The organism is Frigoribacterium sp. VKM Ac-2530, assembly GCF_015350835.1.
GTDB lineage: Bacteria > Actinomycetota > Actinomycetes > Actinomycetales > Microbacteriaceae > Frigoribacterium.
This window is the reverse complement of sequence record NZ_JADKSE010000001.1, coordinates 474900-532570: the sequence shown is the minus strand read 5'-3', so window position 1 is coordinate 532570 and position 57671 is coordinate 474900. Positions and strand designations below refer to the sequence as shown.

The 57671-nt window shown below is 72.4% G+C and carries 47 protein-coding genes and 1 other RNA gene (2 of these 48 cut by a window edge); 33 read left to right on the top strand and 15 right to left on the bottom strand.

Annotated features, from left to right (window positions below; translation table 11 throughout):
* Positions 1-83 carry the 5' end (the start) of a GlsB/YeaQ/YmgE family stress response membrane protein gene (locus ITJ48_RS02410; RefSeq protein WP_194612259.1) on the bottom strand. The gene continues 199 nt to the left of window position 1, outside the view, so only the first 83 of its 282 coding nucleotides appear in the window; its start codon is at positions 81-83; the stop codon falls past the left edge of the window.
* Positions 84-202: 119 nt separating this feature from the next.
* Here ITJ48_RS02410 and ITJ48_RS02405 point away from each other — a divergent pair, with 119 nt between their 5' ends.
* Entirely contained in the window at positions 203-871 is a 669-nt protein-coding gene (locus tag ITJ48_RS02405; RefSeq protein ID WP_123546071.1) for a LuxR C-terminal-related transcriptional regulator, read from the top strand.
* A 17-nt stretch (positions 872-888) separates the two neighbouring features.
* Here ITJ48_RS02405 and ITJ48_RS02400 read toward each other — a convergent pair whose 3' ends face one another.
* Positions 889-1767, bottom strand: a complete 879-nt coding sequence (locus ITJ48_RS02400) for a MurR/RpiR family transcriptional regulator (RefSeq protein WP_370544739.1) — start codon at positions 1765-1767, stop codon at positions 889-891.
* Positions 1764-3362: an aromatic amino acid ammonia-lyase gene (locus ITJ48_RS02395; protein WP_194612258.1), complete on the bottom strand. Its 1599-nt coding sequence runs from the start codon at positions 3360-3362 to the stop codon at positions 1764-1766. Before ITJ48_RS02395 ends, ITJ48_RS02400 begins: the two co-directional genes overlap by 4 nt.
* 141 nt (positions 3363-3503) lie before the next feature.
* Between ITJ48_RS02395 and hutU the strand changes: the two genes are divergently transcribed.
* The 7 genes from hutU to ITJ48_RS02360 all read left to right on the top strand — a co-directional run bounded on the left by hutU (position 3504) and on the right by ITJ48_RS02360 (position 12930).
* Positions 3504-5327, top strand: coding sequence for a urocanate hydratase (gene hutU / locus ITJ48_RS02390; protein WP_194612257.1), 1824 nt, complete (start codon positions 3504-3506; stop codon positions 5325-5327).
* On the top strand, positions 5311-6618 hold the full coding sequence (locus ITJ48_RS02385; protein ID WP_194612256.1) for an allantoate amidohydrolase: 1308 nt from the start codon (positions 5311-5313) through the stop codon (positions 6616-6618). The genes hutU and ITJ48_RS02385 overlap by 17 nt, the downstream gene beginning before the upstream one ends.
* Positions 6615-8129, top strand: a complete 1515-nt coding sequence (locus ITJ48_RS02380; RefSeq protein ID WP_194612255.1) for a formimidoylglutamate deiminase — start codon at positions 6615-6617, stop codon at positions 8127-8129. The genes ITJ48_RS02385 and ITJ48_RS02380 overlap by 4 nt, the downstream gene beginning before the upstream one ends.
* The gene (gene hutI / locus ITJ48_RS02375) at positions 8126-9328 is read left to right on the top strand and encodes an imidazolonepropionase (protein ID WP_194612254.1); all 1203 of its coding nucleotides are present in this window, start codon (positions 8126-8128) and stop codon (positions 9326-9328) included. The genes ITJ48_RS02380 and hutI overlap by 4 nt, the downstream gene beginning before the upstream one ends.
* Positions 9328-9948, top strand: a complete 621-nt coding sequence (locus ITJ48_RS02370; RefSeq protein WP_194612253.1) for a HutD family protein — start codon at positions 9328-9330, stop codon at positions 9946-9948. The genes hutI and ITJ48_RS02370 overlap by 1 nt, the downstream gene beginning before the upstream one ends.
* A gap of 131 nt (positions 9949-10079) precedes the next feature.
* The gene (locus tag ITJ48_RS02365; protein WP_194612252.1) at positions 10080-11120 is read left to right on the top strand and encodes a nuclease-related domain-containing protein; all 1041 of its coding nucleotides are present in this window, start codon (positions 10080-10082) and stop codon (positions 11118-11120) included.
* A gap of 154 nt (positions 11121-11274) precedes the next feature.
* Complete coding sequence (locus ITJ48_RS02360; RefSeq protein WP_194612251.1) at positions 11275-12930, top strand: alpha-amylase family protein; 1656 nt, start codon at positions 11275-11277, stop codon at positions 12928-12930.
* A 21-nt stretch (positions 12931-12951) separates the two neighbouring features.
* Here ITJ48_RS02360 and cls read toward each other — a convergent pair whose 3' ends face one another.
* Positions 12952-14424 (bottom strand): cardiolipin synthase, encoded by a 1473-nt coding sequence (gene cls, locus ITJ48_RS02355; protein WP_194612250.1) that lies wholly within the window; start codon positions 14422-14424, stop codon positions 12952-12954.
* A gap of 159 nt (positions 14425-14583) precedes the next feature.
* Here cls and ITJ48_RS02350 point away from each other — a divergent pair, with 159 nt between their 5' ends.
* The 6 genes from ITJ48_RS02350 (at position 14584) to rnpB (ending at position 20543) form a co-directional block, all read left to right on the top strand.
* On the top strand, positions 14584-15243 hold the full coding sequence (locus tag ITJ48_RS02350) for a TetR/AcrR family transcriptional regulator (protein ID WP_194612249.1): 660 nt from the start codon (positions 14584-14586) through the stop codon (positions 15241-15243).
* Positions 15244-15250: 7 nt separating this feature from the next.
* Positions 15251-17017 carry an MDR family MFS transporter gene (locus ITJ48_RS02345; protein ID WP_194612248.1) on the top strand — a complete coding sequence of 589 codons (1767 nt, stop codon included), beginning with the start codon at positions 15251-15253 and terminating at the stop codon, positions 17015-17017.
* Positions 17018-17142: 125 nt separating this feature from the next.
* Positions 17143-18462 (top strand): hypothetical protein, encoded by a 1320-nt coding sequence (locus ITJ48_RS02340; protein WP_194612247.1) that lies wholly within the window; start codon positions 17143-17145, stop codon positions 18460-18462.
* 9 nt (positions 18463-18471) lie between these two features.
* Positions 18472-19287: a Nif3-like dinuclear metal center hexameric protein gene (locus ITJ48_RS02335; RefSeq protein ID WP_194612246.1), complete on the top strand. Its 816-nt coding sequence runs from the start codon at positions 18472-18474 to the stop codon at positions 19285-19287.
* Positions 19288-19368: 81 nt separating this feature from the next.
* Positions 19369-20109, top strand: a complete 741-nt coding sequence (locus ITJ48_RS02330; protein ID WP_133737593.1) for a zinc ribbon domain-containing protein — start codon at positions 19369-19371, stop codon at positions 20107-20109.
* A gap of 50 nt (positions 20110-20159) precedes the next feature.
* Positions 20160-20543, top strand: an RNA gene (rnpB, locus tag ITJ48_RS02325) — RNase P RNA component class A.
* A 112-nt stretch (positions 20544-20655) separates the two neighbouring features.
* Here the strand turns inward: rnpB and ppgK are convergent.
* Positions 20656-21417, bottom strand: a complete 762-nt coding sequence (gene ppgK, locus ITJ48_RS02320) for a polyphosphate--glucose phosphotransferase (protein WP_194612245.1) — start codon at positions 21415-21417, stop codon at positions 20656-20658.
* A gap of 28 nt (positions 21418-21445) precedes the next feature.
* Positions 21446-22309, bottom strand: a complete 864-nt coding sequence (map, locus tag ITJ48_RS02315) for a type I methionyl aminopeptidase (protein WP_194612244.1) — start codon at positions 22307-22309, stop codon at positions 21446-21448.
* A 130-nt stretch (positions 22310-22439) separates the two neighbouring features.
* Here map and ITJ48_RS02310 point away from each other — a divergent pair, with 130 nt between their 5' ends.
* The 6 genes from ITJ48_RS02310 (at position 22440) to ITJ48_RS02285 (ending at position 32248) form a co-directional block, all read left to right on the top strand.
* The gene (locus tag ITJ48_RS02310) at positions 22440-22613 is read left to right on the top strand and encodes an SPOR domain-containing protein (RefSeq protein WP_123546052.1); all 174 of its coding nucleotides are present in this window, start codon (positions 22440-22442) and stop codon (positions 22611-22613) included.
* A 73-nt stretch (positions 22614-22686) separates the two neighbouring features.
* Positions 22687-24024 carry a glutamine synthetase family protein gene (locus ITJ48_RS02305; protein ID WP_123546050.1) on the top strand — a complete coding sequence of 446 codons (1338 nt, stop codon included), beginning with the start codon at positions 22687-22689 and terminating at the stop codon, positions 24022-24024.
* 15 nt (positions 24025-24039) lie between these two features.
* Positions 24040-26985: a bifunctional [glutamine synthetase] adenylyltransferase/[glutamine synthetase]-adenylyl-L-tyrosine phosphorylase gene (locus tag ITJ48_RS02300; RefSeq protein ID WP_194612243.1), complete on the top strand. Its 2946-nt coding sequence runs from the start codon at positions 24040-24042 to the stop codon at positions 26983-26985.
* Positions 26986-27518: 533 nt separating this feature from the next.
* A complete protein-coding gene (locus tag ITJ48_RS02295; RefSeq protein WP_194612242.1) occupies positions 27519-29171 on the top strand; it encodes a glycosyltransferase family 2 protein in 1653 nt (550 codons plus the stop codon).
* The gene (locus ITJ48_RS02290; protein WP_194612241.1) at positions 29164-30717 is read left to right on the top strand and encodes a glycosyl hydrolase; all 1554 of its coding nucleotides are present in this window, start codon (positions 29164-29166) and stop codon (positions 30715-30717) included. The genes ITJ48_RS02295 and ITJ48_RS02290 overlap by 8 nt, the downstream gene beginning before the upstream one ends.
* An 85-nt stretch (positions 30718-30802) precedes the next feature.
* Entirely contained in the window at positions 30803-32248 is a 1446-nt protein-coding gene (locus ITJ48_RS02285) for a UDP-glucose/GDP-mannose dehydrogenase family protein (RefSeq protein ID WP_194612240.1), read from the top strand.
* Positions 32249-32364: 116 nt separating this feature from the next.
* Here the strand turns inward: ITJ48_RS02285 and glnA are convergent, their stop codons facing one another.
* On the bottom strand, positions 32365-33789 hold the full coding sequence (glnA, locus tag ITJ48_RS02280; protein WP_194612239.1) for a type I glutamate--ammonia ligase: 1425 nt from the start codon (positions 33787-33789) through the stop codon (positions 32365-32367).
* A 138-nt stretch (positions 33790-33927) separates the two neighbouring features.
* On the opposite strand from glnA, the gene ITJ48_RS02275 reads away from it, so the two are divergent.
* A complete protein-coding gene (locus ITJ48_RS02275) occupies positions 33928-34368 on the top strand; it encodes an RDD family protein (RefSeq protein ID WP_194612238.1) in 441 nt (146 codons plus the stop codon).
* Positions 34369-34446: 78 nt separating this feature from the next.
* On the opposite strand, the gene ITJ48_RS02270 is transcribed toward ITJ48_RS02275, so the two are convergent.
* The gene (locus ITJ48_RS02270; protein WP_194612237.1) at positions 34447-35169 is read right to left on the bottom strand and encodes a DUF4191 family protein; all 723 of its coding nucleotides are present in this window, start codon (positions 35167-35169) and stop codon (positions 34447-34449) included.
* Positions 35170-35292: 123 nt separating this feature from the next.
* Between ITJ48_RS02270 and ITJ48_RS02265 the strand changes: the two genes are divergently transcribed.
* Positions 35293-36624 (top strand): hypothetical protein, encoded by a 1332-nt coding sequence (locus ITJ48_RS02265; RefSeq protein ID WP_194612236.1) that lies wholly within the window; start codon positions 35293-35295, stop codon positions 36622-36624.
* Between the two features lie 23 nt (positions 36625-36647).
* On the opposite strand, the gene ITJ48_RS02260 is transcribed toward ITJ48_RS02265, so the two are convergent.
* The 3 genes from ITJ48_RS02260 to ITJ48_RS02250 all read right to left on the bottom strand — a co-directional run bounded on the left by ITJ48_RS02260 (position 36648) and on the right by ITJ48_RS02250 (position 41276).
* Positions 36648-38186, bottom strand: coding sequence for a 2-oxo acid dehydrogenase subunit E2 (locus tag ITJ48_RS02260; protein ID WP_194612235.1), 1539 nt, complete (start codon positions 38184-38186; stop codon positions 36648-36650).
* Between the two features lie 87 nt (positions 38187-38273).
* Positions 38274-39647, bottom strand: coding sequence for a dihydrolipoyl dehydrogenase (gene lpdA / locus ITJ48_RS02255; protein ID WP_194612234.1), 1374 nt, complete (start codon positions 39645-39647; stop codon positions 38274-38276).
* 153 nt (positions 39648-39800) lie between these two features.
* A complete protein-coding gene (locus ITJ48_RS02250) occupies positions 39801-41276 on the bottom strand; it encodes a leucyl aminopeptidase (RefSeq protein ID WP_194612233.1) in 1476 nt (491 codons plus the stop codon).
* Between the two features lie 85 nt (positions 41277-41361).
* Here ITJ48_RS02250 and ITJ48_RS02245 point away from each other — a divergent pair, with 85 nt between their 5' ends.
* From ITJ48_RS02245 to ITJ48_RS02225, 5 genes are all read left to right on the top strand, one after another.
* Positions 41362-42276 carry a proteasome assembly chaperone family protein gene (locus ITJ48_RS02245; RefSeq protein ID WP_194612232.1) on the top strand — a complete coding sequence of 305 codons (915 nt, stop codon included), beginning with the start codon at positions 41362-41364 and terminating at the stop codon, positions 42274-42276.
* 71 nt (positions 42277-42347) lie between these two features.
* Complete coding sequence (locus ITJ48_RS02240; protein ID WP_194612231.1) at positions 42348-43688, top strand: MFS transporter; 1341 nt, start codon at positions 42348-42350, stop codon at positions 43686-43688.
* A 175-nt stretch (positions 43689-43863) separates the two neighbouring features.
* Positions 43864-45147, top strand: a complete 1284-nt coding sequence (locus ITJ48_RS02235; RefSeq protein ID WP_194612230.1) for an RNA polymerase sigma factor — start codon at positions 43864-43866, stop codon at positions 45145-45147.
* A 4-nt stretch (positions 45148-45151) separates the two neighbouring features.
* Complete coding sequence (locus ITJ48_RS02230; RefSeq protein ID WP_194612229.1) at positions 45152-46411, top strand: MurT ligase domain-containing protein; 1260 nt, start codon at positions 45152-45154, stop codon at positions 46409-46411.
* On the top strand, positions 46408-47163 hold the full coding sequence (locus ITJ48_RS02225; RefSeq protein ID WP_194612228.1) for a cobyric acid synthase: 756 nt from the start codon (positions 46408-46410) through the stop codon (positions 47161-47163). Before ITJ48_RS02230 ends, ITJ48_RS02225 begins: the two co-directional genes overlap by 4 nt.
* 107 nt (positions 47164-47270) lie before the next feature.
* On the opposite strand, the gene ITJ48_RS02220 is transcribed toward ITJ48_RS02225, so the two are convergent.
* A complete protein-coding gene (locus ITJ48_RS02220; protein WP_123546019.1) occupies positions 47271-47498 on the bottom strand; it encodes a hypothetical protein in 228 nt (75 codons plus the stop codon).
* Between the two features lie 218 nt (positions 47499-47716).
* On the opposite strand from ITJ48_RS02220, the gene ITJ48_RS02215 reads away from it, so the two are divergent.
* Positions 47717-49813 carry a DNA topoisomerase IV subunit B gene (locus ITJ48_RS02215; protein ID WP_194613302.1) on the top strand — a complete coding sequence of 699 codons (2097 nt, stop codon included), beginning with the start codon at positions 47717-47719 and terminating at the stop codon, positions 49811-49813.
* An 80-nt stretch (positions 49814-49893) separates the two neighbouring features.
* Here ITJ48_RS02215 and ITJ48_RS02210 read toward each other — a convergent pair whose 3' ends face one another.
* Positions 49894-52404, bottom strand: a complete 2511-nt coding sequence (locus ITJ48_RS02210) for a DNA topoisomerase (ATP-hydrolyzing) subunit A (protein ID WP_194612227.1) — start codon at positions 52402-52404, stop codon at positions 49894-49896.
* Positions 52405-52521: 117 nt separating this feature from the next.
* On the opposite strand from ITJ48_RS02210, the gene ITJ48_RS02205 reads away from it, so the two are divergent.
* Positions 52522-53658, top strand: a complete 1137-nt coding sequence (locus tag ITJ48_RS02205; RefSeq protein ID WP_194612226.1) for an alkaline phosphatase family protein — start codon at positions 52522-52524, stop codon at positions 53656-53658.
* 39 nt (positions 53659-53697) lie between these two features.
* Here ITJ48_RS02205 and sepH read toward each other — a convergent pair whose 3' ends face one another.
* The gene (gene sepH / locus ITJ48_RS02200) at positions 53698-54879 is read right to left on the bottom strand and encodes a septation protein SepH (protein WP_194612225.1); all 1182 of its coding nucleotides are present in this window, start codon (positions 54877-54879) and stop codon (positions 53698-53700) included.
* Positions 54880-55091: 212 nt separating this feature from the next.
* Here sepH and ITJ48_RS02195 point away from each other — a divergent pair, with 212 nt between their 5' ends.
* A complete protein-coding gene (locus ITJ48_RS02195) occupies positions 55092-55385 on the top strand; it encodes a DUF4193 domain-containing protein (protein WP_123547235.1) in 294 nt (97 codons plus the stop codon).
* On the opposite strand, the gene ITJ48_RS02190 is transcribed toward ITJ48_RS02195, so the two are convergent.
* Entirely contained in the window at positions 55360-55815 is a 456-nt protein-coding gene (locus tag ITJ48_RS02190) for a DUF3093 domain-containing protein (protein ID WP_123546009.1), read from the bottom strand. The two genes, ITJ48_RS02195 and ITJ48_RS02190, sit on opposite strands and share 26 nt — an antisense overlap.
* A 38-nt stretch (positions 55816-55853) precedes the next feature.
* Here ITJ48_RS02190 and dut point away from each other — a divergent pair, with 38 nt between their 5' ends.
* The 3 genes in view from dut to ITJ48_RS02175 are tightly spaced (at most 5 nt apart) and all read left to right on the top strand, a layout consistent with a single transcriptional unit that may run on beyond the window.
* Positions 55854-56342, top strand: a complete 489-nt coding sequence (dut, locus tag ITJ48_RS02185; protein ID WP_370544738.1) for a dUTP diphosphatase — start codon at positions 55854-55856, stop codon at positions 56340-56342.
* Entirely contained in the window at positions 56339-57052 is a 714-nt protein-coding gene (locus ITJ48_RS02180) for a DUF3710 domain-containing protein (protein ID WP_194612224.1), read from the top strand. Before dut ends, ITJ48_RS02180 begins: the two co-directional genes overlap by 4 nt.
* 5 nt (positions 57053-57057) lie before the next feature.
* A protein-coding gene (locus tag ITJ48_RS02175; RefSeq protein WP_194612223.1) for a DUF3159 domain-containing protein crosses the window boundary here: on the top strand, positions 57058-57671 show its 5' portion. 175 nt of this gene lie beyond the right edge of the window; 614 of the gene's 789 nt are visible here — the first part of the coding sequence; it begins with the start codon at positions 57058-57060; its stop codon lies beyond the right edge, outside the window.

The following is a 57671-nucleotide window of genomic DNA, read 5'->3' as shown; positions in this document are numbered from 1 at the left end:
CTCTGACGACCCGGGACCACCGCTCGCGCGATGAACCCCGCGATGAGGCCGATGACGAGCAGGCTGATGATGAGACCGATCATGGTGTTCTCCTTCCGGGAGAGCTGAGCGACGGGCACCGTCGGTACCGTGGAGCCGCGCAGCTCAGCAGACCACCCCTGGAGGTGTGGCGGCACACCCCTCGGGGTGGGATGGTGTCGTCATGCCCCTCGCCCCGACCCGCTCGATCACCGTCGCCCTCGTCGACGACTACGACGTCGTGCTCGCCGGCCTCGCCCACATGTTCGACCAGTACCGCGACCGGGTCGTCGTCGCCGAGATCGACGCGACGACGGCGCTGTCCGACGAGGTCGACGTCGTCCTCTACGACTCCTTCGCCCAGCCCGAGTCCGACCACCACGAGCTCGCCGAGCTCGTCGCGAACCCCGCGGCCGGCAAGGTGGTCGTCTACACCTGGAACTTCCACCCCGAGCTGGTGGAGGCGGCCCTCGCGCAGGGCGTGCACGGGTACCTCTCGAAGACCCTCACGGCACGCGAGCTCGTGGAGGCGCTCGAGGCGGTGCATCGAGGCGAGCAGGTCGTCAGCGACGTCCGGGGCCGTGCGCCGAGCGCCCCCGGACTCGACTGGCCCGGCCGCCGCGAGGGCATCACCGACCGCGAGTCGGAGATCCTGGCGCTGATCACCCAGGGCAAGAGCAACGCCGAGGTCGCCGCCCTGACCTACCTCAGCCCGAACACGGTCAAGTCGTACATCCGGTCGGTCTACCGGCGCATCGGTGCGACCAGCCGCACGCAGGCCGTGCTCTGGGGCGTGCAGAACGGCTTCCGCCCCGACCACCACCGGATCGACCACTGGCTCGGCGGTCCCTGAGGAGTCGGGGGCGCCTCCTACGAGGGCCGCGGGCGGGCGTCGTGCTCCCAGGAGGCGACGAGCTCCTCGTGCGCCTCGAGCCGCGCCTGGGTGCGCCGGGGGTCCCGTCGGGCGAGCGCGTCGAGCAGCACGATGGACAGGGTCACCACGGCGCCGTGCGAGTCGAAGACGAGGTCGGTGCCCACCGGGGCGACCAGCGTGACGTCGAGCAGGTCGGCGAACGGCACGAGGGGAGTGTCGACGATGCCGACCGTGGCCAGCCCGAGCGACCGGGCGTGGGCCACGGCCCGCACCGTCGCCTCCGGGTGCCGGGGCATGACGACGAACAGCACCGCGCTCGCGCCGTCGAGGTGCAGCTGGGTGACGCCGTCGATCAGCGAGGCGCCGTCGTCGAGGACGCGGACGTCGGGCAGCACCTTCTGGGCGAGGTGGCCGAGGTGGTGCGCCAGCGACGCGGACACCCTCAGGCCGACGATGCCGAGGGGGCGCGTCCCGGCGAGCAGGTCGACCGCACGGGTCATCCGGTCGGAGGCGATGGTCTGCTCGAGGGCGCTCAGGTTGTCCCGCTCGCGGGCGAGCGCGGCCGCGGGCATGCTGCCCGGGCCGGGTGACGGGCTGTCGCTCGGCGACCCGGAGAGGACGCGCTCCCGGGCCGCGCCGCGGAACTCCGCCCAGCCCGAGAACCCGAACGCCGTCGCCATGCGGGTCACGGTGGGCTGGCTCACCCCGGCCGCCTCGGCGACGTCCACGCTCGAGGCGAAGGCCACGTCCGGCAGCGAGTCGAGCATGTGCTGCGCCACGCGGCGCTGGGTGGGCGAGAGGCGATGGGCGTGCATCAGGTCGAGCAGCCACGACCGCACACGGTCGAGCGACTGCGTGCTGGCGGAGTCGGTCACGAGGTCCCTTCCTGCGGGGACGAGCGGGTCGACGGCGACGAGGGCGGCGCCGTCCGGACGGGGAAGTCGGCGAGCACGGCGCCGAGGCCGGGCAGCTCGGCCTCCAGCCGCTCGATGTCCGGCCCGAGCGGACGGTCGTCCGTCGACGGGTCGATCAGGCTCACCAGGTGCTCGAACACCGGCAGGAGGCGCGTCCCGGCCACGCGGTCGGGCGCCATCTGGAGGGCGCGGACGGCCGCGAACAGCTCGACGGCCAGCACGGCGCCGGCCGAGCGCACCAGGCTCGTCAGCAGCCTCGTGCTCTGGATGGCGAAGCTCGCGTGGTCCTCGAGGCCGAGCGAGACGCTCACGCTGGCGTTCGTGACCGGGGCCGAGTCGACGCGCATGTGCGCCAGCGCGTCCTGCGCCACGTACTCGACGATCATCAGGCCCGAGCTGGTCGCGTTGCGCCGGGCGTCGGCGAGGAACGGCGGCAGGCCGGTCATGTCGGCCCGCATCAACAGCCCGAGCCTGCTCGTCGACAGGCTGAAGACGGGGTGCAGCCCGACCCTGGCCGCGTCGAGCGTCCAGGCGAGGGTGGCGAGGTGGAACTGGCCGTGGTGCCGCACCCCGTCGTCGACCACCAGGGGGTTCTCCGCCGGGCCGCCGAGCTCTCGGTCGAGGGCGCCGAGCAGCACCGAGAGGGCCGTCCGGGCGGGGGCGTGCACCTGCGGGGCGGCCCTCAGCCCGAAGGGGTCCTGGAGGCGGGCCGCCCCGGCCGGCGGGCCGGCGACGCGCTCCGTGAGCCAGCGCAGGCGTGCCGCCTCCTGCACCTGCCCGGGGTGCGGACGGGCCGCGTGCACCTGCTCGTCGAACGCCTCCGCCGAGCCCCGCAGCGCGCGGAAGCTCAGGGCGGCGACCACCGTGGCCGCGTCGAGCTGCCGGGCCGCGACGTCGGCGGCGAGGGCGGTCGTCGCCAAGGTGACGGCGCTGGAGCTCATGAAGGGGAGGGAGTCGCTGGGGGCGAACACGATCGGCTCGGCCGTGCCCGACCGCCAGGGCAGCTCGCCGATCAGCGTCAGGGCGAGCTCGGCCAGGGCCGTGACGTCGCCGGTGCCGACGGAGCCTGTCCGGTGGAACGTCGGGAGGGCGTCGGCGCGGACCGCGGCGAGCAGCCCCCGCACCACGGCGGGGCTGACCCCGGACCCGCCGGCGAGCAGCTGGTTGAGGCGGACCACCAGGGCGGCGCGGGTCACGCGATCGTCCTCGACCTCGCCGATGCCGGTGGCGTGGCTGCGCAGGAGGCGCAGACCGTGCGCGGTCTGCTCCCGGAGGACCTCCTCCTCGGACAGGTCCTCGCCCTCGTCGACGAGCGCCACGGTGCGGTTGGCGCCGACACCGGTGTTGGCGCCGTAGACGGTGCCGGCGTCGCGGGCGGCGAGGAGGGTCTCGTGCGACGCGCGGACACGGTCGAGGGCGCTGTCCGGGACAGTGACCTCCGCACGCCTGTCGGCGATGGCCACGAGGTCGGCGACGCGCAGGGGCGTGCCGTCGAGCTCGATGCGGTCGATGCGGTCGATGCGGTGAGCGCGGTCGGTGCCGCTCGTCCCGGTCATGGGCGCCACTGTGCCTCCTCGCTGTTTCGGGCTCGTGAACGAACCGTCGGGGCCATTGACGAAGTATTCATGATCAACTCATGATGAATCAACCTATTCACGACAGGAACGGAACACGCACTCGTGACACTCGACGCGCACATGCCCGCCCCCGACGCCGCAGACGCCACGGACGTCGCAGGCACGGCCCCCGACCCGTCACCGTCCGGGCCCCGGTCGGTCCGGGCGCCCCGGGGCACCGAGCTCAGCTGCCGCGGCTGGCAGCAGGAGGCGGCCCTGCGGATGCTCATGAACAACCTCGACCCCGAGGTGGCGGAGCACCCCGACGACCTCGTCGTCTACGGCGGCACCGGCAAGGCCGCCCGCTCGTGGGAGGCCTTCGACGCGATGGTCGCGACGCTCCGGACCCTCGGCGACGACGAGACGATGCTCGTTCAGTCGGGCAAGCCGGTCGGCGTGTTCCGGACGAACGAGTGGTCGCCCCGGGTGCTGCTCGCGAACTCCAACCTCGTGGGCGACTGGGCCAACTGGGAGGAGTTCCGCAAGCTCGACGCCCTGGGGCTCATGATGTACGGCCAGATGACGGCCGGGTCGTGGATCTACATCGGGACGCAGGGCATCCTCCAGGGGACCTACGAGACGTTCTCGGCCGTCGCGGACGCCGACTTCGGCGGCACGCTGGCCGGCACGATCACGCTGACGGCGGGCGTCGGGGGGATGGGAGGCGCGCAGCCGCTGGCCGTGACGATGAACGACGGCGTCGCGATCTGCATCGACGTCGACCGGACGCGCATCGACCGTCGGGTCGAGCACCGGTACCTCGACGTCGCCGCCTCGAGCCTCGACGAGGCGCTCGAGCTGGCGATCGCCGCTCGCCACGAGAGGCGCCCGCTCTCGATCGGCGTCGTCGGCAACGCCGCCGAGCTGGTGCCCGAGCTGCTCGCACGGAGGGCCCCGATCGACATCGTCACCGACCAGACCTCGGCCCACGACCCGCTGTCGTACCTGCCGATCGGCACCCGCTTCGAGGACATGGCCGCCGAGGCCGCGGCCGACCCGGCCGACTTCACCCTCCGGGCCCAGGCGGCGATGCGGGCCCACGTGGAGGCGATGGTCGGCTTCATGGACGCCGGCGCGGTGGTCTTCGACTACGGCAACAGCATCCGCGGCGAGGCGCGCACGGCGGGCTACGACCGCGCCTTCGCGTTCCCCGGCTTCGTGCCCGCGTACATCCGTCCCCTCTTCGCCGAGGGCAAGGGGCCGTTCCGGTGGGCTGCGCTCTCGGGCGACCCGGCCGACATCGCCGCGACCGACAGGGCGATCCTCGAGCTGTTCCCCGAGAACGAGTCGCTGCGGAAGTGGATCACCATGGCGGGCGAGCGGGTCGCCTTCCAGGGCCTCCCGGCCCGCATCTGCTGGCTCGGCTACGGCGAGCGGCACCTGGCAGGGCTGAAGTTCAACGAGATGGTGGCGTCGGGCGAGCTGTCCGCGCCGATCGTCATCGGCCGCGACCACCTCGACTCCGGCTCGGTCGCGTCGCCGTACCGCGAGACGGAGGCGATGCTCGACGGGTCGGACGCGATCGCCGACTGGCCCCTCCTGAACGCCATGGTCAACGTCGCGTCGGGGGCCACCTGGGTCTCGATCCACCAGGGCGGCGGCGTCGGCATGGGCCGCTCGATCCACGCCGGCCAGGTCATCGTGGCCGACGGCACCGACCTCGCCGCCGAGAAGCTCGCGCGGGTGCTCGTCGCCGACCCCGGCATGGGCGTCATCCGCCACGCCGACGCCGGCTACGAGCGAGCCGTCGAGGTCGCCGCCGAGCGCGGCGTCCGCGTCCCCATGCGCGAGCAGGGCGCAGGAGGCGCGGGCCGGGTGCCCGAGGCAGCACCCGCCGAGAACGCGGCGACCGAGAGCTTCGAGGCCGACGCCACGGAGGGCACGGTCGATGGCCCTCGCCCGTAGCGGCGCGGCCGTCGAGCGCGACCGGCTCCGCGCCTCCTTCGACGGGGTCTGGGGCGACCTGGCGGGCGTGGGCCGCGACCCGCGCTCGGGTGGCTACGACCGGTTCTCGTGGACGGGCGTCGACCTGGGGCTCCGTGAGTGGTTCGTCGCGGAGGCGACCCGGCGGGGGCTCGAGGTCGAGGTCGACCGGAACGGCAACCAGTGGGCCTGGTGGGGCACGCCGGCCGACGGCGCCGTCGTCACCGGCAGCCACCTCGACAGCGTGCCCGGCGGCGGGGCCTTCGACGGGCCGCTCGGCGTCGTCGGCGCCCTGCTCGCCGTCGACGCGCTCCGGGCCTCCGGCCTCGAGCCCGAGCGACCGCTCGCCGTCGTGAACTTCGTCGAGGAGGAGGGGGCCCGGTTCGGGCTCGCCTGCCTCGGGTCGCGCCTCATGACGGGCGCCGTCGACGCAGGCCACGCGCTCTCGCTGACCGACGACGACGGCACGACCCTCGCCGACGCGATGTCCGCGGCGGGCCACGCCCCGGAGCACGTCGGCCTCGACGAGGCGGCCCTGGCCCGCATCGGGGTCTTCGTCGAGCTGCACGTCGAGCAGGGCGTGCACCTCGCCCTCGGCGACGAGTCGGTCGGGGTGGCGAGCGCGATCCTCCCGCACGGCCGCTGGCACTTCTGCTTCGAGGGGGAGGGCAACCACGCCGGCACCACGCGGCTCGTGGACCGCCACGACCCGATGCTGCCCTTCGCCGAGGCGGTGGGCGCGGCTCGGCGCCTCGCGGCCGAGGCGCAGGCGGTCACGACGTTCGGCCGAGTCAGGGTCGACCCGAACGGCACGAACGCGATCCCGTCGCGGGTCGACGCCTGGCTCGACGCCCGAGGGGCCGACGAGGTCGGCGTCGTCCGCCTGGTCGACGACCTCCGACGGGTCGCCGAGGAGGCGGCGGCCGGCCACGGCGTCCGCCTCACCGTGACGAACGACAGCTTCACCCCCGTGGTCGACTTCGACGCGTCGCTCGGCGACCGGCTGCGGTCGTCGCTCGGTGCCGCGTCGATCGCGGCGCCGACCCTGCCGACGGCCGCCGGGCACGACGCCGGGATCCTCGCCGCGCGCGTGCCCACGGCCATGCTCTTCGTGCGGAACCCGACGGGGATCAGCCACAGCCCGCACGAGCACGCCGAGGCGTCCGACTGCGTCGACGGGGTCGAGGCGCTGACCGTCGTGCTCCGCGACCTGCTGACCGAGCCCCTCGAGGTCGTGTCGGACGCGGGCGTCCCGGTCGAGGCCGCCCGGTGACGGGGGAGGGTCTCCCCGCAGCCGAGCCGGCCCGGTCGGTCTTCTGGGCCGAGCACCTCTGGCCCGGCCAGGGCGAGGTGCGGCACGGCGTCGTCGTCGAGGTCGCGGGCGATCGGATCGTGACGGTCGCGGTCGACGTGGACGCGCCTCCTGCGGGGTCGACCGTCCTGCGCGGGGTGACGCTGCCGGGGCTGGTGAACGCCCACTCGCACGCCTTCCACCGGGCGCTGCGCGGGCGGACCCAGGTCGGCAGCGGCAGCTTCTGGACCTGGCGCGACGTCATGTGGTCCGTCGCCGATCGGCTGACGCCCGAGAACTACGAGGCCCTCGCGACGGCGGTGTTCACCGAGATGGTGCTGGCCGGGATCACGACCGTGGGCGAGTTCCACTACGTGCACCACACTCCCGACGGCACGCCGCACGACGACCCGATCGCGATGTCGCGAGCCCTGGTCCGCGCGGCGGCGACCGCGGGCGTCCGCCTGACCCTGCTCGACACCTGCTACCTGGTCGGCGGGTTCGTGCCCGACGGGGCAGGCGAGGTCGAGAGCGGGCCCGACGTCGAGCAGGTCCACGTCCCGCTGTCGGCCGCGCAGCTCCGCTTCGGCGACGGCACCGCAGCCGAGTGGGCACGGCGTGCCACGGCCGCCCGCGACGCGCTGACCGGGCCCGCCGTCGTGGTCGGCGCCGCCGTGCACTCGGTGCGGGCCGTGCCCGAGCGTGCGCTCGGCACCGTCGCCTCCTGGGCCCACGGACACGACGCACCGCTGCACGTGCACGTCTCCGAACAGCCGGCCGAGAACGCGGACTGCGTGCGCCTCCTCGGCTCCACCCCCGTCGCGCTGCTCCGTCGGCACGGCGTCCTCGACCACAGGGCGACGGCCGTCCACGCCACCCACCTGACGTCGCACGACGTCGGCGACCTCGCCGCGAGCGGCGCCTGGGCCTGCTTCTGCGTGACGACCGAGCGCGACCTCGCCGACGGCATCGGACCGGCCGCCGAGCTGGTCGAGGCAGGCGTGCCGCTCACCGTCGGCAGCGACAGCCACGCGGTGGTCGACCTGCTCGAGGAGGTGCGGGGCATCGAGTCGGGACAGCGCCTGGTCAGCGGTCGGCGCGGCTGGTTCGGAGCCGCGCAGCTGCTGACGGCGGCGACCGTCGAGGGGGCCAGGTCGCTCGGCTGGGACGACGGCGGGACGATCACGCCCGGCGCCCTCGCCGACTTCACGACCGTCTCGCTCGACTCGGTGCGCCTCGCGGACGCGCGCGTCGACTCGCTGCTCGAGTCGGTCGTCTTCGCCGCCACGGCGTCGGACGTGGCCACGGTGGTCGTGGGCGGCGAGGTCGTCGTGCGCGACGGCGCCCACGTGCGCGTCTCGTCGCCGGCCGTCGCGCTGCGCGACTCGATCGCGGCCGTGCTGCCGCCCGGGCCGTCGCCCGTGCCCTCGCCGGTGCCGTCGTCGGTGCCCTCGCCACCCGCCCGAGCTCCCCGAGAGGACCCGCCCGCATGACCGTCACCGCCCTGACCGGCATCTCGCAGCTCGTCACGAACGACCCGACGCACGAGCACGCCGAGGCGTCCGACTCGCCGCTCGGCGTCGTGCTCGACGCCGCCGTCCTCCTCGACGGCGGGCGCGTCCTCTGGACCGGCCCCGCCGCGAGCATGCCGTCGTCGGTCGCCGACGCCGTGGTCGACCTGGGCGGCCGGGCCGTCGTCCCCGGGTTCGTCGACAGCCACGCCCACCTGGCGTTCGCGGGCGACCGGTCCGACGAGTTCGCGGCCCGGATGGCCGGCGAGCCGTACTCCGCCGGCGGCATCCGGAGCACCGTGGCGCACACGAGGTCGGCGAGCGACGCCGACCTCGCCGCCTCGGTGCGGAGGCTCGCCGACGAGGCGCTGCGGCAGGGCACCACCACGCTCGAGAGCAAGTCGGGCTACGGGCTGAGCGTGCACGACGAGCGCCGCAGCCTGGAGGCGGTCCGGACGGTCACGACGGAGGCCACGTTCCTGGGAGCCCACGTCGTGCCCGCCGAGTTCGCCGGACGGCCCGACGACTACGTCGCGCTCGTCGTCGGCGAGATGCTCGAGGCCTGCGCGCCGCTCGCGCGGTGGATCGACGTCTTCTGCGACGTCGGGGCGTTCGACGTCGACCAGGCGCGGGAGATCCTCACCGCCGGGACGGCCGCCGGGCTGACGCCGCGCCTGCACGCCGGCCAGCTCGCCCCGGGCGGCGGCATCCGGCTCGGCGTCGAGCTGGGCGCCGCGTCGGTCGACCACGTGACCCACGCGAGCGACGACGACGTGGAGGCGCTGGCCGCGTCGACGACGGTCGCGACCCTGCTGCCGGGGGCCGAGTTCTCCACCCGCGCCCGCTACCCCGACGCGCGACGGCTGCTCGCGGCCGGGGTGACGGTGGCCCTGGCCGCGGACTGCAACCCGGGGTCGAGCTACACGACGAGCATCCCGTTCTGCATCGCGGTGGCCGTGCGCGACATGGGCATGACCCCGGCGGAGGCGCTGTGGTCCGCGACCGCCGGGGGAGCGGCGGCGCTGCGACGGACCGATGTCGGCCACCTCGCCGTCGGCGCGGCAGCGGACCTCCTCGTGCTCGACGCGCCGTCGTTCGTTCACCTCGCGTACCGGCCGGGCGTGCCTCTCGTGGAGTCCGTCCGGCGCGGCGGGGAGCTCGTCTCGGGGCGCGCCTCCTGATGGCGGAGCCCGTCGTGCTGCGGGCGGCCGTCCGAGCGGTGGTGCCGTGGCGGAACGGCGCCGGCACGACGACGGTGGTCGCCGAGGGGCCGCCGTCCTCCGCCGGCTCGAGCGGGCCGACGTGGCCGGAGCCGACATGGCGGGAGCCGACATGGCGGGAGCCGACATGGCGGGTCAGCGTCGCGACGATCGCCCGGTCGGCGCCGTTCTCGGAGTTCGCGGGGGTCGATCGCCTGCTGATGCCCCTGTCGGCGGCGGGTCTCGACCTCGTGGTCGACGGGCGGCGGGTGCACGGCGAGGCCCTCGAGGTGCTGGCGTTCGCGGGGGAGTCGGCGGTCGCGGCGGTCGACGTCGCGGCCGAGGGGCTCGACCTCAACCTCATGACCCGCCGAGGCAGCGCGGAGGGGCAGCTCCGGACCGTCGAGGTCCCCACGGTGCTCGAGCTGGCGCCGCACGAGGTCGTCGGGGCCGTCGTCCTGTCGGGAGAGGCGCGGCTCGGGAACGACGTGCTGGGTGCTCTCGACGCCTTCCTGGTGCCCGGTCCCGCGACCGTGGCCGTCGCCGGGAGCGGGGTCCTCGCCATGGCGCGGATCTCCGGCGTGGCCGACCCCGGGTCCTGAGCCGTTCCTCCTCGACGGGACGTCGTCCCCGGTGGGCGGGGCCCTTGTCGGCCCAGGCTGGGCCGGCACCGCCTCGCCCGGGCGCGGTGCGCCTCCTGCGCCCCTGACGTCACCCGTGGTCTGCTGGGCGCATGCCTGACGCGAGCGAGCTGACCACGTACCTGCCCTGGGCGGTCGCCGCCGTCCTCCTCATCGTGCTGATCGTGCTCGTGGTGCTGCTGCGTCGACGGGCCACGGCGGCGCAGGAGGCGCTGCGGACCCGCGAGGACGCGCACCGGAAGGCGCTCGACGAGGCCACGGCCGAGCGCGAGCGCGCGGCCCGCGACGCCGCCGAGGCCCACGCCCGCGAGCTCGAGCAGGTCGAGGCGCGTCGCGTCGACGCCGAGACGTCCGCACAGCAGAGCCGCGCCCTGGTCGCCGCCGGGGCGAAGTGGGAGGAGACCTCCCGCCGCATGGTGCTCGACGCGGTCACCGACCTCGGCCTCGACGGCGCCCTCGTGACGAACCTCGTCTTCGTGCCCGTCGACGCGACGCGGACCCGGCGCTTCGTCGCGCAGGTCGACCACGTCCTGTTGCTGCCGACGGTCGCCCTCGTGATCGAGAACAAGGGGTGGAAGGGCGTCGTGCTCGACGGCGTGCACCCCCGGGACGCCGGCTCGTCGTTCGCGACGCTCCTCGGCGACCTCGAGCTGGAGCCGCCCTTCGCGGTCCAGGTCAAGCGCGACTCGCTCACCTCGCTCGAGCTGCGCACGCACGACCAGGGCCACGCCCCCCGCAAGCAGGTCCGGCGCCAGGCGCAGCGCATCTCCGACCTCGTCCGGGCCGAGACCCACCGCAAGCCGTGGTTCGACACCGCGGTGCTGTACTCGCACCCCGACGCCGACGTCCACGCCGACCCCCGGGCCGACGACGAGGGCGTGAGCACCGTCGTCATCGCCAGCCAGGCCCAGCTGCGCGCCCACCTCGAGGAGCTCGTCCGACGCCGTCGACCCGGCCCCGACAGCCCCCGCATCGACGAGCTGTCGGCGCTCTTCGCCGGCCTCGGGGCCGAGGTGACGCCCTTCGGGCAGCCGCTCGACCGCGCGTCGGCGACGGCGGCGACGGCGGGCCCGGCGACAGCGGGCCCGGCACGCCAGCACGACGACGCAGGCGCCTCGCCCACGCAGCCGTAGCACCTCGCCGAGCCGGCGCCTCCTGCAGTCCCTGCACGGCGCAGGCCGATGCTCGGCCTCCTCGGGGCGTCCTGCCAGGCGGCGACCGCGTCCGGGCCCCTACCGTCGACCCCCTCGGCGCCTGTCCGGCGCGAGGACGACGGGAGACGCGCCGATGAGGCTGACCGACACGAGCGACCTGTGGTGGAAGACCGCGGTCTTCTACAACCTCGACGTCGAGACCTACCTCGACCGGGACGACGACGGCGTCGGGGACCTGGACGGCCTGGCGCACCGGCTCGACCACCTGGCCGAGCTCGGCGTCACCTGCCTGTGGCTGGCGCCGTTCTACCCGTCGCCCCAGCGGGACAACGGCTACGACATCGAGGACTACTACGGGGTCGACCCCCGCTACGGCCACCTCGGCGATCTCGTCGAGGTCGTGCGCACCGCCCACGACCGGGGCATGCGCGTCATCGTCGACCTGGTGGTCAACCACACGTCCGACCAGCACCCCTGGTTCCGGGAGGCGCGCAGCAGCCCCGAGAATCGGTACCGCCGGTTCTACCAGTGGCGCGACGACGTCCCCGAGGACGCCCCGGAGAGCATGTTCCCCGACGTCGAGGACGGCGTCTGGCGCTTCGACGACGAGGCGGGGCAGTACTACAGGCACTCCTTCTACCGCCACCAGCCCGACCTCGCCACCGACGACCCGGTCGTCCGCGAGGAGATCGCCAAGGTGATCGGCTTCTGGCTGCAGCTCGGCATCGACGGGTTCCGGGTCGACGCCGTGCCGCACCTGATCGAGGGCGACGACGGCCCCGAGCACGACTTCCTGCGCACGCTGCGGCGCTTCGTGTCCCGACGCAGCGGGCACGGCGTGCTGCTCGGCGAGGTCAACCTGCCCTACGACGAGCAGCTCGCGTTCTTCGGCGGCGAGGACGGCGACGAGCTCACCATGCAGTTCGACTTCGTCGGCAACCAGGCGCTGTACCTGTCGCTCGCGCGACAGGACGCGACCCCGCTGCGGGAGGCGCTCGAGGCTCGACCTGCCCTGGCCCGCGGCAACCAGTGGGGCAACTTCGTCCGCAACCACGACGAGCTCACCCTCGACCAGCTGAGCAAGTCCGAGCGGGGCGAGGTCTTCGCGGCGTTCGCGCCGGAGGAGGGCCAGCGCATCCACGGCCGCGGCATCACCCGCCGCCTGCCGCCGATGCTGGAGGGCGACCCCCGCCGCGTCCGCATGGTCTACAGCCTGCTGTTCTCGCTGCCCGGCTCGCCGGTGCTCTACTACGGCGAGGAGATCGGCATGGGCGAGGACTCCCGCGTCGAGGGCAGCCGCGGCGCCGTCCGCACCCCCATGCAGTGGACGGCGGAGGCGAACGGCGGCTTCTCGGCAGCTGCGGCCGAGGACCTCGTGTCGGCGGTGGTCACGGGCGGCAACGCTCCGGAGCACGTCAACGTGTCCCAGCAGCGACACGACCCGGGTTCGCTGCTCGCCTTCGTCTCGCAGCTGACCCGCGCCTACCGCGCAGCGCCCGAGATCGGCTGGGGAGAGCTGTCCGTCCTCCGGCAGCCGCACGCCTGCGTGCTCGCCCACAGCGTGGACAGCGAGCTCGGCCTCCTCGTCGCGGCGCACAACTTCGCCCCGGACGGCCGGTCGTTCCGCGTCGAGCTCGAGGGCGCGACCGACGAGTGGCAGGTGGTCGACGTCCTGGCCGGCGACGGTGCGGCCCGGCCCCTCGACGACGGCGGCGTCGAGATCGAGCTCGAGGGCTACGGCCACCGCTGGCTGCGCGTGGTGCGCCCGGGGGAGAAGCGCCTCCTCTGACGCCGGGCCGCCGCGTCGGGCCTACTGGACCGACGCGGTCAGCCGTGCCACGTTGTCGAGCACCTGCAGGCCCGCGGGGCGGGAGAGCCAGCCCTCGAGGGTGATCTCGCGCGACTTGCGGCGGTAGTCGTCCTCGATGAGGCGGACCTCGTCGACGAACGACTTGCCGTGCACCATCAGCGACACCTCGAAGTTGAGGCTGAACGACCGCATGTCCATGTTGCTCGAGCCGATCACGGCGACGGTGTCGTCGACCGTGAAGTGCTTGGAGTGCAGCACGATGGGGCGCTCGTAGAGGAAGATCCGCACGCCCGCCCGCAGCAGCGTCTCGTAGTACGACCGCTGGGCGTGGTAGACCATGAACTGGTCGGCGACCTCGCAGGCGAAGAGCTGCACCTCGACCCCGCGCTCGGCGGCCGTGGTGATCGCGTAGAGCATCGAGTCGTCGGGCACGAAGTACGGGCTGGCGATGATCAGCCTCTCCTGAGCGCCGTAGACGAGGGCGTTGAACAGGCGCAGGTTGTTCTCGCCGTCGAAGCCCGGGCCGCTCGGCACCACCTGGCACTCGAGGCTGTCCGGCCCCTGGCGCTGCTCGATCAGGGGCTCGGCCTCGGCGTCGGTGGGCAGCTCGTCGGTCTCGCTGTACCAGTCGGTGATGAAGAGCGCGTTGAGGCCGACGGCCGCGGGGCCCTCGAGCCGCACCATCAGGTCCTTCCACTGCAGCCCGCGCTTGATGTTGCCGCGCTTGTTGTAGCTGGGGTCCGTCATGTTCTGCGAGCCGGTGAAGGCGACGTCGCCGTCGATCACGACGATCTTGCGGTGGTTCCGCAGATCGGGTCGGCGCCAGGCGCCCTGGAACGGGCGGAAGGGGAGCATCTCCTCGAAGCGGATGCCCGAGTCGCGCAGCCACTGCCGGGTGACCCGGCCCTGCGGGTTCCGCATCGTGGCCCAGTGGTCGTAGAGCACCCGGACGGCGACCCCTCTGGCGTGGGCGCGCTCGAGCGCCTCGAAGAAGAGGAACGTCGACTCGTCGCGAGTGAGGATGTAGAACTCGACGTGCACATACCGCTCCGCCTCGTCGACGGCGGCGGCCATCGCGGCGATCGACTCGGCGTAGTCGGGCAGCAGGGTCGCCGTGTTGCCGGGCAGCAGGGGCATGGCGCCGAGCGTGCGGTTGAGGGTCACGACCGTGCCGAACCACGGCGGGCGCGGATTCGTCACCGCGTGGACGTCGTCGATGCCCTTGGTGGCGTCGAGGATCCGGTCGTTGATCTCGCGCTGCTTGTCGCGGCGGTCCTGGGGGAGCTTCGAGCTGCCGAGCAGTCCGAAGAGCACGCTGCCGGGGATCGGCGACACGAAGATCGCCAGCAGCCAGGCCATGGCGGAGCTGGGGCGCCGGTTGCGGGGCACGGCCACCACGGCCACGATCCGGATGAGGATGTCGACGATCAAGATCACCGTCGGGAAGTGCTTGAAGATCCTGCGCCACGTCATGCGTCGATCTTGTCAGCCCGGCGGCGGACCCGCCTCCGCTGTTCGCCCCGGGGACACAGGCTTTGCACTATCAGGCGCAGAGTGCAATCATCGTCCCGGGGCACCTGCCCTCTGGCGACGTCGCCGCACCGCGCACCGACGACCGAGAGGAGGCGCCCCGTGAGCACCGAGACCGTCCCGCCCGTCAGCAAGGCCGCGATCCGCCGCCTGCGGACCCGCTCCGAGCTCGTGGGCGCGGCCCGCCGGCTCACCGCCGAGCACGGGCTCGCCGGCTTCACCCTCGAGCAGCTCTGCGACGAGGTCGGCGTCTCCCGGCGCACGTTCTTCAACCACTTCGCGTCCAAGGACGACGTGGTCGTCGGCGTGGGGCTGGACGACGACGAGGACGAGGCGCTCGAGGGCTACGCGTCCTCGCGACGCGACCCGCGCCTCCCCGTCTTCTCGACGACTCTCGACGACCTCGCGGCGCTCGTCGTGCAGCGTGTCGAGCACGTCGGCCTCACCCGCGAGCGGGCAGCCGAGTTCAAGGCGGCCCTCGACCGCGAGCCGCGGCTGCTGCAGGCGATGCTCACGCAGGGCGACGAGCAGCAGCGCCGCGTCGCGGCCGCCGTGGCGTCGCACGAGGGCGTCCCCGACGACGACCCGCGCATCGGCGTCGTCGTGGCGGTCGCCGGCGCGCTGGTGCAGCGCGCGATGGCCCGGTTCTTCTTCGACGAGGGCCCGCCGGGCCTCCGCTTCGACCACGTCCTCCGTGACCAGCTCGCCCTCGCCCGCGAGCTGTTCTCCGCCGCACCGCCCCTCGACCAGGAAGCACGCTGACACGACCATGACCACCACCACCGCGAAGACGGCCGACGCGCCGTTCCTCCTCACCCAGAGGCGGATCTGGATCATCTTCGGCGCCCTCATCTCGGGCATGCTCCTCTCCAGCCTCGACCAGACCATCGTCTCGACGGCGATGCCGACGATCGTCGGCGAGCTGGGCGGCGTCGAGCACCAGGCCTGGATCACCACGGCCTACCTGCTCGCCACCACGATCGTCATGCCGATCTACGGCAAGTTCGGCGACGTGCTCGGCCGGCGGAACCTCTTCCTGGCGGCGATCGCGATCTTCACGCTCGCGAGCATCGGCTGCGCCTTCGCGACGGACTTCTGGGCGTTCGTCGTCTTCCGGGCGATCCAGGGCCTGGGCGGCGGCGGCCTGATGATCCTGTCGCAGGCGATCATCGCGGACATCGTGCCCGCCTCGGAGCGAGGCAAGTACCTCGGCCCCCTCGGCGCCGTGTTCGGCCTGTCGGCCATCGGCGGCCCCCTGCTCGGCGGCTTCTTCGTCGACCACCTCACCTGGCAGTGGGCGTTCTACATCAACGTGCCCGTCGGCATCGCCGCCTTCGTCATCGCCTGGATGGCGCTGACCCTGCCGAGCAAGAAGGCCACGAAGCGCGTCGACTGGCTCGGCGTCGTGCTGCTCTCGGCCGCCACGACGTGCCTCATCTTCTTCACGGAGTTCGGCGGCCAGGCCGACCACGGCTGGGGCGCACCCGAGACGTGGCTGTGGGGCGCGGGCGTGCTCGTCGCCGTCAGCGCGTTCGTGCTCGTCGAGTCGCGCGCCGAGGACCCGATCATCCCGTTGTCCTTCTTCCGGAACCGCGTGTTCGTCCTGGCGACGGCCGTCGGCTTCGTGCTGGGCATCGGCATGTTCTCGGCGATCGCCTTCGTCCCGACGTTCCTGCAGATGTCGTCGGGCGCCTCCGCGGCCGTGTCCGGGCTGCTGCTGCTGCCGATGATGGCGGGCCTGATCGGCACCTCGATCCTCTCGGGCAACCTCATCACCAAGACGGGGCGCTACCGCGTCTTCCCCATCGTGGGCACGCTGTTGACGGGCGTCGCGATGGCTCTGTTCACCACCCTGACCGCAGACACGCCCTTGTGGCTGATCTGCGTCTTCCTGCTGGTCTTCGGCGCCGGTCTCGGCCTCATCATGCAGGTCGTGGTGCTGGTCGTGCAGAACTCCGTCGACGCCGCGAACGTCGGCACGGCGACGAGCACGAACAACTACTTCCGCGAGGTGGGCGCCGCCCTGGGCGTCGCGATCTTCGGCGCGCTGTTCACGAGCCGCCTCACGGAGAACCTCACGAGCGTCTTCACCGGTGCCGGCGCCTCGAGCGGCGACGCCGCCCAGGCGACGGCGACGCTCGACCCGGCAGCCCTGAACGAGCTGCCCGAGGCGATCCGCCGTCAGGTCGTCGAGGGCTACGCCGACGCCCTGGCGCCGGTGTTCGCCTACCTCATCCCCTTCATCGCGGTCGCCTTCGTGCTGGCGCTGTTCCTGCCCCAGATCGCGCTCAGCGACGTCGCCGGCATGGTGGCGCGCGGCGAGGCGGTCTCGGGCGACGAGGCGGAACAGCTCGAGAAGGAGGCGCGCGGTCGCTCCACGGGCGCGGTCGCCGAGGCGGCCACCGCGTCGGCGGTCGCGGCGGGAGCGCCGTCGACGGCTGTCGGCGACGGCCCTCGGGGGAGCGTCGCCGGCGGGACCGCGGACGAGCCCGCGGAGGCCGGGGGAGAGCGCGGCGAGGCAGACCGCCGCCCCTGAGCACCGGGTCACGGGAGGGCGCCCGACGGCAGCGGCGCCCTCCGGCGGGGTCGACAGCACGAGATGTCCCGGTCGCACCGGCGAGTCCGCCGAGCGCGGGCCCCTGGCGGACGTACGATCCGACCATGAGCGAGAGCACCGGCACGACGGAGTGGGACGTCGACGTGTTCCCCGTCGAGGCGCCGCCCTCGCCGCGGGGAGCCCGCACCTCCGTGCCGGCTCCTCCCGCCGTCGAACCCACCACGTCGCCCTCATCCGCGACGCACGAGCAGGAGCACCGCCCCGTGACACCCGTCCTCGCACCCGAGGCCCCCGCAGCACCGTCCGACGTCCTCGTCACCCGCCGCGATCCGCGTCCGGTCTCGGTGCCCTCGCACCGCGCCGACACGACGGACGACGTCGTGCCCACCGACCCGACGGAGGCGCGACCGGCCAGCGTCGCCCGCCACTCGGTCGAGACGTCGGCCATCACCCTGCCCGTCTTCGCCCCGGACGTCGACCCTTCGCTGCCGCAGCCGCCCGATCGACTCACCCTCGACGACGACGTCCTCGTGCGGATGGTCGAGCGTCGTCTCGACGACACGGCGACCGTCGACCTCATGGCGGTCGTGCAGGCCCAGCTCCAGGCGCGCCGTGTCGAGGCCGCCCGCTTCGCCTCCTGGGCCCGCGAGATGGACCGCGTCGGCACCGACGAGGCCGCCGACGCCCTGGAGCGCACCCGGCTCCGCTTCACCGGCGTCATCGACGTCGTGCTGCCGATCGACCTCGACGAGGTCCACGGCGACGACGCCGTCGACGAGCAGCTCGATCCGACGCCCCACGCGACGACCGACGTGCAGTCGTCCGGCCCGGCTGTGACCCCCTCGGAGGCCTCGGGCGCACCGAGCGGCGTGTCCGTGCCCGCACCTGCTCCGACTCCCGCACCTGCGCCGACCCTCGCGCCTGCGGCCCTCGCCGAGCCGGCCCTCCACATCGACGAGCCCCACGACGACGAGCGGTCTCCTCGTCGGGCGCCGCGCCTCCTGGTCGTGGCCGGCCTCGCCCTCGCGGGCCTCGTCGTCCTCGCCGCGGTCGTGCTCGCCCTGGTCGCCCCCGAGCTGCTCGCCTCCGCCGTGCTCGCCACGGTGGCGGTCCCGGTCGCGGGCGGCCTCGGTGCGGCCGCCGCGCTGGTCGCCGTGGTGCACGGTCCGGCCGACGCCGAGCGCGTCGCCGTCCGCGGGCCCGTCGCCGTCGTCGCGGGCATCGTCGTGTCCGCCGTCCTCGGCTACGGCGTCCTGGTGACCGTGCCGGCGTCGCTCGCCTGGCAGGGCTGGCTCGTCCGGCTCGTCGGGTTCACGGGCATGACGCCGGGGGTCGCCGCCGTCGCCGCGCTCCTCGTCGCCGCCGCGGCCGCCTTCGTGGTCGCCGTGCTCGCGACGGGCCTGCGGCCGACCTCCCGCCGCTAGGCTGAGGGGGTGTCCACCCTCGCCTCCGTCAACGCCGTCGTCGAACGCCTCTGGCCCCTCTCGGGCGCCGAGTCGTGGGATCGTCCCGGCATCGTGGTGGGCGACCCCGACCAGCCCGTGACCCACGTCCGGCTCGCGGTCGACGCGGTCCTCGAGGTCGTGGACGAGGCCGTCGACATCGGTGCCGACCTCCTGCTCGTGCACCACCCCCTCCTCTTCCGCGGCGCGACGACCATGGCCGAGGACACGACGAAGGGCGCGGTCGTCTCCCGTCTCGTGCGGGCTGGCTGCGCGCTGATCGCCGCCCACACGAACGCCGACGTCGTCGAGACCGGCACCTCGCGCGTCGTCGCGCACCAGCTCGGCCTCGTCGACCAGCGGCCGATCACCGAGGGGGCGACGAGCTCCACCGGCCTCGGCGTGACGGGCCGCCTGCCTCGGCCCATGAGCCTCGTGTCGTTCGCGCGCCAGCTCGGCGAGCTCCTGCCGCCCACCGCCGCGGGCATCCGCGTGGCCGGTGACGCCGAGCGCGTCGTCGAGACCGTGGCGCTCTGCGCGGGTGCCGGCGACTCCCTGCTCGACCACCCCGACGTCCGCGCAGCGGACGTCTACCTGACGAGCGACCTCCGCCACCACCCCGCGAGCGACGCCAGGGACCTGATGCTCCTCGGCCGAGGCCCGGCTCTCGTCGACGTCTCGCACTGGGCGAGCGAGTGGCTCTGGCTCGACACCGCCGCCGCGCAGCTGCGCGAGGCCCTCCACGACGTCGAGGTCACCCTGAGCGACCTGCGCACCGATCCCTGGGACTTCACGGTCGTGCAGTAGCCGACCCCCACCTCCTGCGCTCTCGTGCTCGACACGGACGCCGCACCACGACCGCTGCACCACGACCACGAAGCAGGCACCATGGCCCTCCAAGCAAGCCCCGCCGACCAGGCGCTCCTCCTCGACCTCCAGGCGCTCGACACGTCGATCCAGCAGCTCGCCCACCGCGCGGCGAACCTGCCCGAGATCGCCGTGCTCGCCACGATCGACGGGGACGCCTCCCGCCTCCGCAGTCGTCTGTCGTCCGAGCAGGGCGCCTGGGAGGACGCGCAGACCGAGCTGACGCGCATCGAGTCCGACGTCGCCGTCGTGGTGGCCCGTGCCGAGCGCGACCGCACCCGGCTGGCGTCCTCCTCGTCCGTGAAGGACGTCGCGGCGCTCGAGGGCGAGCTCGTCGCCCTCGCCCGTCGGCAGAGCGACCTGGAGGACGCGCAGCTCGAGGTGATGGACCGGGTCGAGTCGCTCGGCGCCGTCGCCGCCCTGACGAAGTCCGAGCTCGACCAGATCGAGACCCGTCGTGCCGAGGCCGCGGACGGCCGCGACGCCGGGCTCGGCAGGCTCGAGGTCGAGCGACGCGAGGTCGAGGCCGACCGCGCCGCCATCGCCGAGAAGGTGCCCGCCGAGCTGCTCGCCCTCTACGAGCGCCAGCGTGCCCGCTACGGCGTCGGCGCGTCGCTGCTCCGCGGCGGGGTCTCCAGCGCGAGCGGCGTCACGCTCACCGGCAGCGACCTCGCGGCCGTGCGGTCCGCCTCCGCCTACGACGTCGTGCTCTGCCCCGACAGCGACGCGATCCTCGTGCGGACGGGCGAGTCGGGCATCTGACCGTCCCGTCGTGACGGGCGGGCGACGCCCGCTAGCATGGTCGACGCGGATGGGTCGGCAAGACGGTCGCGTCGCCGCGGGGTCCGCCTCGCGGTGCCGAGGAACGTCCGGGCTCCACAGAGCAGGGCGGTGGGCAACACCCACCCGGGGCGACCCGCGAGACAGTGCAACAGAGAGAAGACCGCCACGGTCGTCGCCGAGAGGCGGCGCCGGGGTAAGGGTGAAACGGCGGTGTAAGAGACCACCAGCGGTTCGGGTGACCGACCGGCTATGTAAACCTCGCCCGGAGCAAGGTCAGACAGAGGACGCCGAGGCTGCTCGCCGAGTCCTCGGGTAGACCGCTAGAGGGCTGTGGCAACGCAGTCCCGAGAGAGATGGCCGTCCATGGTGCTCACGCACCGGGACAGAACCCGGCGTATCAGCCGGCCCATCCGCCTCAGCCGTGCACGCGGCTGACACACGACGAGAGGGACCCTGGTCCAGGAGGTGCGCCTCCCGGACCAGGGTCCCTCTCGTCGTGCCGACGGCTGCGTCCGCCGGCCCGCCTCAGGCAGCCGGGCGGGAGCTCGCGGCCAGCGCGGCGGCGCCCATGATGCCGGCGTTGTTGCGCAGCACGGCCGGCACGATCTCGGCGCGGAGCTCGAGCAGCGGCAGGAACTCCTCGTGGTGCTTCGACACCCCTCCGCCGACGATGATGCGCCGCGGGTAGAGCAGCGCCTCGAGGTGGGAGTAGTACTTCTGCAGGCGCTTGGCCCAGTGCTTCCAGCTGAGGTCGTCCCGCTCCTTCGCGGCGTACGAGGCCTTCGTCTCGTAGTCCTTGCCGCCGATCTCGAGGTGGCCGAGCTCGGCGTTGACGATGAGCACGCCGTCGTTGATGAGGGCGGTGCCGATGCCCGTGCCGAGCGTGGTCATGACGACCAGGCCGGGGACGTCCTTCGCGGCGCCGTAGCGGGTCTCGGCGTAGCCGGCGGCGTCCGCGTCGTTGACGAAGTGGATCGACCTGCCGAGCGTCTCCTCGAAGAGCGCCTCGGCCTCGAAGCCGATCCACTTCTTCGACACGTTCGCCGCCGAGAGGGTCTTGCCGTCCATGATCGCGGCCGGGAAGCAGACGCCCACCGGGATCGCGTCGTCGTCGAGGCCGAGCTCGTCGACGATCTGCTTCACCACCGCCACGATGGCGTCGGGCTCGCCGCCCTCGGGGGTCGGCTTCTTGATGCGGTCGGTGAGGAGCTCGCCCGACTCGATGTCGACGATCGCCCCCTTGATGCCGGTGCCGCCGATGTCGATGCCGACTGCCTTCTGTGCCACGGGTCGTCCTTCTTCCTGGTGCTCGTCGTCAACTGAGGGTGAGGACGTCGGCACCGCGGTCGGTGACGACGAGGGTGTGCTCGAACTGGGCCGTGAGCGACTTGTCACGGGTGGTGACCGTCCAGCCGTCCGCCCAGATGTCCGCCTCGACGCTGCCGAGGGTGAGCATGGGCTCGATGGTGAAGACCATCCCGGGCACCATGACGTCGTCGAACTGCGGGGCGTCGTAGTGGGGGATGACGAGGCCGGAGTGGAACGCGCGACCAACGCCGTGGCCGGTGTAGTCGCGCACGACCCCGTAGCCGAAACGCGCCGCGTACGACTGGATCGCCCGGCCGATCACGTTGACCTCGCGACCGGGGGCGACCGCCTTGATGCCTCGGCGCAGTGCCTCGCGGGTGCGGTCGACCAGGTCGATCGTCTCCTGTGCGGCGTCCCCGACCAGCACCGTGCGGTTCAGGTCGCCGTGCACCCCGTCCTTGAACGCGGTGATGTCGATGTTGACCAGGTCGCCCTCGACGAGCACGGTGTCGTCGGGGATGCCGTGGCAGATGACCTCGTTCACCGACGTGCAGACCGACTTCGGGAAGCCCCGGTAGCCGAGCGTCGACGGGTAGGCGTCGTGGGCCACGAGGAACTCGTGGGCGACCCGGTCGAGCTCGTCCGTCGTCACGCCGGGGCGGATCGCGGCCTCGACGGCGTCGATCGCCTGCGAGGCGATCCGGCCGCTCGCGCGGATCAGCTCGATCGTCGGGGCGTCGTGCACGTCGCCGCCGGTGTACGGAGCGGGGCCCGCCTTGCCGACGTACTCGGGTCGGGCGATGGACGAGGGGACCGGGCGGAGTGGCGAGACCCGGCCCGGGGTCAGTGATCCGTCGAGGTCCCGGGGCATGCCCTCCAGCTTAGGGGGACGGCGGCTCGGTCGGTCGCGTCGATCGCAGGGCCCTCCGCAGGGCCCTGCCTGGCCGGTGCCCTGCCGGACGCCCCGGGACGGCGGCCCGGCCGAGCGGTAGCCTCGGCCCATGACGACTGAGTTCTGGTTCAACACCCGCACGCACGAGGTCGAGGAGGGCAAGGTCTCGCCCGCGGTCGACCGCGCCGGTCCCTACGCGACGCGCGAGGAGGCCGCAGCCGCGATCAGGACGATCCAGGAGCGCAACGCCCGCCTCGACGCCGAGGACGCGGCCGACGACTGACGGATCCCGGGCCGGCGTGACCATGGCCGACGGACGCGTCCACTAGCCTCGACGCAGAGCAGAAAGGCTGTCGATGGACAAGCAGAGGGACTTCGTCCTCCGGACGATCGAAGAGCGCGGCATCAAGTTCATCAGGCTCTGGTTCACGGACGTGATCGGCACCCTGAAGTCCGTGGCCATCGCTCCGGCCGAGGTCGAGGGCGCGTTCGCCGAGGGGATCGGCTTCGACGGCTCCGCGATCGAGGGCCTCACCCGGTCGTACGAGGCCGACGTGCTCGCCCAGCCCGACCCGACCACCTTCCAGATCCTGCCGTGGCGGGGCGAGATCGACCCGACCGCGCGCATGTTCTGCGACATCACGACGCCCGACGGGCAGCCCGCCGTCGCCGACCCGCGGAACGTCCTCAAGCGCACCCTGGCCCGTGCCGGCGAACGCGGCTTCACGTTCTACACGCACCCCGAGGTCGAGTTCTACCTCCTGAAGGACGCGCAGGGCGGCCCCGACGGCCCGCAGCCCGTCGACTCGGCGGGCTACTTCGACAACGTGCCCGGCGGTACGGCCCACGACTTCCGCCGTCGCTCGGTCCGCATGCTCGAAGACCTGGGCATCTCGGTCGAGTTCAGCCACCACGAGGCGGGTCCCGGCCAGAACGAGATCGACCTGCGCTACGCCGACGCCCTGACGACCGCGGACAACATCATGACGTTCCGCACCGTCATCAAGGAGGTGGCGATCGAGCAGGGCGTGTACGCCACGTTCATGCCCAAGCCCTTCAGCCAACACCCCGGCTCCGGGATGCACACGCACATGTCGCTCTTCGAGGGCGACGGCAACGCCTTCTACGAGGCCGGTGCCGAGTACCAGCTCTCCCGCATCGGCCGGCAGTTCATCGCGGGCCTCCTGCGCCACGCGCCCGAGATCACCGCGGTCACGAACCAGTTCGTCAACAGCTACAAGCGTCTGTGGGGCGGCGACGAGGCGCCCAGCTTCGTGACCTGGGGCCACAACAACCGGTCGGCCCTCGTCCGCGTGCCGCTGTACAAGCCGAACAAGGGCAACTCGAGCCGCGTCGAGTACCGCGCGATCGACTCCGCCGCGAACCCGTACCTCGCCTTCTCGCTCATGCTCGCCGCCGGTCTCAAGGGCATCGAGGAGGGCTACGAGCTCCCCGCCGAGGCCGAGGACAACGTCTGGGGCATGAGCGACGCCGAGCGTCGCGCCCTCGGCTACAAGCAGCTGCCCGCCAGTCTCGACCACGCCCTCTCGATCATGGAGGACAGCGAGCTGGTCGCCGAGACGCTCGGCGAGCAGGTCTTCAACTACGTGCTGCTGAACAAGCGGCAGGAGTGGAAGTCCTACCGTGCCCAGGTGACGCCGTTCGAGCTGCGCTCCAACCTCGAGATCCTCTAGCGGGCCGGCTCCACCATGCCCCGAGCCGCGACGGCGCTGTCCGACCTGGCGCGGCTCGGGTTCGCCGAGCTCGGGACCGCGCGCGAGCGGCTGGACCGCCTCGTCGAGGCGACCCCGTCGCTCGTGTCGGCCGTCGCCTCCTTCGCCCGCAGCCCCGATCCCGACCAGGCCCTGCTGCACCTCGAGCGTCTGATCGAGCGGTCGCCCGACGGCGTCGCCGCACTGCTCGAGGCCGGCGCGGGGGAGCGCCTGCTGCGCCTGCTCGGGTCGTCGTCCGGGCTCGCCGAGTTCCTGGTGCGGCGACCGGCCGAGCTCGAGCTGCTGCTGCAGCCCGCGCCCGTTCCCCGCAGTGGCGACGCCTACGTGGACGACCTGGTGTCGCGCGTGGCCGGGCTGGTCGACGAGGAGGCGCGGGTGGCGCTCCGCGTCGGCTACCGCCGTCACCTCGTCGAGATCGCCGGCTGGGACCTCGACCGGCCCGACCCGGTCGAGGCGCTCCCCGTCGTCGCCTCGGCCCTCGCCGACCTGGCCGGTGCCGCTCTGCACGCCGCCCTCGACGTGGCCCGGCGCGAGGTGCCGTTCCCCGCGGACGACGTGTCGCGCACGCGTCTCGCGGTGATCGGGATGGGCAAGGCGGGGGCCCGCGAGCTGAACTACCTCAGCGACGTCGACGTCGTGTGGGTCGCCGAGGGGGCCGACGGCCTCGAGAACGGGCGGGCGGTCGAGATCGGCACCCGGCTGGCGGTGCACACCGTGCGGGCGATCACCGACCTCGCCCTCGAGCCCGAGCTCTGGGAGGTCGACTCCAACCTGAGGCCGGAGGGCAAGGACGGCGCCCTCGTCCGCACCCTCGAGTCGCACGTCGCCTACTACGAGCGCTGGGCCAAGGGGTGGGAGTTCCAGGCGCTGCTCAAGGCGCGTCCGCTGGCGGGCGACTCCGACCTCGGCGACCGGTACGCCGAGCGGATCGCCCCGTTCGTCTGGTCGGCGGCGCAGCGCGAGGCCTTCGTCGAGTCGGTGCAGGCGATGCGCGAACGCGTCACCGACCTCCTCCCCGCCGACGAGGTCGACCGGCAGCTGAAGCTGGGGCCCGGCGGGCTCCGCGACGTCGAGTTCACGATCCAGCTGCTCCAGCTCGTCCACGGCCAGGCCGACGACGGCGTGCGGCAACGGTCGACGCTGGAGGCGCTGGCCGCCCTCGCGAGGCGGGGCTACGTGGGGCGAGCCGAGGCCGCCGAGTTCGACCGCGACTACCGGGTGCTGCGCGTGCTCGAGCACCGTGTGCAGCTGGCTCACCTGCGCCGGACCCACCTGATGCCGACGGACGAGAACGCGCTCCGGGTGCTCGCGCGCGCCTCCGGGCTGAGCTCGTCGGGCACGGGTCTCGTCGAGGCGTGGCGCGAGGTCAAGCGGCGCGTGCGCACCCTGCACGAGCGCCTCTTCTACCGGCCCCTGCTCTCGGCGGTCGCGGCCCGTCCCGAGGAGGACCTCGCGCTCAGCAGCGACCAGGCCGCCGCCCGGCTGGCCGCGATCGGCTTCTCGGACCCGCGCGGTGCCCTCGGGCACATCGCCGCCCTGACCGGGGGAGTCTCCCGGCGGGCGAGCATCCAGCGGCACCTGCTGCCCGCGATGCTGCAGTGGTTCGCCGACGGCACCGACCCCGACCTCGGCCTGCTCGCCTTCCGCAGGCTCAGCGACGGGCTCGGCGAGTCGTACTGGTTCCTCCGGATGCTGCGCGACTCGTCGGGGGCCGCCCACCGGCTCACGACCGTCCTCTCGTCGTCGACGTTCGTCGCCGACCTGCTCGACCGGTCCCCGGAGGCGGCGGCCTGGTTCGAGTCCGACGCCGAGCTCCGGCCACGGACGCTCGCCAGCCTGCTCGACGAGACGAGCGCCACCGTGGCGCGGCACGAGTCGAAGGAGGGGGCGGCCGGCGTGCTGCGCCAGGCCCGCCGCCGCGAGGTCCTCCGGCTGGCCATCTCGGGGATCCTCGGCCTCGTCACGATCGACCAGCTGGCTCAGGGGCTCACGGACGTCACGACCGCGACGATCACGGGCGCCCTCGCCCTGGCCCGTCGGGACGTGCCCGACGTCGAGATGGCCGTCGTCGCCATGGGACGCTACGGGGGCCGCGAGCTCGGGTTCGGATCGGACGCCGACGTCCTGTTCGTCCACCGGGGGGCCGAGGGAGACGACACGTCGCAGCGCCGGGCTGCCGGCGTGGTGGCCGAGATGGGCCGCCTCACCTCGGACGCCCTCGTCCCGCTCGACCTCGACACGGGCCTGCGCCCCGAGGGCGGGAACGGACCCGTGACGCGGTCCCTCGCCTCCTACCGCGCCTACTACGCACGGTGGTCGCTCACGTGGGAGGCCCAGTCGTTGCTGCGCGCCCGCGTCGTGGCGGGCGACGCCGGCCTGGGGGCCGAGTTCACGGCGCTGGCCGACGAGGTCCGCTACCCGCCGTCCCTCTCGGACCAGGAGGTGCGCGAGGTCAAGCGCATCAAGGCGCGCGTCGAGGCGGAGCGCCTCCCCAAGGGCGCTGAGCCGTCGCGCCACCTCAAGCTCGGCCGTGGCTCCCTGAGCGACGTGGAGTGGTTCGTGCAGCTGCTCCAGCTCCGGCACGCGCACGAGGTCCCCGGCCTCCGCACGACCTCCACCCTGACCGCCCTCGACGCGGCGGCCGCCGCCGGGCTCGTCGACGTCGACGACGCGGCCAAGCTGCACGACGCCTGGCTGATGGCGTCCCGCGCCCGTTCCGCCGTCGTCCTCTGGACCTCGCGCACCTCGGACGTCCTGCCGACCGACCGTCGCCAGCTCGAGGGCGTCGCCCGCCTGATGGAGTACCCGCCGGGGTCGGCCACACGCCTCGAGGAGGACTACCTCGCGGTGACCCGTCGTGCGCGGGCGGTCTTCGAGCGGGGCTTCTACGGCCTGGACGAGGCGCCGGAGCCTACCGCCTGACCTCGCCCGGCGCGACCGCCGTCGCGGCCAGGGGGCGCGACACGCCCGGGGTGCACTCACCCGGGGGGTGACGCCCGAATTGGTCACGGGTGATTTTGTCGTACCCCGAAAAGGGGGTGCGTACCCCGGTCGATATGTCTGCCGTGTTTCGGACGCGTGACCGTGCGGCACGCACCACCTCGCCGTGCCCTGGGTCTTCCTCACGTCCCGCCCCACGGGCCGAGTCCGTACGGGGCTGTCGAGACTCGGCCGTGATCAGGCTTTTCTCCTCGTTCCTACCTGGGCTCGAGAGGGCACGCGGCGACCGTGCCGGGTGGGCCCTGGTGCGCCTCCGACAGGCACTCGGCCCTGTCGGCATTTCGTGCGACACCGTTGGGAGGACACGGGCGTACCCCGCCCGGCCGGGCCGAGTCCCCGAACGGGTGGTCGGTTGTGAGTCCCCTCCGAACCGCCACAAGATTGCACCGACCCGACAGACCCCTTTCCTCGAAGACGCGGAATCATCCTTTTCCCATCCCCGTGAGGCGGCCCTCGTGTTGACTTTCATCCTCCAGATCCGATCCATGGCAGGCGGCCACGCCGAGCTGTACCTGTTCGCGGTCTACTCGGCCTTCATCTGGATCCTGTGGATCATCAAGGTGCTGCTCTCGCGGCGGTACCGGCCCTTCACCGGCGAGTTCTCCGGCTCCACGAGCGTCGTCGTGCCGGTGGTCGACGAGCCCCTCGACCTGTTCCGCGACGTCATCGGCCGCATGGTCGAGCAGCAGCCGGGCGAGATCATCGTCGTCATCAACGGCAAGCCGAACCCGGAGCTCGCGGCGGTCTGCGACGAGTACGCCCCTCTCGTCCGCTGGGTGCACACGCCCATCCCCGGCAAGCGCAACGCCGTCATGATCGGGACCGAGCTCAGCCGCGGCGACATCACCGTGCTCGTCGACTCCGACACCGTGTGGACGCCGGGGACGCTCTCCGAGCTCGTCCGCCCCTTCGCCCACGAGAACGTCGGCGGCGTCACCACCCGCCAGCGCATCCTGGAGCCCGAGCGCAGCTGGATCACCCGCTGGGCCGACTGGCTCGAGAACTCACGGGCCCTCTACTCGATGCCCGCGCAGAGCGTCCTCGGCCAGATCGGCTGCCTCCCCGGCCGCACGATCGCCTTCCGCCGCGAGATCCTCGTCCGGGTCATGGACAAGTTCATGACCGAGAAGTTCATGGGCGTGTTCCTCGAGGTCAGCGACGACCGCACCCTGACGAACCTCACCCTCAAGGAGGGGTACCGCACCGTGTACCAGCACACGAGCCTGGTCTACACGGACGCCCCGCTCGAGGTGAAGAAGCTGTTCAAGCAGCAGCTCCGCTGGGCACGCGGCAGCCAGTACAACACCTTCCGGATGATGCCGTGGATGCTCGGGCACGCCCCGATGCTCGCCTTCTTCTTCGCGATGGACATCATCCTGCCCTTCCTCCTGATGGGCGTCATCGGCGGCTGGATCTACCGGGGGATCACCGGCCAGGGCGTCAACCTGTACCGCGGCATCCTCGCCGAGTACGGGGTCTCGACCGGGCTGATCAGCATCGTGGTGCTGATGGTGCTGTCGTCCGTGCTCAGCATGGCGATCCGCCAGATGCGTCACCTGGCCGAGAAGCCGTCGGACTTCCTCCGCCTGCCGGTCTTCATCATCGTGTCGACCTTCTTCCTCATGCCGATCCGCGTGATCGGGTTCTTCCGCATGGGCCACGCCAGCGGCTGGGGGACCCGTGCCGGCGCCTACGCCGGCGGAGCCGCGGACGACGCGGCCCAGCAGATGGCCCACCAGGCCACCGGCGACGACTCGCTGCAGGTGCTGGAGCGCGAGTTCGACGACGAGACCGATCCCGGCGTCGACGCCCTCTTCGACTTCGGCGGCTCCTCGACCCCGGCCGGTCCCACGTCGGACGCGACCACCGTCCGCCGCGACGACACGGGCGTGGTCCTGGTGCGCAGCCACCGCGCCGAGACGGCCGTCGAGACCGCGCCGTCGCCCCAGGACGACGCCGTGACGACCTCGTCGGCGACCGCCTTCGCCGCGGCCACGGCCCCCGTCGCCGCAGCCGCGCCTCCTCGTCGTCGCCTCAACCCCAAAGCCGGCTTCCCGTACCTGATCGGTGCCGTCATCATCGCCCTGGAGGTGTGGTTCATTGTCTGAGTCCCCGCAGACCTTCGTCGCCCCGCTGCACGTGCAGTCGGGAGCCTGGTGGGCCTCGTCCCACGGCAACGCCCGCCGGACGGCCCTCGGCGCGACCGCGTCCGTCGTCCTGCTGGCCATGATCTCCTGGCTCATCTGGATCTCGCCGACGGACAACCCCGTCCGCACCGCCGTGCAGGAGGCGGTCGGCACCTCCCCTGCCCAGGTCACCACCCTGAAGGAGGACCGCTCGGCGCTGCTCGACCAACTCGTCGCCGCGAAGAGCCAGCTCGCCGCGAGCAAGACCGAGCTGGCTGACGTCCAGCAGCAGGCCTGGACGTCCGAGGGGCAGCTCACCGACGCACAGGCTCGCCTCGCCTCGGCGCAGGACGCCCTGAAGGACGCCCAGGCGGCGACCGGCGGCGGGTCGTCGTCCGGCGGCGCCAGCGGCACCGGCAGCGGAGGCTCCGCAGCCGTGACCGCGGGACCCAAGGGCGGCAGCGGCTCCGGCAACGCTGGCTCCGGCAACGGCAACGGCAACGGCGGGAGCGGGAGCGGGGGCGGGACGACCGGCCCCGTGCCGATCACCGCTCCGTCCCTCGCGGACATCGTCTCGCCCGAGTCGCGCTACTTCGGCCTCTACACGACCCAGTCGCCCTTCAGCTGGTCGGAGTTCGACGACGTGAGCTCGAGGATCGGTGCCCAGCCGAACATGGCCGGCTACTTCCAGGGCTTCGACCAGGAGTTCAACGCCACGGCCGTGAACCGTTCCTGGGCGAAGGGCGACCTCCCGTTCCTCACCTGGGAGTCCCGGCCGATCGCCGCCGGCAACGACGCGGTCGTCGACCCCGACTACGAGCTGAGCAAGATCGTCGACGGGGACTTCGACGCCTACCTGACGCGCTGGGCCGACGCCCTCGTCGCCAACGGCCTGCCGATGGCCATCCGTCTCGACCACGAGATGAACGGCAACTGGTACCCGTGGGCCGAGGGAGTGAACGGGAACGAGAAGGGCGAGTACGTCGAGATGTGGAAGCACGTCCACGACCTCTTCGAGTCGCGGGGCGCGAACGAGCTCGTCGCCTGGGTCTGGGCCCCGACGCGGGTCGAGGGCGTGCCCACCAAGAACAGGACCGTCGAGTACACCCGGAGCCTGTACCCGGGTGACGACTACGTCGACTGGGTCGGCATGACCGGCTACCTCCGCAACAGCGTGGAGACGCCGCAGGCCGGCGACTTCCAGGGGACCTTCGGCAAGACGCTCACGCAGCTGCGGCAGATCACGACCAAGCCGATCATCCTCGCCGAGATGGGCGCCGCCGAGCTCGGCTCGACGAAGGACGCCCAGAAGCCGCGGTGGATCGACTCGCTCTTCACCGAGCTGGCCAAGCCGGAGAACGACGACATCCTCGGGTTCTCCTGGTTCAACCTCACGGCGACGACGGTCTCCAGCGGCTCGTACCTGACGAACGACTGGCGCATCGTCTCCCGGCAGGACTCCCTCGACGCCTTCCGGCGCGGGATCGCCAGGACCGACACCGACTTCGCCCTGAGGACCCTGCCGTGACCGCGGCCGACGACTCGAGGCTCCCGTCCCTCCCCACCCCCTCCGCCCCACTGACTGCAGCACCCCAGATCGCGAGGAGCGCATCATGAGCAAGAACACCAGCCCGGCCGACGGCGCCGGCACCGACCCCCAGTCCGTCGACGCCGCGGTGACGTCCGCCTCGACGAAGCCCCGCATCAGCGTCATCGGCACCGGCTACCTCGGGGCGACCCACGCCGCAGCGATGGCCGAGATGGGCTTCGACGTCATCGGCGTCGACACGGACCCCACGAAGGTCGAGGCGCTCAGCCAGGGCCGGGTCCCCTTCTTCGAGCCGGGCCTGCCCGAGCTGATCCTCCGCCACGTCCAGTCCGGTCGTCTGCTCTTCACGACGGACATCGCCGAGGCCGTCGCCCTGTCCGACGTGCACTTCATCTGCGTCGGCACGCCGCAGCGCCGGGGGAGCCACGCCGCCAACCTGAGCTACGTCGAGGAGGCCACCCGCAAGGTCGCCGAGTCGCTCAGCCACGACGGCCTGATCGTCGGCAAGTCGACCGTGCCGGTCGGCACCGCGGCCCGCCTCCGGGAGATCGTGGCCGGCGTGCTGCCCCCGGGGGTGTCGGCCGACGTGGTGTGGAACCCGGAGTTCCTCCGCGAGGGCCACGCCGTCGAGGACACCCTGCGTCCCGACCGCATCGTCTTCGGCGGCACCGACGTCCGCAGCGAGGCGATCCTCCGCGAGGTCTACGCCGAGCCGATCTCGACGGGCACGCCCGTCATCTCGTGCGACCTGCCGACCGCCGAGCTCGTCAAGGTCAGCGCGAACGCGTTCCTGGCCACGAAGATCTCGTTCATCAACGCGATCAGCGAGCTCTGCGAGGCCGCCGGGGCGAACGTCTCGACGCTCGCCGACGCCCTCGGCTTCGACGACCGGATCGGCCGCAAGTTCCTCAACGCCGGCCTGGGCTTCGGAGGCGGCTGCCTGCCGAAGGACATCCGCGCGCTGATGTTCCGCGCCAACGAGCTGGGCGCCCACCGTGCCGTCGGCCTCATGCAGCAGGTCGACGAGATCAACATGGCCCAGCGCCAGCGGGTCATCGACCAGGCCATCGACGCCTGCGGCGGCTCGGTCCTGAACCGGCGCATCGCCGTCCTCGGCGCCGCGTTCAAGCCGCACACGGACGACGTCCGCGACTCGCCGGCCCTGAACGTGGCGGCGGCGCTGCACCTGCGCGGCGCCCAGGTGCTGGTGGTGGACCCGGAGGCGACCCAGACCGCCCAGCGCAGCTTCCCGACCCTGTCGTTCGCCGACAGCATCGAGGAGGCGGTCTCGGACGCCGACGCCGTGCTGCTGCTGACGGAGTGGCCCGAGTTCGTCAGCGCAGAGCCCTCCGCCCTCGCCGAGCTCGCGGCGAACCCCGTGGTGATCGACGCCCGGAACGTGCTCGACGCCGAGGTGTGGTCGAGCGGCGGCTGGGAGGTGCGGCCCCTCGGCGGTCGTCGGACCCCGGCTCAGCGCCGCGTCCTCACCGGGAGCAGCATCCCCGCCTGACGCCGGCCGGCGACGGAGAAGGCCCGCACCCCGAGGGGGTGCGGGCCTTCTCGCGTCCGGCGGCCAGGACGACGGACGGGGCGCGACCGAGTCGGTCGCGCCCCGTCCGGTGTCGACTAGACGCCGAAGTAGAGCTCGAACTCGAAGGGGTGCGGGCGCTGTGCCATCGGGAGGATCTCCTTCTCGCGCTTGTACGCGATCCAGGTCTCGATGAGGTCCTCGGTGAAGACGTTGCCCTTGGTGAGGAACGCGTGGTCGGCCTCGAGCGCGTCGAGGGCGCCGTCGAGCGACGCGGGCACCTGGGGGATGCCCTTCGCCTCCTCGGGGGGCAGCTCGTAGAGGTCCTTGTCGACGGGCTCGTGCGGCTCGATCCGGTTCTGGATGCCGTCGAGGCCCGCCATCAGCTGAGCGGCGAACGCGAGGTAGGGGTTCGACGCGGCGTCCGGGACGCGGAACTCGATGCGCTTGGCCTTGGGGTTGGTGCCCGTGATCGGGATGCGGATGGCCGCCGAGCGGTTGCCCGCCGAGTAGACCAGGTTGACGGGGGCCTCGAAGCCCGGGATCAGTCGGTGGTACGAGTTGATCGAGGGGTTCGTGAAGGCGAGCACGGCGGGTGCGTGCTTCAGCAGGCCGCCGATGTACCAGCGAGCGAGGTCGGAGAGCCCGCCGTAGCCGTTCTCGTCGTAGAAGAGCGGCTTGCCGTCGCTCCAGAGCGACTGGTGGGTGTGCATGCCCGAGCCGTTGTCGCCGAAGAGCGGCTTGGGCATGAAGGTCGCGACCTTGCCCCACTGCTCGGCCGTGTTCTTGACGATGTACTTGAACTTCAGGATGTCGTCGGCCGCGTGGACCATCGTGTCGAACTTGTAGTTGATCTCCTGCTGGCCGCCGGTGCCCACCTCGTGGTGCGCGCGCTCGAGCTCGAGGCCCGAGTCGATCAGCTTGAGGCTGATGTCGTCGCGCAGGTCGGCCGTCTTGTCGATGGGGCTGACCGGGAAGTAGCCGCCCTTGTAGGCGGTCTTGTTGGCGAGGTTGCCGCCCTCCTCGACACGACCCGTGTTCCAGGCGCCCTCCTCGCTGTCGACGCTGTAGAAGCTGGCGTTCTGCTTCACCTCGTAGCGGACGTCGTCGAAGATGTAGAACTCGGCCTCGGGGGCGAAGAACGCCGTGTCGGCGATGCCGGTGGAGGCGAGGTACTTCTCGGCCTTCTTGGCCACCTGGCGCGGGTCGCGGCTGTAGAGCTCGCCGTTGCGCGGGTTGAAGATGTCGAACACGAGCACGAGGGTGCGCTCGGCGCGGAAGGGATCGACGTAGCCGGTGGTGACGTCGGGGATGAGCTGCATGTCCGACTCGTGGATCGACGCGAAGCCGCGGATGGAGGACCCGTCGAAGAGCTGGCCGACGGAGAAGAACTCCTCGTCGACGGTGGACGCGGGGATGTTGAAGTGCTGCTGGACGCCGGGCAGGTCCGTGAACCGGATGTCGAGGAACTTGACGTCGGTGTCCGTGATGAACTTCAGCACCTCGGAAGAATCGGTGAACATCTAGGTGTCTCTCCAATGGGCTCAGATCGGTCAGACTGCCGGACGCAGCCTTCGACGACGTTATGGCGGGGCCGTTTCGTCGCGGTGTCCCCATTGTTTCAGAGATGTTACGGGTGCCGCGTCGGTAGGCTCGGCGGCATGCACGACGACCGATCCCGCCCTCCGTCCGACCCCGTCGACGGCGGTGCGGCGCCCCGGCAGGACTGGCCGGGCCAGCGCCTCGGCCTGCCGCGCACGGGCCCGCGCTCCATCGCACGCCTCGGTCGCCGGATCGCCGGGGTGACGATCGACTGGGCACTCGCCTACGTCGTCGCCTTCGCCTTCTTCGACGGCCAGGGGCTCGCCATCACGGTCGTCTTCAGCGTCGTCCAGATCCTCTTCCTGGTCACCCTCGGCGGCACCGTCGGCCACCTGGTCCTCGGCATGCGCCTCGTCCCGATGGCCGGTGGCCGGACCGGACTCTGGCGCCCGGTCGTCCGGACCCTGCTGCTCGCGGTCGTCATCCCCGCGGTCGTCTGGGACCAAGACCAGAGGGGCCTGCACGACCGCGTGGCCGGGACGGTGCTCGTGCGCGTCTGACCGACGCCCGACGGACGGAGGCGCCCGTCCCCTCGAGGGGGACGGGCGCCTCCGTCCGTCGCTGGTCCGCGTCGCCGGTCAGCGCGGTCGGCCGGCCCGCATCTTGAACGGGTCGACGCCCTTGGGGATCGGCAGGCCGTTCTTGCCGAGCGACTGGAGGCGGTTGCTCACGGCGAGCACCTCGTTCCGGTTCAGCGACGACTTGATCTTGTTCATGCGGCCGGCGATCTTGTGCAGCGGAACGGACTCGGCGTCGGGGCCGACATGGAGCACCGTGATGGGGACGTTGGGGAGGATGCGCACGACCTTGCGGCGCTCCTCGTCGACGAGCTTCTTGGTCTGCGCGACCGAGCCCTCGCCGATCAGCACGACGCCGCCCTTGCCGACGGCGCGGTAGACGGCGGCCTGCGAGCGGCCCTGGACCGCGACGGGCATCTCGGCGGCGCGCCACGAGCGACGGAGGCCGCTCTTCATGACGGCGCCCACGGCGCCGGGCTGCCCCTCGATCTGCGAGTAGGCGGCCCTCTCGGCCTTGCGCCCGAGGACGATCAGCAGCAGCAGGACGCCGAGCATCAGGCCGACCACGATGTACAGCACGAGCGCCAGGACGTTGCCTGCCGAGAGGAAGAGCCCTGCGAGGACGCCGGCTGCGGTGGGCAGGAGCAGCGCCAGCAGCATCAGCGGCAGCGCCGACTTGTCGACGCGGCGGGTCATCTTGAACACCTGCCACATCTGCGTGAAGCGGCCCGGTTCCTTGGGCGGCTTCGGGGACGTGTTCTCCGGTGACGTGCGTCGTGCCATGCAGACCAGGATACGGGGTCGCGAGCCGTCGTGGGTCCTCCCCGGGGGCTGGCGTGCGTCGGCCGTCCCCGGTCGGGACGAGGAGGTGCGTGACGGCTCGCCGGAGACCGCCACGATGAGCCCATGGTCACCTCCTCGCTCGGCCCCTACGAGCTCGCGCCGGGCTCGTCCTGGCCCCCCGGTCCGGACGGCGCGGTCGAGGGCACCGCGCCCGACGGCGGCCGGGTGCTGCTGCACCGCTCGACGCCGGCCCTCGTCGCGGCGGCGAGCTCGTCGCCGCACCCGCACCTCCTCCGCCCGGTCGACGTGCTGGTCGACGACGAGGGCGCGCTGGTGGTCGTCTCGGACGATGTGGGCGGGGAACGACTCGACAGGTGGGCTCGACGTCGCGGCACCATGTCGGCAGGGGAAGCCGTCACCGTCCTGCTGCCCGTGCTCTCCGCCGTCGCCCACCTGGACCGGCGGGGGACGGCGCTGGGCGGCCTCGGCCTCGAGGACGTCGTGCTCGACGACCGGGGCGCACCGGTCCTCGTCGGCGGCAGGACGGCGCCGCCGGGGGCGACGCCGCCCGGGACGGCGAGCGAGGGGGCTCAGGCCCTCGTCGAGGCCGTGGCCCGTGAGCTGTCTCCTCGCGACGGGGCCAGGTTGCGGGGACCGGCGGGCGCCGGCGTGTGCCTGGACGAGCTCGTCGAGCGGGTCCACGACCTGGCTCCTGCCGTCCCCTTGCCGACCGTCGTGCCGAGCACGGGCGTCGAGGAGGCGGGGGTCGCCTGGCGACCGCCGCCGGGTGGACCGCCGAGATCCGGGTGGACCAGCGTCCTGCCCGAGTCCGCGCTCCTCGACGGCGTCGCGGACTGGTGGGAGGCGGTCGCGGCCGTGCCGATCGTCGACCGGCTGCGGGCGGTGAGGCCACGCTTCTGGGTGCTGGCCGGCCTCGTGGCGGTCTCTCTCGTCGTGGGGGCTGCTGTCGTCCCGCGGAGCGGCGGCTCCGAGGTGTCCAGGTCCGACACGGCACGGCCGGTGGCGACGTCCCCTGCCGACGCGCCCTCTGGCCCGGCCGTCTCGGCGCCCACCCCGGTCACGGTCCTCCCCGTCCCGGACCGTGCCCCTGACGACCCCGTGAGCACGGAGGAGGCGGCGGTGCGGGGCGACGACGCGGTCGCGGCGGCCGCGGTCCTGCTCAGGGCCCGGGTCGCGTGCCTCCGCGAACCGTCGACGTCGTGCCTGGCGGCCGTGGACCAGGCAGGATCGCCCGTGGCGTCGGCAGACTCCCTGACGTTGGCCGACCTCGCGTCGGCGGGCGACCTGGTCCTGCCCACGGTCGTCGAGTCGGAGGTGCAGCGTCTGGGGGAGACCGTGCTCCTCGCCTGCCGCACGGCGGACGACGAACCGGCCTCGGTCCTCGTGGTGAGGACCGAGGCCGGCTGGCGTCTCAGAGAAGTGCTGCGCCGCTGACGTGCGCGATCACGAGGGCGAGGTCAGATGCCCAGCACCCCGGCGAAGTCGCCGGCCTCGAGGCGGGTCTTGACCGCCACGAGGAACCGGGCGGCGTCCGCACCGTCGACGATGCGGTGGTCGTACGAGAGGGCCAGGTAGACCATCGAACGGACCGCTATCGCGTCGGCACCGTCGACCTGGACGACGACGGGACGCTTGACGACGACGCCGGTGCCCAGGATGGCGACCTGGGGGAGGAACACCACCGGGGTGTCGAACAGCGCGCCGCGCGAGCCCGTGTTCGTCACCGTGAAGGTGCCGCCGGCCAGCTCGTCGGGCTTCAGCTTGTTGTCGCGTGTGCGCTGCGCCAGGTCCGCGATCTGGGCGGCGATGCCGGCCAGGTCGAGGTCGGACGCGTCCTTGATGACGGGCGTGAGCAGACCGCGCTCCGTGTCGACGGCCATGCTGACGTTCTCGTGGTCCGGGTAGACGATCGAGTCGCCGTCGACGGTGGCGTTCAGCTTCGGGTGCGCCTTGAGCGCCTCGGCGGCCGCCAGGGTGAAGAACGGCAGGAACGAGAGCTTGTTGCCGGTCTTCTCGAGGAACGCCGCCTTGTTCGCGTCGCGGAACGTCGCGACGGCCGTGACGTCGACCTCGACCACGCTCGTGAGCTGGGCCATGGCCTGCATCGACTGGACGGCGCGCTCGGCGACGACCTTGCGCAGACGCGTCATGGGCACGGTCGTGCCGCGCAGCGGCGAGACCTCGACGGGCGCCGACGCCGGGGCGGACGTCGAGGAGGCCGAGCTGGCGGCCTCGACGGCAGCGAGGACGTCCTCCTTGCGGATGCGGCCGCCGACACCGCTCCCGGTCAGGGTCGAGATGTCGATGCCCTTCTCGTTCGCGAGCTTGCGGACGAGCGGCGTGACGTAGCCGGTCGGAGCCGACGCCGAGTCGGCCGAGGCCGCCGGCGCAGCAGCTGCGGGTGCGGCGGCTGCCGGGGCCGGTGCCGCCGCAGCCGTGGCTGCAGGAGCCGCCGCTGCGGGGGGCGCGGCCGCGGCAGGGGCAGCAGCCGCAGCCGGGGCAGCAGCCGCAGCCGGGGCGGTGGCAGGGACGGCCGGGGCCTGGTCGGCAGGCTGCTCGGCCGCCGGCGCCGGGTCGACGTCGTCGGCCGGTGCGGGGGCGTCGGCGTCCGACTCCTCGCCGGGTGCCGGTGCCGCGGACGACGCGACGACGGCGTCGTCCGCCTCGTCCTGCCCGTCCTCGGCCGGGCTCTCGGCCTGCGGGGCCTCGGCGGGCTGCTCGGCAGGAGCGTCGTCGGAGGAGTCGCCGCCCTGGGCACTGCCGTCGCCGATGCGGACCAGCGCGGTCCCGACCTCGACGGTCTCGTCCTCAGGCACGAGGATCTCCTCGATGACGCCGGCGACGGGGGAGGGGATCTCCGTGTCGACCTTGTCGGTCGAGACCTCGAGCAGGGGCTCGTCGACCTCGACTCGGTCGCCGACGTTCTTCAGCCAGCGGGTGACCGTGCCCTCGGTGACACTCTCTCCGAGTGCCGGGAGGTTGACGGATTCGCTCATGCGGGGGACTCCTTCGAAGACATCGTGTGTCTGTGTGATCGGGTGGTGCGGAAGTGTGCGGGTGGTGCAGGGGAACGAGGGTCGCGACTACATCGCGTGGAGGGGCTTGCCGGCCAGGGCCAGCATCGCCTCTCCGAGAGCCTCGTTCTGGGTCGGGTGGGCGTGCACGAGAGGCGCGACGTCCTCCGGGTAGGCCTCCCAGTTGACGGCCAGCTGGGCCTCGCCGATGAGCTCGCCGACCCGGGCGCCGATCATGTGGACCCCGACGACAGGACCGTCGACGACGCGGACGACCTTGACGGAGCCGCTGGTGCCGATGATGTGGCTCTTGCCGTTTCCGGCGAGGTTGTAGTCGTAGCTCGTCACCTTGTCGGCACCGTGCTTCTCGGCCGCCTTGGCCTCCGTGAGGCCGACGGACGCGACCTCGGGGTCGGAGTAGGTGACCTTGGGGATGTTGGTGTCCTCGATGACCTGCGGCGCCAGGCCCGCGATCTCCTCGGCGACGAAGATGCCCTGCTGGAAGCTGCGGTGCGCGAGCTGAAGGCCGGGGACGATGTCGCCGATCGCGAACACGCCGGGGACGCTGGTGTGCAGTCGCTCGTCGGTGATCACGAAGCCGCGGTCGATGGTGACGCCCACCTCCTCGAAGCCGAGCCCCTGGGTCGAGGGGCCGCGCCCCACGGCGACCAGCAGCAGGTCGGCCTCGATCGTCTTGCCGTCCTCGAGGGTCACGACCACGCCGTCGTCGCTCTGCGTCACGCCCTTGAACCGGACGCCCAGCGAGAAGCCGATGCCGCGCTTGCGGAACGCGCGCTCGAACTGCTTCGAGATCGACTCCTCCTCGTTCGGGACGAGGTGGGGGAGGGCCTCGACGATCGTGACGTCGGAGCCGAAGGACTTCCAGACGCTGGCGAACTCGACGCCGATCACGCCGCCGCCGAGGATGGCGACACGGGCCGGCACGTGGTCGAGGGCCAGGGCGGCCTCGCTCGTGATGACCTTGCCGCCGATCTCGAGGCCGGGGAGGCTGCGCGAGTACGAGCCGGTCGCCAGGACGACGTTCTTCGCCGTCAGCGTGGTCTCGCCCACCTGGACGGTCGTGGGCGAGGTCAAACGACCCTCGCCCTCGACGACGGTGATGCCCCGTGCCTTGACCAGGCCCTGGAGGCCCTTGTACTTGCTGGCGACGACGCCCTCGCGGTAGGCCGTCACGGCGGGGATGTCGATGCCGTGGAAGTCGGTCGACACTCCATACTTCGCGGACTCCCGCGAGACGTCGGCGACCTCGGCGGAGTGCAGCAGCGCCTTGGTCGGGATGCAGCCCCGGTGGAGGCAGGTGCCGCCGAGCTTGTCCTTCTCGACCAGCGCGACGCTCAGCCCCAGCTCGGTGGCCCGCAGGGCTGCGGCGTAGCCGCCGCTGCCGCCGCCGAGCACCACCAGGTCAAAATTCTGTTCCGACACCCAGCAACTCCCTCGTGCGTTCGGAGGTTCCCGAGGCGGGGGAGGCGCCGTCGTGGTGACGTCGGCGTCGCGTCCGCGTCCACCTCGGTGAGGAGGAGGCGGCGTCGCCCGGGGGACCGATCTCGGCGGGTCGCTCCCGCCGCCTCGACCCTACTACGCGGCCGAAAAGTCGCGGGCCAGCTCGAGCAGCGTTCTCACGGAAACGCCCGTGGAGCCCTTGCCGGTGTAGCCCCAGCCCGCGCCCTTGTTGTTCGACGGGCCGGCGATGTCGAGGTGAGCCCAGGGCAGCGGCGTCCCCGTGCCCTGCTTCTCGCCCACGAACTCGTTCAGGAACACGCCCGCGAGCAGCATGCCGGCGGCGGTGTTCCCCGGGGTGGCGTTGACCAGGTCGGCGACGTCGGACTTGAGCCGGCTGCGCAGCTCGCCGGGGAGCGGCATGCGCCACGCGGCCTCGCCGGCGCGGTCCGCGAGCTCGACCACGCGGCTCGCGAGGTCGTCGTTGCCCATGACCCCGACGGTGCGGGTGCCGAGCGCGACGACCTGGGCGCCGGTCAGCGTCGCGACGTCGACGACGGCGTCCGGCTGCTCCTCGCTCGCGGCGACCAGTCCGTCCGCCATGACGAGGCGGCCCTCGGCGTCGGTGTTCGTCACCTCGACGGTGGTGCCGCCGCGGATCGTGAGGACGTCGTCGGGCCGGATGGCCGTGCCGCTCGGCATGTTCTCGGCCACGCAGAGCCAGGCCGTGAGGCGGACGGGCAGCTCGAGCCGCGCCGCGGCGACGACGACGGCGAGGACGGTGGCGGCGCCCGTCATGTCGTCCTTCATCCCCAGCATGCTGCCGGCCGGCTTCAGCGAGAGCCCGCCGGTGTCGTAGGTAATGCCCTTGCCGACGAGGGCGAGGTGCTTCGAGGCGCCCTCGGGTGCGTAGACGACCTTGACCATCCGCGGACCACGGCTGGAGCCCTGGCCGACGCCGAGGATCCCGCCGAAGCCGCCCTCGCGGAGCTCGTCCTCGGCGAGGACCGTCACGTCGAGCGGCAGGTCCGTGGCGAGCTCGACGGCCCGGTCGGCGAGCGCCTGGGGGAACATCTGCTGCGGGGGCGTGTTGGCGAGGTCGCGGACGGTGTGGACGGCCTGGGCGACCACGGTGGCCTGCCGCACCGTCGCCTCCTCGACGTCGAGGTCGGTCGCGAGCACCAGGGTGCGGGCGTGGCGCCGCGACTCGGAGGCCGACGACCCGCGGAACGCGTCGAACTCGTAGGAGGCGAGGGCCGCGCCCTCGAGGACCGCCAGCGCCTCCGCCTCGGTCGAGACGGGCAGGTCGAGCACGATGCGGTCGACGCCGGTCAGCTGGCGCACGGCGGCGCCGGCCGCGTAGCGCAGGGCCTCGGCGTCGACGACGTCGCCGAGCCCCACGAGGGCCGTCACGGTCGCAGCGCCCGTGCCGGGCAGCTTCACGAGCTCGTCGCGCGCGCCGCTGACCCCGAGCGCACGGAGGTCGGAGGGCAGGCCGGGCACGTCGCGGGTGACCGTGGGGCCGTCGGCTTCCGAGAGGACGCCCACGACGAGGACGTCGGCCTCGACCTCGGCTGCGGCTGTGCGGGTGGTGGACAGGAAGAGCTCGGTCATCCCTCGATCGTAGCCACCGCGGGTGTTCGCTCAGGGCACGTCGCCGGAGTCGACCGGCGTCCGGGGCGTTGCCTAGCATTGGAGCATGCACGACCCCGCCGGACTCTACGACCTCGCTCCCGACGCCTCCGACGTGCCCGAGGGGCTGCCGCTCGTGGCGGGCCTGACGGGCTCCTCCGACGCGGGGGGCGCGGTGGGGCAGCTCGCCGAGTTCCTCGTGGGCGAGCTCGACCACTCGATGGTCGCCTCCTTCGACGCCGACGAGCTCCTCGACTACCGAGCGCGCCGTCCCGTCTTCACGTTCGACCAGGACCACATCTCCGAGGTCGCGACCGCGACCCTCTCGCTCAGGCTGATGACGGACGACATCGGACAGCCCTTCCTCCTGCTGTCCGGCTTCGAGCCCGACTTCCAGTGGCAGCGGTTCACCTCCGCCGTCGTCGACCTCGTGCGTCGCTACCGGGTGTCGACGACCACGTGGGTCCACTCGATCCCCATGCCCGTGCCCCACACGCGTCCGATCGGGGTCACGGTCAGCGGCAACCGGTCCGACCTCGTCGAGTCCCTGTCGGTGTGGCGGCCCGTGACCCAGGCGCCCGCGAACGCGCTGCACCTCGTCGAGCAGCGCCTCGGCGACTCCGGTCACCCCACCGCGGGCTTCGTCCTCCTGGTGCCGCACTACCTGGCCGACACCGAGTTCCCGGACGCCGCCGTCGCGGCGCTCTCGAGCATCAGCGCGGCGACGGGACTCATCTTCCCCACCGACCGGCTCCGCTCGGAGGGGCGCGACTTCCTCGCCAAGGTCGACGAGCAGGTGCAGGGCAACCACGAGCTCTCGCGACTCGTCTCCACGCTCGAGGAACGCCACGACACCTACATGGAGGGCAACCCGCTCCCCTCGCCGCTCACCGACCAGGACGGCCAGGTCCCGTCCGCCGACGTCCTCGCCGCCGAGCTCGAGCGCTTCCTCGCCGGCCGGCGCAGCGACGACGAGTCCTGACCCGCGATCGCTCCACGGCCGTCGCGCGCGGACGCGCGTCGAGGGGTCACGACGCCAGCTAGGGTCGTCGGGTGAACTCGTCGCGCGCCTGGCTCGTCTGGGGCGCCGCCGTCGTGGCCTACGTCGTCGCCGTCCTGCAGCGGTCCTCGCTCGGCGTCTCCGGGGTCGAGGCCCAGCACATCTTCGGCATCTCCGCGTCGACGCTGTCGACCCTGGCCGTCGTGCAGCTGATCGTCTACGCGGGCCTGCAGATCCCCGTGGGCGTGCTGCTCGACCGCGTCGGCCCCCGGGCCCTGATCGTCGCGGGAGGGGTCCTGCTCGTCGTCGGGCAGTCGGTCGTCGCGCTCGCGCCCCCGCACATCGGCGTCGCCATCGTCGGGCGTGTCCTCGTGGGCGCGGGCGACGCCATGACCTTCATCAGCGTCATCCGCCTGCTGCCCGCCTGGTTCCGAGGGCCGATCCTTCCCCAGATCTCGCAGTGGACCGGCAACGTCGGCCAGCTCGGCCAGGTGCTCTCGGCCGTGCCCCTCTCGATCGTGCTGCACGGCAGCGGCTGGCAGCCGGCCTTCCTCGGCGCCGCGGGCCTCTCGGTCGTCGCCGTCGTCCTCGTCGTCGTCGTCGTGCGGGACTCTCCGCTCGGACGCCCCGCCGAGTCGACCGGGACGACCTGGCGCGACGCCGGCCGTCAGCTGGGGGAGAGCATCCGGCGACCCGGCACGCGCCTCGGCTTCTGGTCGCACTTCGTGACGCAGTCGTCCGGGACGGTCTTCAGCCTGCTCTGGGGCGTGCCCTTCCTCGTCGGGGCGCTGGGTTTCTCGCCGACGCAGGCGTCCGGCATGCTCACGCTCCTCGTCGCCTCCGGCGTCGTCGCCGGCCCGGTCCTCGGCCTGCTCACGGCGCGTTTCCCGCTCCGGCGCTCGAACCTCGTCCTCGGCATCGTCACGGCGCTCGGGATCACGTGGACCGTCTTGCTGGCCTGGCCGGGGCAGCCTCCTCAGTGGCTCGCGGTCGTCCTCGTGGTGGTGCTCGGCGTCGGCGGCCCCGGCAGCTTGATCGGCTTCGACTTCGCCCGGTCGTTCAACCCGATGCGCAGCCTCGGCGTGGCCAACGGCATCGTCAACGTCGGGGGCTTCCTGGCGAGCTTCGTGATGATGTTCCTCATCGGCGTCGTGCTCGACCAGCTCGACGCGGCACGGGTGGCCGGCGGGGCGGCGAGCGACCTCTTCTCGTTCGAGTCGTTCCGCGTCGCGTTCCTCGTCCAGTACGTGGTCGTCGGCGGAGGCGTCGTCTGCCTCGTCCTGGAGCGCCGACGCACCCGGCGCCTCCTGCACCTCGAGGAGGGAATCCAGGTGGCCCCCCTGTGGGTTGCACTCAACAGGAGATGGCAGACCCGCCGCCGCCGGAGTTCCTGACGCCGGAGGCGACCCGTGGTCGGCGCGGCCGACCAGACGTGCAATAATCGGAGTCGGACCCGTTCATGTCCCGTGCAGGTGCTCGACTCTCGTCGGCGCGCTCAGCCATGGGGACTTGACATGGGTCCTAGTACTGCCCGAAAGACCCAGTGCAGATGAAGTGGAAGGTGTTCGCATGGCTACTCGCAGCAAGGCGACCACGGTCGTCGACGAGACCGTGACCGACGGCGTGGTGCTCGAGACCGAGCCCGCGACGACCGAGGAGGCGCCCGCGGCGCCCAAGAAGGCCCCCGCCAAGCGGGCGCCCGCCAAGAAGGCGACGGCTGCCAAGGCACCCGCCTCGAAGAAGGCCGCCCCCGCGAAGGCGGCGAAGGCCGCCGAGCCCGAGGGCGACGACGAGGCCGAGCCCGTCGACGCCGACGCGGCCGACACCGACGCGGACGGCGAGGGCGGCAAGCCCACGACCCCCGAGGTGCTGCCCGCAGGGGCCCTCGTCATCTCGCAGGACGACGACGACGAGATGCCCGTCTACTCGACGACGATCACCGGCGCCACCGCCGACCCGGTCAAGGACTACCTGAAGCAGATCGGCAAGGTCGCCCTGCTGAACGCCGCGGAGGAGGTCGAGCTCGCGATGCGCATCGAGGCCGGTCTCTTCGCCGAGGACAAGCTCTCCCACAGCACGGGCCTCAGCAAGGAGCTCGAGCGCGAGCTCCGCTGGGTGTCGCGCGACGGCCAGCGGGCCAAGAGCCACCTCCTCGGGGCCAACCTGCGACTCGTCGTCAGCCTCGCGAAGCGCTACACGGGCCGGGGCATGCAGTTCCTCGACCTCATCCAGGAGGGGAACCTGGGCCTCATCCGTGCGGTCGAGAAGTTCGACTACACCAAGGGTTTCAAGTTCTCGACCTACGCCACGTGGTGGATCCGCCAGGCGATCACGCGCGCCATGGCCGACCAGGCCCGCACCATCCGCATCCCCGTGCACATGGTCGAGGTCATCAACAAGCTCGCCCGGGTCCAGCGTCAGATGCTGCAGGACCTGGGTCGCGAGCCCACGCCCGAGGAGCTGAGCCGCGAGCTCGACATGACGCCCGAGAAGGTCGTCGAGGTGCAGAAGTACGGCCGCGAGCCCATCTCGCTGCACACCCCCCTCGGCGAGGACGGCGACAGCGAGTTCGGCGACCTCATCGAGGACACGGAGGCGGTCGTCCCGGCCGACGCCGTGGGCTTCACCATGCTCCAGAAGCAGCTCGAGTCGCTGCTCGACAGCCTGTCCGAGCGCGAGGCCGGCGTCATCCGCATGCGCTTCGGCCTCGGCGACGGCATGCCGAAGACGCTCGACCAGATCGGTGACACGTTCGGCGTGACCCGCGAGCGGATCCGCCAGATCGAGTCCAAGACGATGGCCAAGCTCCGCCACCCGTCCCGGTCGCAGTCGCTCCGCGACTACCTCGAGTAGGCCCGTGCGATACCTCCTGCCCGTGCTCGCGGGCCGTCTCGTCCGTGCGGTCGCCCGCCTCCGCGGCGGCGGGTCGGCCTACCCGGGCCGCACCGTCCTCGCCCTGGCGCCCGACTTCCTCACCCACGTCTCGTCGCAGTTCGAGCAGGGCGTCGTCTTCGTCCTCGGCTCGAACGGCAAGTCGACGACCACGATGATGCTGACCGAGACGCTGCGGGCCCACGGGCTCCGCGTCTTCACGAACCCCACCGGCGCCAACCTGCCGCAGGGGATCGCCTCGGCGTTCCTCCGCGAGGTGACGCCCCTCGGCCGCGTGAAGCACGACATCGGCGTGATCGAGGTCGACGAGGCCTTCGCCGTCGAGCTGACCCGGTCGCTGCACCCGTCGACCGTGCTCATGCTCAACGTGCAGGTCGACCAGCTCTACCGTTTCTTCGAGACCGAGCGCGTCGGCACGATGATGACGGACACCGCGGCCCTGGCCACGCGCGCCGTCGTGACGAACCGTGACGACCAGCACCTCGCCCCCTACGAGGCGAGGCCCGGCCAGACGGTCACGCGCTTCGGTGCCGCCCCCGACGTCGTCGCGGCCGCGCCCAACGGGCTGCAGAACGCGAACGACTTCTCCCGCGAGGCGGACTCGACTCGCCCCGTCGAGGCCGAGGTCGTCGCCATGGACGGCGACCGGGCGAGCATCCGCGTCGGCGAGACCACCGTCGACGTGCGGCTGCCCGCCCGGGGGCTGCACTACGCCGTCGACGCGGCGGCGGCCCTGCAGACCGCGTCGGTCGTCCTCGGGCGGCCCGTCGACCAGGAGGCGGTGGCTCGCGCCTTCGACACGATGAAGCCGGCCTACGGTCGGGGCGAGCGCATGTCGCTCGGCGCCGACGAGGCCGAGTTCATCATGTTCAAGAACGCGGCCAGCCTGCAGCTGAACCTCGACGCCCTGCCGCAGGGCGCCGAGCAGGTCATGCTCGCGATCGACGAGGGCACGCCCGACATCTCGTGGATCTACGACATCGACTTCTCGCGCCTCGACCACGTCGACGTCCTCGCGGGCGCCAAGGCCTGGCAGCTCGCCCTGCGCCTCGAGCACGAGGGGATCCCCGTGCACGTCATCGAGGAGGACATCGCGAAGGCGATCAAGCTGATGCGTGCGCTTCCCTCGCCCCTCGACCGCACGAAGCACTTCGTGACCAACTACGAGCAGATGATGCTGGCCCGTCGCATCCTCGGCCACCCCGACCTGGAGAAGACCGCGTGAGCGCCGACACCCTCCGCCTCGTCCACCTCTACCCCGAGCAGCTCGGCGTGAGCGGCGACCGGGGCAACGTGACGACGATGGTGGCCCGTGCGCGGCGGGCCGGCCTCGAGACCGAGGTCGTCGAGTACCGGGTCGGCGACGACGTCCCCACCGTGGCCGACGTGGTGCTCCTCGGGCACGGGCCGCTCTCGGGAGTCCGCTCCGTGAGCGCCGACGCCCAGCGCCTCCTCCCGGCCCTCGAGGGCTTCGCCGCGTCGGGCGTCCCCGTGATCGGGGTCGGCGGCGGCATGGAGCTGCTGACGAACGGCGTGGTCACCGAACAGGGCGAGACCGTCCCCGGCATCGGGTTCTTCGACGCCACGGTCCGTCGCGGCGCACCCCGCCGGACGAACTACTTCCAGGTCACGACGACCTACGGCGGGGACGAGCTGACCCTCTTCGGCTTCGAGGACCACGCCGCCCACCTCGAGCTCGGCACCGGCGTCGAGGCGTTCGGCCGTGTGGTGCACGGCGGGGGCAACGGGACCGACGGCGCCGAGGGCGTCGTGCGCGGCGCCTCCTTCGGGACGCAGCTGAAGGGACCGTTGCTGCCCCTCAACCCGGCCCTGAGCGACCGGGTGCTCCGCGCGGCGCTGACGCGTCGCAGCATCTCGTACCACGCAGGGGAGGCGCACGCGAAGCTCGACGAGTACGCCGAGCAGTCGCAGCGCGTCATCCGCGAGAACCTCGAGCGGTCGTTCAAGGCGATGTGACCGGGTGTCCGCCGCCGGACACACGAAGGGCCCGCATCCGTGAGGACGCGGGCCCTTCGTCGTGCCGCCGGGGTGCTGCTCCCCGGACGGCCTCGTGGTCGTCGAGCTCAGTGCTCGTGGAGCTTGGAGCTCTCGTCCAGCCACTCGACGGCGGTGGGCTGGAGCTTGTCCTTGACCTTGGCACCGTGGTGCGCGCAGAACAGCAGCTCGCCGCTGGCCATGGTCACGCGGACGTAGGCCTGGGCCCCGCAGCTGTCGCATCGGTCGGCGGCGGAGAGCTGGTAGCGGGAGCCGAGCTCGTCGACGGCGGTGTGGTCGGTGGCCATCTGAGTCATGTGATGCTCCTCCTGACGGTGGTGCTGCGGATGTGAAGTCCTCATCAAAACACGCGCTCCCGAGTATCGGGTGCGATCCGAGCCGATTTCGCTCATCGCGTAGTGACGGAGGGGGGCGAGCGCCTCCCGGGACTGTCCCTGGGCGCTCGTAGGATGGAACCAGACCCCCGCCTCCGGAATTCCCGCCGGTCGGCTCTGCCTCGCGTCAGGAGAACACCATCGCCACGTCGGACTACTCGGCTCGCCACCTCTCGGTCCTCGAGGGGCTGGAGGCCGTCCGCAAGCGTCCCGGCATGTACATCGGGTCGACCGACTCGCGAGGCCTCATGCACTGCCTGTGGGAGATCATCGACAACTCGGTCGACGAGGCCCTCGGCGGGCACGGCGACGCCATCGACGTCGTCCTGCACGCGGACGACAGCGTCGAGGTGCGCGACACGGCCCGCGGCATCCCCGTCGACATCGAGCCCAAGACGGGGCTGACGGGCGTCGAGGTCGTCTTCACCAAGCTGCACGCGGGCGGCAAGTTCGGCGGCGGCTCCTACGCGTCGTCGGGCGGTCTGCACGGCGTCGGGGCGTCCGTGGTCAACGCGCTCTCCGAGCGGCTCGACGTCGAGGTCGACCGCGGCGGCAAGACGTGGGCCATGTCGTTCCGCCGGGGCGAGCCCGGCACGTTCGCCGACGACGGCGAGCCCACCCCGGACGCGCCGTTCACGCCGTTCGTCTCGGGCAGCGTGCTGCGCGAGGTGGGCAAGGTGAAGCGCGGCGTCACCGGCACGCGCATCCGGTACTGGGCCGACCGCCAGATCTTCACCCGTGGTGCGTCGTTCCAGCCCGACGAACTGTCGGGGCGTGCCCGCCAGACCGCCTTCCTCATCCCGGGCCTCACGCTCCGCATCCGCGACGAGCGGCCCGGGTCGCTCACCGACGGGGGCTTCCCGCACGAGAGCACGTACCGCTTCGACGGCGGCATCAGCGAGTTCGTCGAGTTCCTCGCCCCCGACGCCCCGGTCACCGACACCTGGCGCATGACGGGCACGGGCACGTACACGGAGACGGTGCCCGTCCTGACCGAGGGCGGCGCGATGGTCGCCACCGAGCTCGAGCGCGAGTGCGAGGTCGACATCGCCCTCCGGTGGGGCGGCGGCTACGAGACGGTCCTCCGCAGCTACGTGAACATCATCGCGACCCCGAAGGGCGGCTCGCACCAGACGGGCTTCGAGGCGGGGCTGCTCAAGTTCATGCGACAGCAGGTCGAGCTCGCCGCACGTCGGCTCAAGGTCGGCACCGACAAGATCGAGAAGGACGACGTGACGGCGGGCCTGACGGTCGTGCTCACGGTCCGCCTCCCCGAGCCGCAGTTCGAGGGCCAGACGAAGGAGATCCTCGGGACGCCGGCGGTCCGCGCGATCGTCGCCAACGTCGTCCAGGCTCGCTTCGCCGAGCTCTTCGCGTCCGCCCGCCGCGAGGACAAGGCCCAGACGGCCCTCGTTCTCGACAAGGTCGTCTCCGAGATGAAGTCGCGCATCGCGGCGCGTGCGCACAAGGAGACGCAGCGACGCAAGAACGCCCTCGAGAACTCGTCCCTGCCGGCGAAGCTCGTCGACTGCCGATCGAACGACGTCGGCAACAGCGAGCTCTTCATCGTCGAGGGCGACTCGGCCCTGGGCACGGCGAAGCTGGCCCGCAACAGCGAGTACCAGGCGCTGTTGCCGATCCGCGGCAAGATCCTCAACGTGCAGAAGGCGTCGGTCAGCGACATGCTCTCCAACGTCGAGTGCGCCTCGATCATCCAGGTGCTGGGAGCAGGGTCGGGCCGCTCGTTCGACATCGACGCCGCTCGCTACGGCAAGGTCATCATCATGAGCGACGCCGACGTCGACGGGGCCCACATCCGCACGTTGCTCCTCACGCTGTTCTTCCGGTACATGCGCCCGATGATCGAGCAGGGCCGCGTCTTCGCGGCCGTGCCGCCCCTGCACCGCGTCGTCGTGATCAACCCCGGCAGCAAGCCGAAGGAGACGATCTACACGTACTCCGAGAAAGAGCTGCAGACGCTCCTGGCGAAGCTGCGCCGCTCGAACAAGAAGTTCCAGGACCCGATCCAGCGCTACAAGGGCCTCGGCGAGATGGACGCCGAACAGCTCGCGACGACGACGATGGACCGCTCGGGTCGCATGCTGCGCCGGGTGAGGGTCGACGACGCCGAGGCCGCGGCCCGGGTCTTCGAGCTGCTCATGGGCAACGAGGTCGCCCCGCGCAAGGAGTTCATCATCGACGGCGCCGGCCTGAGCCGGGAGCGCATCGACGTCTGACCTGCGCTGCTCGCCCGTCCGGCGACGCGCGCGCCCGCGCGCCCGGCCCTACGTGAGATGGCCGGACGGGCGGTCCGTCCTCACTCGGGCTCGGTGCCCGCAGGTGCTCCCGTCGCGGCGTCCGTGACGTGGGCCAGCGACGCGCCCACCGCGGCGACGACCGCCTCCAGGGGCGTCCCGGACGCGTCGCGACGCACGAGCGTCTCGGGGAGCGACCGGACGCCTCCGTCGACCGCCACCGCTCGCGCCGGGGCAGGGCCCACCCAGGCGAGCGACAGCTCCGACTCGCCCTTCAGCAGCGCGTGCGACCGGACGCCGCCGGTGGCGCGGCCCTTGGCCGGGAACTCGGCGAACGCGCTGATCTTGGCACGGCCGGGGTCGGTGCCCTCGAGCGCGCCGGCGGCGGACGAGATGGTGGCGACCACCGCCTCCTGTCCCTCAGGCACGGCGCCGAAGAAGACGACACGGGCGTCCGACGCGACCGAGACGCCGGCGACACCGCCGCCGGCAGGCCCCTGCGGGCGAACCGACGAGGCCGGGAAACGCAGCAGCTGCGTGCTCGACGTCACGAAGACGAGCTCATCGTCGTCCGCGCCCTGGGCCGCCCCGACGACGGAGTCGCCCTTCTTGAGCGTGATCACCGGGAACTCGGGCTTGGGCGGGTACTGCCCCGTCGCCACGCGCTTCACGACACCCCGGGCGGTGCCGAGTGCGATCGGGCGGTCGGCCGTCAGCGAGACGAGTGCGAGCACGCGCTCGGACTTGTCCGCGAGGCCGAGGTAGTCCCGCACCGGCACGCCCGCCCCGAGCTGCACCGAGGTGGGCGGCACCGCCGGCAGGTCGACCGGCGTGAACCGCAGCAGCCGCCCCGTCGTCGTCACCGCCCCGATCTCGGCGCGGGTCGACGTGTCGATCGACGACAGGACGGCGTCGTGCGCCGTCCGCCGGGACGGGGGAGCGGGCGTGGCCGCCGACGGGTCCTGGTGGTCGACGCGCAGGAGGCGCCCCGTCGTCGACAGGAACACCCGCGTGGGCGTGTCGGCGATCTCGAGCACCGGGGCGTTCTTGCCCCTGCCCTGCTTCGCGATGCTCGGGGCCGCCTCGGTGAGGAGGGTGCGCCGGGGCGTCCCGAACTGCTCGGCGATGTCGGCGAGCTCGCTCGAGACGAGCGCCCGGAGCCGAGCCGGGTCGCCGAGCAGCGCCTGCAGCTCGGCGATCGCGGCGCGCAGCTCGTCCCGCTCGGTCTCGAGCTCGACGCGGCTGAACTTGGTGAGGCGCCGCAGCTGCAGGTCGAGGATGTACTCGGCCTGGATCTCGCTCAGGTCGAAGACCTCGCGGAGGCGGGCGCGGGCGGCGGCCGTGTCGTCGCTCGAGCGGATCACCTGGATGACCTCGTCGATGTCGAGGATGGCGATCAGGAGCCCCTCGACCAGGTGGAGGCGCGCCTCCTTCTTGCCGAGGCGGTGCCGAGTGCGTCGGGTGACCACCTCGATGCGGTGGCCGACGTAGACCTCGAGCATCTCCTTGAGGCCGAGGGTCCGCGGCTGGCCCTCGACGAGCGCGACCGCGTTGATGCTGAAGCCGTCCTCGAGGGGGGTGTAGCGGTAGAGCTGCTCGAGCACGGCCTCCGGGCTGAAGCCCGTCTTGATGCCGATGACGAGGCGCAGGCCGTGGGTGCGGTCCGTCAGGTCGGTGACGTCGGTGATCCCCGTGAGCTTCTTCGCCTGGACGCCGTCCTTGATCTTCTCGATCACCTTCTCGGGGCCGACGAGGTAGGGCAGCTCGGTCACGACGAGGCCGGACTTGCGCGCGGTGATGCTCTCGACCTGCACGCGCGCGCGGGTCTTGAACGACCCGCGTCCGGTCGCGTAGGCGTCGCGGACCCCGGCGAGGCCGGAGATGGTGCCCCCGGTGGGCAGGTCGGGCCCCGGCACGAAGGCCATCAGGTCGTCGAGGCTCGCGTCGGGGTGGTCGATCAGGTGGCGGGCGGCGCCGACGACCTCGACGAGGTTGTGCGGGGCCATGTTGGTCGCCATGCCGACGGCGATGCCGCTCGCGCCGTTCACGAGCAGGTTCGGGAACGCCGCGGGCAGCACCTCGGGCTGCATCAGCTGGTTGTCGTAGTTGGGCACGAAGTCGACGACGTCCTCGTCGAGGCTGCGCGTCATCGCGAGCGACGCCTCGGCGAGGCGGGCCTCCGTGTACCGCGGCGCGGCCGGCCCGTCGTCGAGCGAGCCGAAGTTGCCGTGCCCGTCGATCAGCGGGACGCGCATCGTGAACGACTGGGCCTGGCGGACCATGGCGTCGTAGATGGCCGTGTCGCCGTGCGGGTGCAGCTTGCCCATCACCTCGCCGACGACGCGTGCGCTCTTGACGTGTCCCCGGTCGGGGCGGAGCCCCATCTCGGACATCTGGTAGAGGATGCGTCGCTGCACCGGCTTGAGGCCGTCGCGGGCGTCGGGCAGGGCCCGGGAGTAGATGACCGAGTAGGCGTACTCGAGGAACGACCCCTGCATCTCGAGCGAGACGTCGATGTCCTCGATGCGCTCTCCGGAGTCGGTCGGGCCGGTCGTGTTCTCGGTCGTCGTCATGCACTTCTCTGGGACAGGAGGTGCGGGAGGCACCTGGGCGGGCGGTCGTCGACGCGAGGAGGCGGCAGCGGCGGGAGGGCGGTCCGCTCGCGGACCCGCTGTGCCAGACTGGTGCCGATGACGACCATCGTACCGGCGCGTCCCCCCGGCGCGGTGAGCCTGGCCGACGTCCTCCCGTCCGTCCTCGCCGCGCTGACCGGCGACGTCGGGGCCCTGCCGCTCCCTCCGGCTCGCTCGGCCGTCGTCCTGCTCGTCGACGGGCTCGGCTCCGCCGCCCTCGGGGCCCGCCGCGGCCACGCTCGCCACCTGGCGGGCGCCTCCGGCAGCCTCTTCTCCGGCTTCCCGACGACCACCGCCTCCGCTCTCACGACCTTCACCACCGGCCGCCTGCCGGGCGAGCACGGCCTGGTCGGCTACTCGGTGCTCGACGCCGAGCGCGACCGCGTCGTCAAGCAGCTGTCCGGCTGGGACGCCGGCATGCGGCCCGACACGTGGCAGCTCAGCGGCACGGTGTTCGAGGACGCCGCCGCTCGGGGAGTCCGAAGCGCGGCCGTCGGCCCTGCGCGCTACGCCCGGTCAGGGCTGACGGAGGCGATCCTGCGCGGCGCGGCCTACGAGGCGGCCGAGTCGATCGCGGACAGGTTCCGTCGCGCACGCGACCTCGTCGCCGCCCCCGGGGCCACGATCGTCTACCTCTACGTGCCCGAGCTCGACATGATCGCGCACCGCCTCGGCTGGCAGAGCGACGAGTGGACGGCCGCCCTCGAGGAGGTGGACGGCGAGGTCGGCAGGCTCGCCGCCTCCCTGGGGCCCGACGAGGGACTCCTCGTGACGGCCGACCACGGCGTCCTCGACGTCGCGGAGAGGGGACGCATCGTCTTCGGCCACCGCGCCGCGCTCGTGGACGGGGTGCGTCACGTGGCGGGGGAGCCCCGGTGCCTGCAGCTGCACTTCGAGCCGGACGCGTCGGAGGCTGTCCGCGCCGCCACCCTCGAGGCCTGGCGCGCGGCGGAGTCGGACCGCGCCTGGGTCGTCACCCGCGAGGAGGCGGTGCAGGCCGGGTGGTTCGGCCCCGTCGATCCCGTCGTGGCGCCCCGCATCGGCGACTTCCTGGTCGCTGCCCGGAAGGGCGTCGTCTGGTACGACGGCAGGACCTCGGGCGGGCAGGCCGGGTCGATGATCGGCCAGCACGGCTCGTGGTCCGGCGACGAGACGCAGGTGCCCCTGCGACGGTTCGGCGCCTTCGCCCGTTGAGCCGCGCGCACGTCGTCCGCGCGAGGACTCGGACGGGCGTCAGGCGGGGTCGTCGTCCGAGCGGGCCCCGAAGACGATCTCGTCCCAGCTCGGCATGGAGGCGCGGCCGCGCGGCTTCTTGGGGCCACCCTGACCGGGCACGACGCCGTCCGGTCCGGGCATCGGGCGTCGACCGCCGCGGACCTGTCCCACGGTGCGCGGGCGCTGCCCGCCGTCTCCCAGTGCCGAGGAGGCACCAGGGAGAAGAGGCTGCGGCGTCGTCTCGCCCTCGGGCAGGTCGAAGTCGTCGAGGGGCACGTCGATGACCCGGATGGAGCTGGTGGCGAGCTCGTCCCGCGACGAGTCGTCCGAGAAGCGCGCCGCCTCGCGCTCGCCACGGCGTCGACGGAGGGCCTCGAGCAGGTCGGCGGTCTGGGCGTGCGGGTCCCCGGCGGCGGCGTCGGGGTCGCGGTTCGTGGCCGCGAGGGAGGCGGGGGAGCGGACGTCCTGTCGCGCGACCGCTGCGGGGCGGTCCGGACGGTGCTCGTCCGGGGCCGCGTCGTCCCGGTGCCCGTCCTCGGGCTCGACGAGGAACGCGCCGCTGTCGAAGCGCCCCGTCACGGGTTCGTCGTCTGCGGGGCGGAGGCCGACGGCCCGGAGACGCGGGACGAGGGGGCCGACGTCGGCCGAGTGCTGCGAGAGGGTGCGGGCGTCGCCCGCGTGCGGGACGAGGGAGAGGGCCTTGGGGTCGAAGCGCCAGGTGGCGTCTCGCGACACCTCCTGCGTCACGTACGAGACGGAGACGAGCCAGCCGTGCTCGGCGTCCTTGTAGCTCGTCCAGTGACGGTCGGTCGCGGCGGCGGTGTCGAGACGCGACTCGATGACGCCCCCGAAGGAGGACGAGTCGCCGTCGGGCTGCACGTCGGAGGCGACGGTGACGGCGACGCCGAGGGCGGTGCGCAGGGCGTGCGACCTCTCGGCGAGGACAGGGCCCTCGAAGCGCCGGACGTAAGCGAGGTCCGCTCCCGTGCGCTCCGCCGCCTGCTCGGGCGAGAGCCCGGAGCGGATGAGCGACTGGATCTCGCGAGGCGGCGCCTTGCGCTCGACCGGGGTGCTGTCGGGGGCCGCAGCGCGCAGCTGCGACCTCAGCGACGGCGTGACGGGGAGCCGGTACTCGGCACCGCCGTCGGCGGCGACGACGAGCGCTCCGCTCTCGACCCCGATGACCCTCAGATCCTGCATCTCGCACGCCTTTCCACCGTCGTGTCCTGGCCAGAAGCGTCCCACGTCAGGGGCGTGTTCCCGGGAATGGAACGGGCGTGCCGCGAGTTCCTCCAGAGCGGCCGAGAGGCCCCTTCGGCGGGTTTGCTATTCGACAACGAGTGATGCAAACTGTGCCCGCCGAATTCGGTACACGAACTTCGGTACACGAACTATTGAAGAACTGGATGGGCATGGCCACCGACTACGACGCACCTCGCAAGAACGACGACGACGGCTCGGAGTCGATCGAGGGGCTCAAGGAGCGCACCCCCGACAAGACCACCGGAGTGATCGACGACGACGCGGACAACCCGGGCTCGTTCGAGCTCGCCGGCCAGGATCTCTCCGACCTCGACCTCGACGTCGTCGTCCTGCCCCCGCAGGTCGACGAGTTCACCTGCGTCGAGTGCTTCCTCGTGAAGCACCGCTCGCAGCTCGACCACGAGACCAAGCTGGGCGCTATCTGCCGGGAGTGCGCTGCCTGAGCGACTCCAGGAGACGGACGACCTCGTCGGGTCGTCTCGTCGACACCAACCAGTAGGGTGCGGGATCCGTCTCGTCGGTGAGGGTGATCCTCACCACCGGCTTCACCCAGCCACGGAAGAGGGTCCAGGCTCGCGCGTCGAGCCTGGGCCCTCTCTGCTGTGTGGCCTCGGCACCCGAGAAGCCCCGCACCTCTCCGATCTCGTGCGGGAAGAGACGAGCACGCCCGGCGGAGAACCCCTCGTCATCGATGCGGAGCACCGGCGAGGTGAAGACGAGCGCGAGCACCGTGGCCGCGTAGAAGAGGACCGCCACGACGACCCCGACGAGCTGGTCGATGGGCAGGAAGACGAGCAGCGTCGCGGGGACGACGAGGGCGGTCGCGACGAAGACGGTGGCCGGCGGCGTGAGCCGTTCGCGGTACGGGTTCATGGGTCCATTCGACCAGACTTCTGCACTAGCCTCGACACGTGACCCCGACCCTCGACGTCCTCTTCACGGCCGACCGAGCCGGCGCCTCCTCGTCCCCGGGCGACCTGGCCCCGCAGTACGCGCACCCCGGCGACGCGGGGGCCGACCTGCTCTCGTCCGAGGCGCTCGTCCTCCGGGCGGGCCACCGGGCCCTGGTCGGCACCGGCGTGTCGATCGCCCTGCCCGAGGGCCACGCGGCCTTCGTCGTCCCGCGCAGCGGGCTGGCGGCCAAGCACGGCATCACCGTCGTCAACAGCCCGGGCACGGTCGACGCGGGCTACCGCGGCGAGATCAAGGTCACGCTCCTGAACACCGACCTCGAGTCGGACCACCAGATCGAGGTGGGCGACAAGATCGCCCAGCTCGTCGTCGTGCCCGTCGTCCGGGCCGTCTTCGTCCCCGTCGACGAGCTGCCCGAGAGCAGCCGGGGCACGGGCGGTTTCGGCTCGACGGGCTACGCACACACCACCGGAGGCACCGCATCATGAGGAAGTCGAAGCGCGAGGCGCAGCAGCTGGCCGAGATCGAGGTCGAGACGGCCGACCTGGCCGACGTCGAGGTCGACATCGAGGCCCTGGACGACGCCGAGGTCGAGGTCTTCGACGACACGAAGTCCGCGCCCGCCGACCGGGCCGACGAGGGCCCGCTCGACGAGACAGAGGCCAATCCGGTCCGCCCGTACGTCGACCTGGGCGGCGTCAAGATCGTCCCGCGCGACGGCCTGCACCTGAGACTCGAGGTCGAGGAGGGCAGCAAGCGCGTCGTCGCGGTCGGCCTCGACTTCGCGAAGTCGACGCTGCAGGTGCAGCCCTTCGCGGCTCCCCGCACGACGGGCCTCTGGAACGAGATCCGCGAGCAGATCAGCGAGCAGATCCAGAAGCAGGGCGGCACGACGACCGAGGTCGACGGCCCGTTCGGCCCCGAGGTCCGCGCCGAGATCCCGCTGATGGGCGGCGACCCGGGCAGCACGCGCCTGGCGCGGTTCATCGGCGTCGACGGCCCGCGCTGGTTCCTCCGCGGTGTGATCGCCGGCGACGCCACCGTCGACGACGAGGCCGCCGCGAAGATCGAGGAGCTGTTCCGCAGCATCGTCGTCGTCCGGGGCACCACCCCGATGCCTCCTCGCGAGCTCATCCCGCTCAGCATGCCCAAGCCGAGCGCGGTCGACGCGTCCTCGGGCGCCGCCGACCAGGCCTGACCCTCGTGGAGCACGACGGGGCGACGGCCCGGCCCGACGACGAGCGACCCCTGCCCGGGGAGGAGTCGCCGCTCGACGACCCGCGCGTGTCGCTGGCCGCACAGCTGCGGGCAGCGGCGCAGAAGGCCGGGATCGGGCAGGTGGCGCCCGGCGAGGTCCCCACCGCGTCCGCGCTGCTCTCGGCGATCGGCGGCGTGCGGGGCCTCGTCGAGTCGATCGTGCCGGGACTCGGCTTCGTCGTCGTCTTCACGATCACCGGCCAGCTGCTCCCGTCCGTCCTGATCCCGGTCGGCCTCGCCGTGCTGTTCGTCGTCGCGCGGGCCGTCCAGCGTGGTCCTGTCGCGCAGGCGCTGGCCGGCGTGCTCGGCATCGCGCTCTCTGCCGGCATCGCCCTGCTGAGCGGCAGGGCCGAGGGCAACTTCGTCCCGGGAGTCGTCATCAACGCGATCTCGCTCCTGGCGATGGTCGTCAGCATCGCCGTTCGCTGGCCCCTGGTCGGCATCATCGTCGGCCTCCTCACCAACGAAGGAGGCGCCTGGCGGCAGGACCGCGCCAAGCGCCGCGTCCTCGTGCTGGTCACCTGGCTCTGGGCAGGGCTGTTCGCGGCTCGCCTCGCGGT

Excerpts from the sequence above, each read along its gene's own strand:
- ITJ48_RS02285 (WP_194612240.1), top strand. The coding sequence starts at position 30,803 with ATGAGCAAGAACACCAGCCCGGCCGACGGCGCCGGCACCGACCCCCAG.
- ITJ48_RS02265 (WP_194612236.1), top strand. The coding sequence starts at position 35,293 with ATGGTCACCTCCTCGCTCGGCCCCTACGAGCTCGCGCCGGGCTCGTCC.
- glnA (WP_194612239.1), bottom strand. The coding sequence starts at position 33,789 with ATGTTCACCGATTCTTCCGAGGTGCTGAAGTTCATCACGGACACCGAC.
- ITJ48_RS02305 (WP_123546050.1), top strand. The coding sequence starts at position 22,687 with ATGGACAAGCAGAGGGACTTCGTCCTCCGGACGATCGAAGAGCGCGGC.
- ITJ48_RS02245 (WP_194612232.1), top strand. The coding sequence starts at position 41,362 with ATGCACGACCCCGCCGGACTCTACGACCTCGCTCCCGACGCCTCCGAC.
- ITJ48_RS02235 (WP_194612230.1), top strand. The coding sequence starts at position 43,864 with ATGGCTACTCGCAGCAAGGCGACCACGGTCGTCGACGAGACCGTGACC.
- map (WP_194612244.1), bottom strand. The coding sequence starts at position 22,309 with ATGCCCCGGGACCTCGACGGATCACTGACCCCGGGCCGGGTCTCGCCA.
- ITJ48_RS02195 (WP_123547235.1), top strand. The coding sequence starts at position 55,092 with ATGGCCACCGACTACGACGCACCTCGCAAGAACGACGACGACGGCTCG.
- ITJ48_RS02370 (WP_194612253.1), top strand. The coding sequence starts at position 9,328 with ATGGCGGAGCCCGTCGTGCTGCGGGCGGCCGTCCGAGCGGTGGTGCCG.
- ITJ48_RS02205 (WP_194612226.1), top strand. The coding sequence starts at position 52,522 with ATGACGACCATCGTACCGGCGCGTCCCCCCGGCGCGGTGAGCCTGGCC.
- sepH (WP_194612225.1), bottom strand. The coding sequence starts at position 54,879 with ATGCAGGATCTGAGGGTCATCGGGGTCGAGAGCGGAGCGCTCGTCGTC.
- ITJ48_RS02405 (WP_123546071.1), top strand. The coding sequence starts at position 203 with ATGCCCCTCGCCCCGACCCGCTCGATCACCGTCGCCCTCGTCGACGAC.
- hutI (WP_194612254.1), top strand. The coding sequence starts at position 8,126 with ATGACCGTCACCGCCCTGACCGGCATCTCGCAGCTCGTCACGAACGAC.
- ITJ48_RS02365 (WP_194612252.1), top strand. The coding sequence starts at position 10,080 with ATGCCTGACGCGAGCGAGCTGACCACGTACCTGCCCTGGGCGGTCGCC.
- ITJ48_RS02190 (WP_123546009.1), bottom strand. The coding sequence starts at position 55,815 with ATGAACCCGTACCGCGAACGGCTCACGCCGCCGGCCACCGTCTTCGTC.
- ITJ48_RS02310 (WP_123546052.1), top strand. The coding sequence starts at position 22,440 with ATGACGACTGAGTTCTGGTTCAACACCCGCACGCACGAGGTCGAGGAG.
- ITJ48_RS02220 (WP_123546019.1), bottom strand. The coding sequence starts at position 47,498 with ATGACTCAGATGGCCACCGACCACACCGCCGTCGACGAGCTCGGCTCC.
- hutU (WP_194612257.1), top strand. The coding sequence starts at position 3,504 with ATGCCCGCCCCCGACGCCGCAGACGCCACGGACGTCGCAGGCACGGCC.
- ITJ48_RS02330 (WP_133737593.1), top strand. The coding sequence starts at position 19,369 with ATGGCCCTCCAAGCAAGCCCCGCCGACCAGGCGCTCCTCCTCGACCTC.
- ITJ48_RS02210 (WP_194612227.1), bottom strand. The coding sequence starts at position 52,404 with ATGACGACGACCGAGAACACGACCGGCCCGACCGACTCCGGAGAGCGC.
- ITJ48_RS02180 (WP_194612224.1), top strand. The coding sequence starts at position 56,339 with ATGAGGAAGTCGAAGCGCGAGGCGCAGCAGCTGGCCGAGATCGAGGTC.
- ITJ48_RS02360 (WP_194612251.1), top strand. The coding sequence starts at position 11,275 with ATGAGGCTGACCGACACGAGCGACCTGTGGTGGAAGACCGCGGTCTTC.
- ITJ48_RS02385 (WP_194612256.1), top strand. The coding sequence starts at position 5,311 with ATGGCCCTCGCCCGTAGCGGCGCGGCCGTCGAGCGCGACCGGCTCCGC.
- ITJ48_RS02260 (WP_194612235.1), bottom strand. The coding sequence starts at position 38,186 with ATGAGCGAATCCGTCAACCTCCCGGCACTCGGAGAGAGTGTCACCGAG.
- ITJ48_RS02275 (WP_194612238.1), top strand. The coding sequence starts at position 33,928 with ATGCACGACGACCGATCCCGCCCTCCGTCCGACCCCGTCGACGGCGGT.
- ITJ48_RS02395 (WP_194612258.1), bottom strand. The coding sequence starts at position 3,362 with ATGACCGGGACGAGCGGCACCGACCGCGCTCACCGCATCGACCGCATC.
- cls (WP_194612250.1), bottom strand. The coding sequence starts at position 14,424 with ATGACGTGGCGCAGGATCTTCAAGCACTTCCCGACGGTGATCTTGATC.
- ITJ48_RS02300 (WP_194612243.1), top strand. The coding sequence starts at position 24,040 with ATGCCCCGAGCCGCGACGGCGCTGTCCGACCTGGCGCGGCTCGGGTTC.
- ITJ48_RS02340 (WP_194612247.1), top strand. The coding sequence starts at position 17,143 with ATGAGCGAGAGCACCGGCACGACGGAGTGGGACGTCGACGTGTTCCCC.
- ITJ48_RS02250 (WP_194612233.1), bottom strand. The coding sequence starts at position 41,276 with ATGACCGAGCTCTTCCTGTCCACCACCCGCACAGCCGCAGCCGAGGTC.
- ITJ48_RS02345 (WP_194612248.1), top strand. The coding sequence starts at position 15,251 with ATGACCACCACCACCGCGAAGACGGCCGACGCGCCGTTCCTCCTCACC.
- ITJ48_RS02270 (WP_194612237.1), bottom strand. The coding sequence starts at position 35,169 with ATGGCACGACGCACGTCACCGGAGAACACGTCCCCGAAGCCGCCCAAG.